At 28.6% G+C, this 52,997-nt stretch carries 40 protein-coding genes; 30 read left to right on the forward strand and 10 right to left on the reverse strand.

Features of this window, described 5'->3' with window-relative positions; genetic code table 11:
• Positions 1-102: 102 nt before the first annotated feature.
• The 3 genes from EYW44_RS19690 to mutS all read right to left on the reverse strand — a co-directional run bounded on the left by EYW44_RS19690 (position 103) and on the right by mutS (position 5,042).
• Positions 103-912 (reverse strand): TdeIII family type II restriction endonuclease, encoded by an 810-nt coding sequence (locus EYW44_RS19690; RefSeq protein WP_132726810.1) that lies wholly within the window; start codon positions 910-912, stop codon positions 103-105.
• Positions 913-948: 36 nt separating this feature from the next.
• The gene (gene dcm / locus EYW44_RS19695; protein WP_132726813.1) at positions 949-2,181 is read right to left on the reverse strand and encodes a DNA (cytosine-5-)-methyltransferase; all 1,233 of its coding nucleotides are present in this window, start codon (positions 2,179-2,181) and stop codon (positions 949-951) included.
• 248 nt (positions 2,182-2,429) lie between these two features.
• Entirely contained in the window at positions 2,430-5,042 is a 2,613-nt protein-coding gene (mutS, locus tag EYW44_RS19700) for a DNA mismatch repair protein MutS (protein WP_132726816.1), read from the reverse strand.
• A 330-nt stretch (positions 5,043-5,372) separates the two neighbouring features.
• On the opposite strand from mutS, the gene EYW44_RS19705 reads away from it, so the two are divergent.
• Complete coding sequence (locus tag EYW44_RS19705; protein WP_132726819.1) at positions 5,373-5,900, forward strand: RNA methyltransferase; 528 nt, start codon at positions 5,373-5,375, stop codon at positions 5,898-5,900.
• A 64-nt stretch (positions 5,901-5,964) separates the two neighbouring features.
• Here EYW44_RS19705 and EYW44_RS19710 read toward each other — a convergent pair whose 3' ends face one another.
• Positions 5,965-6,681, reverse strand: a complete 717-nt coding sequence (locus EYW44_RS19710) for a hypothetical protein (RefSeq protein ID WP_132726822.1) — start codon at positions 6,679-6,681, stop codon at positions 5,965-5,967.
• Positions 6,682-7,256: 575 nt separating this feature from the next.
• Here EYW44_RS19710 and EYW44_RS19715 point away from each other — a divergent pair.
• From EYW44_RS19715 to EYW44_RS19730, 4 genes are all read left to right on the forward strand, one after another.
• Positions 7,257-8,888 carry a tetratricopeptide repeat protein gene (locus EYW44_RS19715; RefSeq protein WP_132726825.1) on the forward strand — a complete coding sequence of 544 codons (1,632 nt, stop codon included), beginning with the start codon at positions 7,257-7,259 and terminating at the stop codon, positions 8,886-8,888.
• 2,014 nt (positions 8,889-10,902) lie between these two features.
• Positions 10,903-12,705, forward strand: a complete 1,803-nt coding sequence (locus tag EYW44_RS19720; RefSeq protein ID WP_165872280.1) for a tetratricopeptide repeat-containing sensor histidine kinase — start codon at positions 10,903-10,905, stop codon at positions 12,703-12,705.
• Positions 12,695-13,372: a response regulator gene (locus EYW44_RS19725; protein WP_132726831.1), complete on the forward strand. Its 678-nt coding sequence runs from the start codon at positions 12,695-12,697 to the stop codon at positions 13,370-13,372. The genes EYW44_RS19720 and EYW44_RS19725 overlap by 11 nt, the downstream gene beginning before the upstream one ends.
• A gap of 4,906 nt (positions 13,373-18,278) precedes the next feature.
• Positions 18,279-19,352 carry a T9SS type A sorting domain-containing protein gene (locus EYW44_RS19730; RefSeq protein WP_165872281.1) on the forward strand — a complete coding sequence of 358 codons (1,074 nt, stop codon included), beginning with the start codon at positions 18,279-18,281 and terminating at the stop codon, positions 19,350-19,352.
• Positions 19,353-19,574: 222 nt separating this feature from the next.
• On the opposite strand, the gene EYW44_RS19735 is transcribed toward EYW44_RS19730, so the two are convergent.
• The gene (locus tag EYW44_RS19735; protein WP_132726837.1) at positions 19,575-20,753 is read right to left on the reverse strand and encodes an acyl-CoA dehydrogenase family protein; all 1,179 of its coding nucleotides are present in this window, start codon (positions 20,751-20,753) and stop codon (positions 19,575-19,577) included.
• Between the two features lie 231 nt (positions 20,754-20,984).
• Between EYW44_RS19735 and rnpA the strand changes: the two genes are divergently transcribed.
• From rnpA to EYW44_RS19815, 16 genes are all read left to right on the forward strand, one after another.
• Positions 20,985-21,368, forward strand: a complete 384-nt coding sequence (gene rnpA, locus EYW44_RS19740) for a ribonuclease P protein component (RefSeq protein WP_132726840.1) — start codon at positions 20,985-20,987, stop codon at positions 21,366-21,368.
• Positions 21,358-22,977 carry a S41 family peptidase gene (locus tag EYW44_RS19745; protein WP_132726843.1) on the forward strand — a complete coding sequence of 540 codons (1,620 nt, stop codon included), beginning with the start codon at positions 21,358-21,360 and terminating at the stop codon, positions 22,975-22,977. Before rnpA ends, EYW44_RS19745 begins: the two co-directional genes overlap by 11 nt.
• 4 nt (positions 22,978-22,981) lie before the next feature.
• Positions 22,982-24,661, forward strand: a complete 1,680-nt coding sequence (locus EYW44_RS19750) for a DUF6909 family protein (protein ID WP_132726846.1) — start codon at positions 22,982-22,984, stop codon at positions 24,659-24,661.
• Between the two features lie 9 nt (positions 24,662-24,670).
• A complete protein-coding gene (locus EYW44_RS19755) occupies positions 24,671-25,714 on the forward strand; it encodes a hypothetical protein (protein WP_132726849.1) in 1,044 nt (347 codons plus the stop codon).
• A gap of 3 nt (positions 25,715-25,717) precedes the next feature.
• Positions 25,718-26,260, forward strand: coding sequence for a dTDP-4-dehydrorhamnose 3,5-epimerase (gene rfbC, locus EYW44_RS19760; protein ID WP_132726852.1), 543 nt, complete (start codon positions 25,718-25,720; stop codon positions 26,258-26,260).
• A 13-nt stretch (positions 26,261-26,273) separates the two neighbouring features.
• The gene (gene gmd / locus EYW44_RS19765) at positions 26,274-27,389 is read left to right on the forward strand and encodes a GDP-mannose 4,6-dehydratase (RefSeq protein ID WP_132726855.1); all 1,116 of its coding nucleotides are present in this window, start codon (positions 26,274-26,276) and stop codon (positions 27,387-27,389) included.
• Entirely contained in the window at positions 27,382-28,425 is a 1,044-nt protein-coding gene (locus tag EYW44_RS19770) for a GDP-L-fucose synthase family protein (protein ID WP_132726858.1), read from the forward strand. Before gmd ends, EYW44_RS19770 begins: the two co-directional genes overlap by 8 nt.
• Before the next feature lie 3 nt (positions 28,426-28,428).
• Positions 28,429-29,712, forward strand: a complete 1,284-nt coding sequence (locus tag EYW44_RS19775; protein ID WP_132726861.1) for a hypothetical protein — start codon at positions 28,429-28,431, stop codon at positions 29,710-29,712.
• Entirely contained in the window at positions 29,699-30,910 is a 1,212-nt protein-coding gene (locus tag EYW44_RS19780; protein ID WP_132726864.1) for a polysaccharide pyruvyl transferase family protein, read from the forward strand. Before EYW44_RS19775 ends, EYW44_RS19780 begins: the two co-directional genes overlap by 14 nt.
• Before the next feature lie 8 nt (positions 30,911-30,918).
• Positions 30,919-32,172 carry a hypothetical protein gene (locus tag EYW44_RS19785; RefSeq protein ID WP_132726867.1) on the forward strand — a complete coding sequence of 418 codons (1,254 nt, stop codon included), beginning with the start codon at positions 30,919-30,921 and terminating at the stop codon, positions 32,170-32,172.
• Entirely contained in the window at positions 32,153-33,409 is a 1,257-nt protein-coding gene (locus tag EYW44_RS19790) for an O-antigen ligase family protein (protein WP_132726870.1), read from the forward strand. The genes EYW44_RS19785 and EYW44_RS19790 overlap by 20 nt, the downstream gene beginning before the upstream one ends.
• Before the next feature lie 2 nt (positions 33,410-33,411).
• Complete coding sequence (locus EYW44_RS19795; RefSeq protein WP_132726873.1) at positions 33,412-34,497, forward strand: glycosyltransferase family 4 protein; 1,086 nt, start codon at positions 33,412-33,414, stop codon at positions 34,495-34,497.
• Entirely contained in the window at positions 34,490-35,047 is a 558-nt protein-coding gene (locus EYW44_RS19800; protein WP_132726876.1) for a putative colanic acid biosynthesis acetyltransferase, read from the forward strand. Before EYW44_RS19795 ends, EYW44_RS19800 begins: the two co-directional genes overlap by 8 nt.
• Before the next feature lie 70 nt (positions 35,048-35,117).
• Positions 35,118-36,218, forward strand: coding sequence for a glycosyltransferase (locus tag EYW44_RS19805; RefSeq protein ID WP_243643704.1), 1,101 nt, complete (start codon positions 35,118-35,120; stop codon positions 36,216-36,218).
• A gap of 32 nt (positions 36,219-36,250) precedes the next feature.
• Entirely contained in the window at positions 36,251-37,570 is a 1,320-nt protein-coding gene (locus EYW44_RS19810; RefSeq protein ID WP_243643705.1) for an exopolysaccharide biosynthesis polyprenyl glycosylphosphotransferase, read from the forward strand.
• Entirely contained in the window at positions 37,570-38,337 is a 768-nt protein-coding gene (locus tag EYW44_RS19815; protein ID WP_132726885.1) for a glycosyltransferase, read from the forward strand. The genes EYW44_RS19810 and EYW44_RS19815 overlap by 1 nt, the downstream gene beginning before the upstream one ends.
• A gap of 90 nt (positions 38,338-38,427) precedes the next feature.
• On the opposite strand, the gene EYW44_RS19820 is transcribed toward EYW44_RS19815, so the two are convergent.
• Positions 38,428-39,036, reverse strand: a complete 609-nt coding sequence (locus EYW44_RS19820) for a response regulator transcription factor (protein WP_132726888.1) — start codon at positions 39,034-39,036, stop codon at positions 38,428-38,430.
• Complete coding sequence (locus EYW44_RS19825; protein WP_132726891.1) at positions 39,029-40,909, reverse strand: ATP-binding protein; 1,881 nt, start codon at positions 40,907-40,909, stop codon at positions 39,029-39,031. Before EYW44_RS19825 ends, EYW44_RS19820 begins: the two co-directional genes overlap by 8 nt.
• 90 nt (positions 40,910-40,999) lie before the next feature.
• Between EYW44_RS19825 and EYW44_RS19830 the strand changes: the two genes are divergently transcribed.
• The 7 genes from EYW44_RS19830 (at position 41,000) to EYW44_RS19860 (ending at position 46,291) form a co-directional block, all read left to right on the forward strand.
• Positions 41,000-41,614, forward strand: a complete 615-nt coding sequence (locus EYW44_RS19830; RefSeq protein WP_132726894.1) for a T9SS type A sorting domain-containing protein — start codon at positions 41,000-41,002, stop codon at positions 41,612-41,614.
• 13 nt (positions 41,615-41,627) lie between these two features.
• The gene (locus EYW44_RS19835; protein ID WP_132726897.1) at positions 41,628-42,527 is read left to right on the forward strand and encodes a hypothetical protein; all 900 of its coding nucleotides are present in this window, start codon (positions 41,628-41,630) and stop codon (positions 42,525-42,527) included.
• A 100-nt stretch (positions 42,528-42,627) separates the two neighbouring features.
• Complete coding sequence (locus EYW44_RS19840) at positions 42,628-43,515, forward strand: 3-coathanger stack domain-containing protein (RefSeq protein WP_132726901.1); 888 nt, start codon at positions 42,628-42,630, stop codon at positions 43,513-43,515.
• Positions 43,516-43,770: 255 nt separating this feature from the next.
• Positions 43,771-44,538, forward strand: a complete 768-nt coding sequence (locus EYW44_RS19845; protein WP_132726924.1) for an enoyl-CoA hydratase/isomerase family protein — start codon at positions 43,771-43,773, stop codon at positions 44,536-44,538.
• Entirely contained in the window at positions 44,535-44,987 is a 453-nt protein-coding gene (locus EYW44_RS19850; protein ID WP_132726904.1) for a GNAT family N-acetyltransferase, read from the forward strand. The genes EYW44_RS19845 and EYW44_RS19850 overlap by 4 nt, the downstream gene beginning before the upstream one ends.
• A 304-nt stretch (positions 44,988-45,291) precedes the next feature.
• On the forward strand, positions 45,292-45,741 hold the full coding sequence (locus EYW44_RS19855) for a 6-pyruvoyl trahydropterin synthase family protein (protein ID WP_132726907.1): 450 nt from the start codon (positions 45,292-45,294) through the stop codon (positions 45,739-45,741).
• Between the two features lie 16 nt (positions 45,742-45,757).
• Positions 45,758-46,291, forward strand: a complete 534-nt coding sequence (locus tag EYW44_RS19860) for a hypothetical protein (RefSeq protein ID WP_132726910.1) — start codon at positions 45,758-45,760, stop codon at positions 46,289-46,291.
• A 36-nt stretch (positions 46,292-46,327) separates the two neighbouring features.
• On the opposite strand, the gene pth is transcribed toward EYW44_RS19860, so the two are convergent.
• From pth to EYW44_RS19875, 3 genes are all read right to left on the reverse strand, one after another.
• Positions 46,328-46,894 (reverse strand): aminoacyl-tRNA hydrolase, encoded by a 567-nt coding sequence (gene pth / locus EYW44_RS19865; RefSeq protein ID WP_132726913.1) that lies wholly within the window; start codon positions 46,892-46,894, stop codon positions 46,328-46,330.
• A gap of 345 nt (positions 46,895-47,239) precedes the next feature.
• On the reverse strand, positions 47,240-47,566 hold the full coding sequence (locus EYW44_RS19870; protein WP_132726916.1) for a hypothetical protein: 327 nt from the start codon (positions 47,564-47,566) through the stop codon (positions 47,240-47,242).
• Positions 47,559-48,059: a Panacea domain-containing protein gene (locus EYW44_RS19875; protein WP_132726919.1), complete on the reverse strand. Its 501-nt coding sequence runs from the start codon at positions 48,057-48,059 to the stop codon at positions 47,559-47,561. The genes EYW44_RS19870 and EYW44_RS19875 overlap by 8 nt, the downstream gene beginning before the upstream one ends.
• A 219-nt stretch (positions 48,060-48,278) precedes the next feature.
• On the opposite strand from EYW44_RS19875, the gene dgt reads away from it, so the two are divergent.
• Both dgt and EYW44_RS19885 read left to right on the forward strand, forming a co-directional pair.
• Complete coding sequence (gene dgt, locus EYW44_RS19880) at positions 48,279-49,613, forward strand: dGTP triphosphohydrolase (protein ID WP_132726926.1); 1,335 nt, start codon at positions 48,279-48,281, stop codon at positions 49,611-49,613.
• A gap of 56 nt (positions 49,614-49,669) precedes the next feature.
• On the forward strand, positions 49,670-52,852 hold the full coding sequence (locus EYW44_RS19885; protein ID WP_132726921.1) for a PA domain-containing protein: 3,183 nt from the start codon (positions 49,670-49,672) through the stop codon (positions 52,850-52,852).
• The last annotated feature ends 145 nt before the right edge of the window (positions 52,853-52,997 follow it).

Below are 52,997 nucleotides of genomic sequence, written 5' to 3' on the forward strand. Positions count from 1 at the left end.
TCTAATTCTATCATATCTTTGCTTAGTACTTGGTACATAGGGTTGTGTTTTTATGTTTCGCAACACAAATATCTACAACCCTTAATTTTTTCTCAAAAAAAGTCAAGATGACTTCAATAATAACATTTTGTTTATATCATTTTCTAGTTCTTTTGTTTCTCTCAATTCAGAAAAAGATTCAACAATGAGACTATAAGTATCATCTAAGCCAGAACAAAAATCCCAAAACTGATTTTCAACCCATCCTTCATTATTTTGTTCTAAAGGTTTTCCTTTCCCCATAGTTTTATCCCAAAAGTTTTCTTTATGAGGATTATAAGGGAAAACAATTCTAGCTTCAGCTTTTTCTTGAGGGAATCTTGAGTAAAAAAATGTATACCAATTAAGAATTTGTTCAACAAATTTAGAATAAGCTCCAATATTCGGTTGTACAGTTTTTGTGTCAAAGAAATAATTTATTCCATCTTTTTTTAACCAAATATCAACTCCAAAACCTTTTGGTGCAGATTCAAATGCTGTGATAGGTCTAACAAGAAAAACTTTACATACTCGTTTAATTTCTTCATGACTAGATACTGCATTGTAGATACCATTGTTTCTTTTTCGTTCTTCAATAATGTTTTGAAGAGTATTACTTAAATTTGCAGGCATATTAACAGGACTTTCAAGATTTTTATTAATAATTTGAAATCCATTCTCTTTAGCTAAAGCTTTAGCAAGAGGTTCCCACAAAGTGGTTCCTAAAGAAGTTTCTAATCCTCCAACAATTGATCTAATTTTCCTTTCTTTAGGAATAATTAAATCTAAAATTTGAAATTTAGGTTTTTTATTTAATGATTTTTGAGCAAAATCAATGATACTTCGTTTTACAGTATCTTTTATAATTTCTTTAGCTTTTTCTTTGGTTAACATAAGAGTGTTTTACTTTACCAAAAATAAAAGATTTAATTACAACTGGCTATAATATGTATTTAAAAAATTAATAATAGCGTATCCCATTTCTTCTCCTAAGTTGCAAGGTACAGCATTTCCTATTTGTTTATACTGTTGTGAAACAGATCCCATAAACTTCCAATTGTCTGGAAATGTTTGAATTCTGGCATATTCACGAACTGTAAAGGGACGAGTCTCTTCAGGATGACATCTTTCCGTTTGTTTTTGAGCAGGACTACAAGTTAAAGTTAAGCTGGGTTCATCCCAACCAATCCTTCGAGCAATTCCAGTTTTTCCGCCTCCTAAATAGAAACTTTTTCCCATGTATTCTTTTTGAATATCTAAAGGTAAATTTCTCCAATAACCTTTTTGTGGTACTAAATCTAATACGGCTTTTTTATGATCAGGGTATTTAGCTCCTGGTGAAGTAGGAACATCACAATCATAGAGTTCTCCTTTTTTAAGAGCATCAATCAAGTTATATATTTTATTATGTGGTTTAGGGTATTTAAATTTTATATTGATATCTTTTCTAACACCTACTAGAAAAAGTCTTTCTCGCTTTTGAGGAACTTTATAATTTACAGCTTTTAAAACTTCAACAGGAACAACATTGTAGCCAATTTCATCTAAAATAGATGTCATACCTTTAATTGTCTTTCCTTTATCATGAGATAGTAATCCTTTTACATTTTCACCAATACAGATTAAAGGGTTTATTTCTTGAACAGCTCTTGCAAATTCAAAAAAAAGAGTTCCTCTAGCATCTTTTAAACCTAATTTTTTTCCTGCATAACTAAAAGCTTGACAAGGAAAACCACCAGTAACTATATCTACTTGATTCTGATATTCAGAAAAATTAAAAGATTTAATATCCCCTTCTAATACATTCCATTGAGGTCTATTTTCTCTTAATGTTTGACAAGCCCATTTGTCAATTTCATTTAAAGCAACACATTTTATACCTGCATTTTCCATACCAACTGCTAAGCCACCTGCACCAGCAAATAATTCTACAGCACTAAATTCTCTAATAGGAATTACCGAATTATCTATTGTATCTTCATAATCAATAGATAACTGTTTCAATAACTTATTAACTTGTTCTTTTTTATAGATTCTATATTGACTAATTGGTTCTCTAACAGCTTTAAATTTTCCATCTCTATCCCAACGTCGTAATGTTTCTTTACTTTTACCTAAAATTTCTGATACTTCATTTAAAGAATAATAATCTTTTGTAACCATATTACATAACCTTATACAATGGTTACAAATATAAATTACTTTTATTAGTAATTTTATCTTTTTTGAAAAATTTTATATAAACTCTTTTTTTATTATTTCAAATGATCTAACACATCATAAATATTTGGTTTTATACTCAATTTATATGATATAGATAATAGTTTTTTTAAAACAGATGCTTTATTACAATTTACTTAAACTGTAAAGATTACTACATTAAATATGAAAAAATAATTAAAAGCGTATTACTACTTCTTCACTAACATACGTTTAATTTCGTTTAATTTCATAAGAGCTTCAATAGGGGTAAGTGTATCAATATTGGTAGCTAAAATTTCATCACGAAGTTCTTCTAATAACGGATCATCTAACTGAAAAAAGCTCATTTGTAAGTCGTCATTTTGAACATCGTTTAAGGTGTCTTTAACTTCTTTATGTGAGTTATTTTCTTCAAGCTTTTTAAGAATCTTATTTGCCTTTCTAATTACTACATTTGGCATACCAGCTAATTTAGCCACATGAATACCAAAACTATGATTACTACCACCAGCAACTAACTTTCTTAAAAAGATAATACTATCCTTTAATTCTTTTACAGATACATTAAAGTTTTTAATACGCTCAAACGTACCCGTCATTTCATTTAATTCATGATAATGCGTAGCAAACAATGTTTTAGCCTTAGAAGGATGTTCGTGTAAATATTCAGCAATAGCCCAAGCAATAGAAATACCATCGTAGGTAGAAGTACCACGACCAATTTCATCTAATAAAACCAAACTACGTTCAGAAATATTATTTAAAATAGAAGCAGTTTCATTCATTTCTACCATAAAAGTAGATTCACCCATTGAAATATTATCACTAGCACCAACACGTGTAAAAATCTTATCTACAATCCCCAAACGAGCTTCATCAGCAGGAACAAAACTTCCCATTTGTGCCAATAAAACAATTAAGGCAGTTTGACGTAAAATGGCCGATTTACCCGACATGTTTGGCCCGGTAATCATTATTATTTGCTGTTCGTTTCTATTTAAAAGCACATCATTAGCAATATATTCATCGCCAATAGCCAATTGTTTTTCAATTACAGGATGACGACCATTTTTAATGTCAATATCAGTAGTTTCATCAATCAACGGACGAACATAATTGTTCTCTTTGGCCAAGTTTGCAAACGATAATAAACAATCTAATTGAGCAATTAACTGTGCATTACTTTGTACATCTTGTACATATTGAATAGTAAACTGAATCAATTCAGCAAACAATTCAGCTTCTAACAACTGAATTTTATCTTCAGCACCTAAAATTTTAGCTTCGTATTCTTTTAGTTCCTCAGTAATATAACGTTCAGCATTTACTAGGGTTTGTTTACGAATCCAATCTTCTGGTACTTTATCTTTATGCGTATTTCGTACTTCAATATAATATCCAAATACATTATTAAAGGCAATTTTTAAACTCGGAATTCCAGTTCGTTCGGTTTCACGAGCCAACATACCATCTAAATATTCTTTACCAGAATTGGCAATGTTTCTTAGCTCATCTAATTCTTCAGAAACACCATTAGCAATTGCATTTCCTTTGTTAATATTTACAGGAGCATCGTCAAATAAAGTAGTAGTAATTTTATCAATTAATTCATTACAATCTTTAATTAACGACCCTATCATTTTAACCGTTGCATTTTTAGTGCTTTCTGCGGCTTTTTTAATAGGATGAATGGCTTTTAACGAGTTTTTTAGTAATACTACTTCTCTTGGAGAAACTTTACCCGTAGCTACTTTAGAAATCAATCGTTCTAAATCAGAAATTTGTTTTAATTGATAAGTAATTGTATCAAAAAAATCTTCGTTATCAATTAAAAACTGTACTTGTTCTTGACGTTGTTGTATGGGCTTTAAATCTTTTAAAGGAAGTGCCAACCAACGCTTTAATAAACGACCACCCATTGGTGAAATCGTTTTGTCAATTACATTTAATAACGATACTGAGTTAACTGAGTTTCCTCCGTATAATTCTAAATTCTTTACCGTAAAACGATCCATCCAAACATATAAATCTTCAGCTATTCTACTTATAGATTGTATATGTTCTAATTTATTGTGTTGTGTTTCTGATAAGTAGTACATAATAGCACCACCTGCCACAATACCTTGTGTTAACTCTTCAACACCAAAACCTTGTAATGTTTTTACTTTAAAATGACCAATTAATGTTTCATAACCGTAATCTTTTTGAAATACCCAATCTTCTAAATAAAAGGTATGAAAACGATTATTAAAGGCTTCTAAAAATTGTTGTTTGTATTGTTTTTGAACCAACACTTCACTTGGAGCAAAGTTTTGTAACAACTTATCAATATAAGAAACATCTCCTTGGGCAATTAAAAATTCTCCAGTAGATACATCTAAAAAAGAAATTCCTAATTGATGTTTTTTATCAAAATGAACAGCCGCTAAAAAGTTATTGGTTTTAGATTGTAGTACTTCATCGTTTAAAGATACTCCAGGTGTTACCAATTCTGTAACACCACGTTTTACAATCTTTTTGGTCATTTTAGGATCTTCTAACTGATCGCAAATAGCAACTCTATGACCCGCTTTTACTAACTTAGGTAAATACGTATTTAACGAGTGATGCGGAAAACCAGCCAAAGCAGTTTCACTTTCGCTACCAGCACCACGCTTGGTTAATACAATACCCAAAACTTCAGATGCTTTTACAGCATCTTCACCAAAAGTTTCATAAAAATCACCCACTCTAAAAAGCAACATTGCATCAGGGTATTTAGCTTTAATACCATTGTATTGTTGCATTAACGGAGTTACTTTTTTTGCTTTCGTTTTTGCCAAGGATATGGATTTTTAAGTTAGTTTTGCGAAGATAGAAAATAGTCGGTTCAATTATCAATTATCAGTAAACATTTATCAACTGTTAATTACAGATAAGTATAGTACAAATACCATATTAACCTGATTTTTTTTGATTAAAAATATTATTTTCAATGGTTTAATATTTGTCTGATCGAGCGCAGTCGAGATCTTTAGCAGTTAGCCCATTAAAATGAGTATTTTGGAATTAAGATATTAAAGGTTCGAGTACTTTTAAAATATAGTTTACTGATAATTGATCACCGATAATTGATAAATGATCATTGTTTATTGATCACTGATAGTTGAAATATGAGAAAACTTAGAAATAGCGAATTAGGTAGAATTTCTGTTGATGAATTTAAAGAAGCAAACAAAACACCTTTAATTGTGGTGCTAGATAATATTCGTAGTTTAAATAATATTGGGTCGGTATTTAGAACTTCGGATGCTTTTTTAATAGAAAAGATTTATTTGTGCGGAATTACAGCTACTCCGCCTAACAAAGAAATTCATAAAACAGCTTTAGGATCTACAGATTCTGTAGATTGGGAATATGTTGAGGATACTTTAGCATTGGTAGAAAAATTAAAGGCTGAAAATGTAAAGGTTTTGTCTATTGAACAGGCTGATAACAGTACAATGTTAGATGTTTTTACCCCTGAAAAAGGTAAAAAGCATGCAGTGGTTTTTGGTAATGAGGTAAAAGGTGTTCAGCAAGAAGTAGTAACTATTTCTGATAACTGTATTGAAATTCCACAATTAGGAACCAAACATTCCTTAAACATTTCAGTAAGCTGTGGTGTAGTATTATGGGATTTATTCTGTAAAATGAAATAATACTTCAGTTTACATTTATATAAAAACAAAAAAGCTAGTATTTACTAGCTTTTTTGTTTTATGATTATTTTTTATAAGTAACAGATTCAAAAGAATAATCTTGAAATCTTAAGGTTTTATCTACATGATCATACCAAAATATCAATCCATTAGGATTTCTTATGTTATCATGAAATGGATAACCTTCTTCTGAAGGTGTTATTGAATTGAATTTGATACCAGCTGTGGTGTAATCGTAATTAAATGTATAATCTACATTATTGTATGATTCAAAACTTTGAATTGTAAAATCTTTTTTAATAACCAGTTTGTTTCTTACAGCTCTATCATAGCTTTGAAATAAATCAAAATTTAAAAAGTTCCATTCACCAACCAAAGCTCTAAGATCATACATATATACTGTATGAAAAAAACTAGGAACATCACCTGCATAAAAAATGATAATATTAGAAGAGTCTACATTTAAATCAGCTGGTTTCCAGTTACTCAATACTTTATCTTCTGTGTAAATATCAACAAAATAACTTTGATATCTTGTTATTCCTTCAGAAACAGCAATTTTTCCAGAAGCATCTAAATTTCCAGAAAAAATAGGATTAGTTTCGTTAAAATAGTCCTCTTTATTAGTGTACACTTTTACTTTAAAATCATTAAAGGTATATTCATCTTTATATTCTTCAGGAATACTATCAATTTCAATATTGATATGACCAACAGTACTTTCTTCGCTAGAACAACTTAAAAGAATGATAAATAGTAAAAAAGGGATAATTTTTTTCATATGAATTTGAATTTTTAAAATTTTTGCGAAAATAAATTTTTTATCCTGTTTTACAAATTATTAGCTTTTGATAAACAAGTGTTTGATGTTTTAAAGTTGAAAAAGAAGAGAAAAATCACCCTTTTTGGGTGAGAAGGAGCATTTAAAAAATTAGTTTATTTGGCACACTAACCAAACTTATACTTAAAATATTAAGTAAACTTGAAAGCGATTGATTGTATTTAATTGCAGAATTAAATTTTAAATTGAATTAACGCATATAATGTTTGTGATAATTTTTACCCCACAACACAATTATCGTTAAATAAATTTTAATCAGATTGTTTAGAAAGTAATTTCAGTTAAAGTCTTGAAATACGTTTATATAATGAAATCATAATTTTTAAACTTTTTAGACACCCTCATTTAATATTTAAGTTACACTTTTCATAGAGCACGGATAACATTTTTGTTATTCGTGTTTTTTGTTTTTGTGGTTAAAAGATTGATATTTTTTCTTAAAAAACATATTTTAGCTTATGATGATATCACAATAAATAGATAAAAAAGACAGTTTTTACGTGTTAAATAGTGTAATGAGTTTACGAATAATAGTTATAATCTCCCTAATTAATATATTTTCTTCTAATTCTCAAGAACAAGATAGTTTATATTATAATGTAGATAAAAAGTTAGATACTATAGCAAGCGATACAGCAAAAGCCAAGTTTTTAATAGCTTCAGCCGATTATTTTTTAGATAGAAAAGTAGATCAGGCAGAAGAGTATTACAACAGAGCAATGCAATTGTTAGATGATGCTAATTTAGCTGAGATAGCTCATGTAGAAAAAAAATTAGGAAGAGTAAACAGAAAAAGAGGAGATTATAGCAAAAGTTTATCACACTCAATAGCATCTAAAAAATTGTACGAAAAGTTAAAAGATACTGTGAATGTTGCTATTACTCATATAGATATTGGAATTATATACCGATTTATTGGAGAGTATAGAAAATCGATAGATAATTATCAAAAATCTGTGAATTTAGCCGCTAGTTGTAATGACAGTATTGTTATTGGTAGAGCTTTAAACATGATGGGAGGATCTTATAAGTATATAGATAAAATAGATTCATCATTAATTGTTTATAATAAAGCAAAAGAAATATTTGAATCAAAAGGAGATAAAGTTAGATTAAATGAAGTAAATAGTAATGTTGCGGTATTATACATGAGAGAGAAGAATTATGAAAAAGCATTACCAATCCATTTAAAAACATTAAAAAGTTTAAAAGAAATAAATTACAAACAAAATATATGTATTACTCATAACAACATAGCTATAGGGTATTTTCACCTTAAAGACTATGATAAATCTTTACAACACTCAGATTCTTCTATTACAATTGCCAAAGTAGAAGGTTATAAAAAAGAACTAGCCTCTTCCTACAGAATTAAGAGTGGTAATTACAGAAGAAAGAAAGATTATAAAAAAGCAGACCTTAATTACATTACCTTTAAAAGATATTCAGATTCTGTTTTTACGTTAAAAAAGCAAAAAGAAATTAAAAGTTTAGAGTTAAAAAATCAGTTAGAAATACAAAAGAAAGAGTTGAAAGCGGTAAGCGACAGAAAACAATTAAAAACCAAATTATACATTGTGTTGGTTTGTATTGTATTATTATTTCTACTTGTTATAAGTTTTTATAAACGAAGAGAATATAAATATCAAGTTAAAATAACGGAAGATAATTTTGAGAAAGAAAAGCTTAAAAAAGAAGTATTGGTAGAAAAAGTAAAATCTGCCGAATCTGAGTTAAAGTTTTTAATTGCAGATAATAATATGCGATTAGAATTTATTAAACAATTATCGCAACAAATTTCTGAAGATAAAGAAACGTCAAGTTCTAAGGTGGTACAAAACTATGCTAATGGATTATTACTTAAACTAAGGCAACAAATAAGTATAGAAAACAAGAACTCTTTAATTCAAGAAAAAATAGAAGAGATAAATCAAGGATTTAACACTAAAATAATTCAGTTATATCCTGGTTTAACCAAAACAGAAAGAGAAATTTGTTCGCTACTTCGTTTAGATTTATCTATTAAAGAAATAGCCTCAATTAGAAATTCATCAACAGACTCTATAAAAGCAACACGTTACAGAATTAGAAAAAAAATGGAAATACCTAAAAGTATTGGTATCGAGAGTTTTGTTCAAGGGCTGTAAATAATTGAAAGGTAACACGCCTTTTCGAGGAAGTATGACGAAGGAATCTTTTGGTTTTAGAAAAAGGGATTTTAGAAATAAGACAATCGTTTTATCGATGAACAGATTACTTCACTCCACTGCGTTTCGTTCGTAATGACATTTTACAAACCATAACCGACCTATTGATAAAAACTTTCAAAAATCAAGGCAGCAGCGTTGGAAGAGAGATAAAAAGCTGTTTGAGCGGTAGCGAGTTCTTTTTATCTGTGGCTGGTAGTGCCGTAGTATTTTTTAAGTTTTCATCATACGTCTTGATTTTTGCTACTTTGCATCAAGGCAAAGGAGAAGAGGTTTTTTAGAGAAAAAATAAACAATCGTTTTATTAAAAAACAGATTACTTCACTTCACTGCGTTCCGTTCGTAAAGAGGATTTTACTAACCATAACCGACCTATTGATAAAAACTTTTAAAAATCAAGGCAGCAGCGATGGAAGAGAGATAAAAAGCTGTTTGAGCGGTAGCGAGTTCTTTTTATCTGTGGCTGGTAGTGCCGTAGTATTTTTCAGTTTTAATCATACGTCTTGATTTTTGCTACTTTGCATCAAGGCAAAGGAGAGGAGATTTAGAAAAAATAAACAATTGTTTTATCGATGAACAGATTACTTCACTCCACTGCGTTCCGTTCGTAAAGACGATTTTACAAACCATAACCGACCTATTGATAAAAACTTTCAAAAATCAAGGCAGCAGCGATGGAAGAGAGATAAAAAGCTGTTTGAGCGGTAGCGAGTTCTTTTTATCTGTGGCTGGTAGTGCCGTAGTATTTTTCAGTTTTCATCATACGTCTTGATTTTTGCTACTTTGCATCAAGGCAAAGGAGAGGAGTTTTTAAATAAAAACAATCGTTTTATCGATGAACAGATTACTTCACTCCACTGCGTTCCGTTCGTAAAGACGATTTTACTAACCATAATCGACCTACTGATAAAAACTTTCAAAAATCAAGGCAGCAGCGTTGGAAGAGAGATAAAAAGCTGTTTGAGCGGTAGCGAGTTCTTTTTATCTGTGGCTGATGTTGCCGTAGTATTTTTTAGTTTTCATCATAAGTCTTGATTTTTGCTACTTTGCATCAAGGCAAAGGAGAGGAGGTAGAGAAAAAATAAACAATCGTTTTATCGATGAAGAGATTACTTCACTTCACTGCGTTCCGTTCGTAAAGACGATTTTACTTACCATAACCGACCTACTGATAAAAACTTTTAAAAATCAAGGTAGCAGCGATGGAAGAGAGATAAAAAGCTGTTTGAGCGTAAGCGAGTTCTTTTTATCTGTGGCTGGTAGTGCCGTAGTATTTTTCAGTTTTCATCATACGTCTTGATTTTTGCTACTTTGCATCAAGGCAAAGGAGAGGAGTTTTTATAAAAAAATAAATAATTGTTTTATCGATGAACAGATTACTTCACTCCACTACGTTCCATTCCTAATGACGATTTTAAGAAGAAAAAAGCTAATAATTAACAAGCACTATACCATATTTGCACTACAAAACAGAGCAATTTCACTTAAATTAACAAATACCAACCTTATTTATACAAATTTTTAATAAGAGTTTGTGTTTTGATAGCTAATATTTTAGCAGTAAAAACAAGCTATAAACCTTAACAAACCTAATAAATATTAACAGAAACTTGATATTTAATCACTTTAAAAAGTTAATATTTGTGTTTTACTAATAAAAAAGCTAAATTTAAAAAGTTTAATTTTAGTACTAACATTAAAATATAAAATTATGAAGATGACAACTACACAAAACAACAAAGAATTGCTTATGAAATTTCCTGGTGGAGGTGGAGCTGAAGGTATTGACGGTACTGGAGGTGATGGAGGAAGTGGAGATGGTGATAAATAAGCGTTATCATAAACTTAATAAAATATAAAGCCATTATTTATATAAGTAGTGGCTTTTTAATTTATGTATAAACTCAAACAACTACTTTTTTTATTTATACTTCCATCCTTTTTATATTGTCAAATGGGGGACAGTGAAACTTTAATTAAAGAAAAATTAATTGAAGATGGAAGAAAAGCATTTTTTGAGAAAAAGAGATTAAAATTAAAAAAGATTACTTTTAAGATAGATTCTATCTTTAATATATCCCAAGATTCATTATTATTAGCTAAATATTATCATTTTAGAGCTTTGCAATGTAAACTTAGTTATCAGAATGATAGTGCTTTTTATTATTATCATCAGTCAAAGAATATTTCTAAAAAAACGAATGATAGCCTACCTGTTGGCAGGCGTTTGTTAAGTTTAGCTGTTTTACAAAGAAATGCAAAGGATTATCTAGGTAGCGAAATAAGTTCTATAGAAGCTTTAGAATATTTAGAACCGAAAAAAACGAAAGAACCGAAAGAATTGTATAAATATCTTAATAGTGTATATAACAATTTAGGTTTGATTTCTAACGAACTAAGTCAAAAAGAGGATGCTATTAGATTTTATAACAAGGCTCTTGAAATTAATAAACTAAATAAAAATGATGAAGGTTATCTTTATACTATAAATAATATTGGTTTATTTTATCAAAAAATTAATAAAAACAAGATAGCAATAGAATATTTTAATAAAGGATTAAGTTTTGATAGTTTATCGTTTAAATATCCTAGAAATTATGTTTTATTGTTAGAGAATTTAGCCGCAAGTAAGTTTCTATTAGGAAAGAGGGAAGGTGTAATTATTAGCTATGAAAAAGTATTAAAGATTAAAAAAAGAATAAAAGATAATTGGGGTTTAAGCACTACACATGTTAATCTGTGTGATTACCATAAAAGGTTTAAAAATTTTTCTAAAGCTAAGTATCATGCAAACGAAGCATTAAAGTATGCTAAGCTAACTCATAATAACCAGCGTTGGTTAGAAGCTTTACAATTATTATCAGATTTAACTACTGGAAAAGAATCTAAAACATACTTACAAGAATACATTACTTTAAATGATAGTTTAGTTCAACAAGAGCGTCAATTAAAAAACCAGTTTGCTAAAATTAGATACGAAACTGGTAAAAAAGAAAAAGAAAATGCCTTTTTAAAAACAGAAAACGAGAAGAAAGAAGCAGAAATAGCATACCAAAAACAACAAACAACTATTGGTTGGTTAGGTGCTGCTGTTAGTATACTATTATTTTTTATAAGTGTATCTTTTTTTACATTCCGTAGAAAAAAAATATTATACCAAGCACAATTACAAAAAGCGCAAGTTAGAGAACGAGAACGAAGAAGAATTGCAAAATCGTTACACGATGAGGTTGCTGGTGATTTACGATTGTTACACACACGATTAGAAAAATCGCAAATGATAGAGGAAGCACAAAAATTGGATATGGTAAAAGAAAATGTAAGAAACTTATCACATCAATTAAGTAGCATTAGTTTTAAAAAGGTAAACTTTATAGATCAGATGATTAATTTGGTGAGTGATTATTTTGCTCCTGGATTTGTGATAAAAATTCATAACATAAAAGATATAGATTGGTCTAAAACCAACAGGTATATAAAAAGACTTTTGTATTTAAGTACTAGGGAAAGCATACAAAACTGCAAAAAGTATGCAGAGGCATCAAAAGTTGATATTAATTTTTCTGTACGTAAAAAATATGTATTTTTGAGCATTAGTGATAACGGAGTAGGTTTTGATATAAACACTTGTAAGAAAGGTATTGGTTTACAAAACATGCAAGAGAGAGTAGAGGAACTAAACGGTACACTAGCTATAAAAAGTGAATTAGGAAAAGGAACTAAAATAGAAATTCAAGTCCCTTTAAATGCCAAATAAAACAAAAATATTGATAGTTGATGACCATCAACTAATTATTGAAGGAATATTATCATATTTAAAACATATTGATAATTTAGAAATCGAGACAACTAATTCTTGCGATGACGCTTTCGCAAAAATTAAAGTTGCACAAACTGATGTTCCTTTTCAGATTTTATTTACGGATTTAAGCTTTGATAATATTGATGAAACCTCTAAAATAGATGGTGGAGAAAGCTTAATAAAGTTAATAAGAAAAGAAGAGATACCTATTAAAGTAGGTGTAATTACAGGACATTCTGAAACCAACAGAATTTTTAATGTAATTAGAAATTTAGAGCCTAGTGCTTATTTACTAAAAGGAAAGTGTAATACCAACGAGTTAAATTTTGCTATTCAAAAAATGTTGACAGACGAGGTATACTATACGCACGAAATTCATCAAAAATTATTAAAAAGAGCTCTTATAGAAATTCAAATGGATGAGGTTGCGATTCAAATTTTAAAAGAATTACCAAATCATCCAAAAATTAGTAACCTAGAAGGAGTTATTAAGAAAGATGATGGAAGTTTACTTAAAATAAGAACTATAGAAAGTAAATTAGCAAAGTTAAGAACTGATTTACAGGCTAATAATAATACAGATTTAGTACTGAAAGCAAAGGAAATGGGTGTTTTAGACTAGTGAAAAATAGTTAAAAAAACTCACCTTGCGGAAATCCACATTTTAAATAACGGAAAACCCCTTTTTGATTTGTTAGCATACAAATACATTTGTATCAAATCAACAAAGTAAGTCATTTGGGGGAATGATTTCGAAAGAAGATTTATACCTGACCTATTAAGCATAATTGTTTAATAGGTTTTTTTGTTTTTGTAATTAATGTGAGTTCGGTGAAGTTTTATCTTTAAAATGAGATTTTCGTTATTAAATTAACAGATTACTTCTTCACTTCACTACGTTTCGTTCATCGTAATGACAAAATTCACTAATTTAACGTGAATCTCGTTTAAGAGTAAAAGTGTCACTTCGAGTGAAATTATTTGTAATGGAATTCAACATAATTTTGTATCGAGAAGCTTTCGTAATACGAATTGTTCTCGATACAATTTTTTATTACGTTTTACTTCATAAAAAATCACTCGAACTGACATGGGTTTCTTATCCAAGGTTCACGTTAATTTACATTCTTAATCCAACTCACATTAATTAGTATAAAGGAACGTAAACATTTTACTATTAAAAAGTAAGTATTTCGCTTTACTTTATAAAAAACATTAGAACCAATTTGTACGAAATAATAAAATTGAAAGAATATTAGTTATTCTCTAGTGTTTAGATATTTTAATGTTAATTTATTTTAAATTTTACAATAAAAATATTAATACTTTGAATAAAATTTAGTAATTTAACTTAAAATGATATTTTAAATATTTTTTTTGCATAAATCCACATTTAAAAGTGCGGATATCCCTTTTTTTATTCTGTAAATGAAGGGTACCTTTGTAACATCATTTAATCGATAAACAAACGATTAAGGGAAGAATTACTAAGAAAGATTAAAAAGAAACGAAATAGCCTATTAAATACTCTTATTTAATGGGTTTTTTCACATAATTACATAATGTTTAAATACAGTGTAATTATATTATACGATTTAGGTCATATAATTTCTCATTTGTCAGTTCGAGTGATTTTTTTAAGTGTATGCAAGATGATGTAGATTTTAATTTATTATATGTATAAGAACATATCGAATATCAAAAACATCTCATAGTATCATTGTTATATAGTACACAGCAAAAGATTTTACTCGAAGTGGCAATTAAGGTGTTATTTACAAGCATTATTGAGTTTAAAAGGCTTTTAAACGAAGATAGCTTGCAAAGTAAGTTGAGAGGTTTTTATTAAAATTGCTAATAATAACAAGGATCTCGACTGCGCTCGACCTGACAAAAGCATTGATCATTATTGTTAGTTGGCAGTATGCAGTAGTTTGTAATACTAAAAAATATATAACCCTGTCTCCTTGAGCATTATTGAGTTTAAAAACTTTTAAACGAAGATACCTTACAAAGTAAGTCGAGAAGTTGTTTAAAGTTATGAATACAGTTTATACAATGTATTAAAATTATGATCTTTTAATTTTAGAATTACAGAATATTATTAGAAATTCAAAATAGTAAGATCTCGACTGCGCTCGATCTGACAAGAGCATTGATAATTAATTTATGTTGTGTATTAGTTAGCAGTATGCAGTAGTTTGTAATACTAAAAAATATATAACCCTTGTCTCCTTGAGCATTATTGAGTTTAAAAGCTTTTAAACGAAGATACCTTACAAAGTAAGTCGAGAAGTTGTTTAAAGTTATGAATACAGTTTATACAATGTATTAAAATTATGATCTTTTAATTTTAGGATTATAGAATATTATTAGAAATTCAAAATAGTAAGATCTCGACTGCGCTCGACCTGACAAAAGCATTGATCATTATTGTTAGTTAGCGGTATGCAGTGATTTAATTTACAGTATTAAAAAGGAATTCTCTCTGTCTCTTCGAGCATTATTGAGTTTAAAAACTTTTAAACGAAGATACCTTACAAAGTAAGTCGAGAAGTTGTTTAAAGTTATGAATACAGTTTATACAATGTATTAAAATTATGATCTTTTAATTTTAGAATTACAGAATATTATTAGAAATTCAAAATAGTAAGATCTCGACTGCGCTCGATCTGACAAGAGCATTGATAATTAACGTGAGTTTGATTTAAGAATGCATTTTTAAACATGTAAATTAATAAATTATGTCATTACGATGAACGAAACATAGTGAAGTGAAGAAGTAATCTGTTAATTGGTCTCAAATTAGGGTCTAAAACCCTGCAATTTTATTGCAGCACTTTCAGTAGTGTAAAAAATTAAGTTCTCTTATGTATTGAAAAGTTTTTAGGAGAGAGCTTTTTTGAGCGATAGTTGAATTGAGATAATTATATATTAGAATAAACAAAGGGACTTTCAGTCCCTAGTTAAAACAAACCTCTGTACTTTCAGTGCAGAGTGATTTAGTTAATAACGAAAATCTCGTTTTAAAGACAAAGATTGCTTCATCCGTTGCACTTCTTCGCAAAGACTTCTTTATTTACAAGTAATGAAAGGTAAAACTACATCGAACTCATGTTAATTATTGTTAGTTGTTAGTATGCAGTAATTTAGTTAACGTATTATTGATTAATCTCGACTGCACTCGATATGACAGTAAAATATTATTTTTAAGATTTTGTAGTGTTCTAAACAAAAATCAGTTAAATTGCTATTAAAAGCTTCAAAAAGACTTAAAAAGTTTATTCTTCCAATTTTCTCATTCTATTATTTCTGTTTACAAAAGGTTTAATTTTATTTAACGTATTTATAATCAATAGTTAAATTTTGTATTGAGTTTTGGGTTAAAAATGTTAAAACATGTGCTTTTTGCATAAAACCGCATAAAAAATTGCGGAAAACCCCTTTTATGAAATGTGACTTTGTATTACATTTGTAATGTGATCATCCAACACAATTAAGAAAAGGGTGAAAACATTTTAGGGGATTATATGACCTTCTAAGTGAATAACTTAGAAGGTTTTTTTATGTTTTTATGTTAATGAAATTTGTAATATAAAATCAACTTTATAGTTATACATCTTATAAGTCTTTTGCATTTTATAGATTTTTAATAGTATAATTTGTGGAAAATATCTTTTTTGAAAACTTAATTTTTATTAACTTTACGATGTGATCATCCGACACAATCTAAGAAAAGGGTGAAAACATTTTAAGGGATTATATGACCTTCTAAGTGGATAACTTAGAAGGTTTTTTTGTATAAAAACACTACTAATTAGCCATCTCAAACGTTTTAGAGCGCTATTTTATATAAAGAAACTTCTATTATTTACCATTGTTAACTACGGAAATTTACAGTATAATTTGCGGAAAACCATTTTTAACAAACATTGCTTTTACTATACATTTGTACCGTAATCATCCAAGCACAAGTTAAGAAAAGGGTGAAAACATTTTAGGGGATTATTTAACCTTCCAGGTATTTACTTGGAAGGTTTTTTTATGTTCTTAAAAATAGTTGTTCTTTTTTCATATTAATAGAACTAATTCTTTCCGCAATCTTTTTTAGTTATTCGTTACTTACGGAAAATTACAGTATAATTTGCGGAAATCCCTTTTTGTAAAGAAGATGTTTGACATACCTTTGTAGTGTGATCATCCAAAGCACAACATGAACAACAAGGGTGAAAACATTTTAGGGGATTATAGAGCCTTCTAGGTATTTACTTGGAAGGTTTTTTTATGTCTTTACTTTATATGTTGTATTTAAAAAACACTATTACTTACGGAAAATTACAGTATAATATGCGGAAATCCCTTTGTATAAAAGGGAAAACCTAAACTATATTTGTAGTGTTATTATTAACAAAAATTTTAGGGATTATTTAAAAATTAACAGAATGGGAAAATTATTACTAATTAAAATCAGAAGAGCAGTTAGAAACTTTTTATATGCGCTTCAAGAGTGTGGTAAAGCAGCTAGTTACGCTTTACAGAACTAGAAAAACTTAACTAACTAAACTTTAAGGCTGTCAATTATTTGGCAGTCTTTTTTTTGTCTGTTTGTTTTTTTAGGGTAGGGTATTTAGAAGATGGTATGTATTAAGTACAGAAGACTGTTTAACACATTAAATAGAAAAACATGGGAACGATGACAATGAGAGATTTATTAAAAGAACTAACGAAATTGATGAAAACTGCTATTAACAAATTAGCGGATTGGGGTGAAGCGGCAAGTTATGCAATACATCATTAACTATTTATAAATTAATTGATTAAAAAATTACATTTAAAAGTAGGGTTAAATTAATAACAGCTGTATTAAAAGTAGAAAACAATAAAAAATAGAAAACATGGGGATGTTACAAATTAAAAGATTAGGAGAGGAATTAACAAGATTGATGAAAATAGTTGTTGATAAGTTATCTGACTGGGGATCAGCGGCAAGTTATGCTATTCATCATTAAAGAAAAATTAACTTTTTATAAGTAGGGTTAAACTAATTATAGTTGTATTAAAAGTAGAAAATAACAAAAAAATAGAAAACATGGGGATGTTACTAATTAAAGGATTACTAAGAGAGTTACAAAGATTAATGAAATTAGCAATTAACAAGTTGTCAGATTGGGGAAGCGCGGCAAGTTTTGCTATTCATCATTAAAGTTAGGTAAAGTTGATTTATACCGTAGGGTATTTTTGTTTTCAATTGTTTTATAAATAGAATTACATACAAAACATATAGTATAAATTGAATTAAATTAAAAAGTTGCTATGTATTGCTAAAAAAGACTTTGTATGGGGGGAACTACTAGGTATAAACTAAACTACAAAAATGTTGTTTTATTAGGGGAAAACAACAAGTTACATACGCTAATAGTTCACAAAAGCTGATTCATAGATGAATCAGCTTTTTTTGTTTAAAAGTAGGGTTTTTGATTGTTAAAATGTACTACACAAAACGATGTACACTTAAAAATAGAATAACAATGAGAAAAAATATTACTTTACTTTTACTCTTAATTTGTAGTTATGTAAATGCTCAGAATACTGAAACAATAGCTGAGATAGAAGGAGCTAGTGAGCTTTTAATAATAGGAGATTATTTATATGTAGCAGAAGCTAGTTCTGTTGCTAGTGATAATAAAATTTTAAAAGTAGATGTAACAACTACTTCTGCAAAACCTGTAGAGGTTGTAAAAGGTGTAAAAGCACCTAGAGGGCTGGCATATAAAGGAGGTTATTTATACATAGCAGAATCTAGTGCTAATAAAATTTCTAAAGTAGATTTAACAGCAACAACGCCAACTTTAATAGATGTGGTTACCGGTTTAGATAGCCCGAGAGGAATGGTTTTTAAAGGAAATGATCTTTATTTTGCTGAATACGGTTCTGGTAAAATTTTAAAAGTAGATGTTACTTCAGCTACACCAACTTCTATAGAAGTTGTTTCAGGGTTAGATGGTCCTTCTGGAATTGTTTTTAAAGGAAATGATCTTTATATAACTCAATTGATAGGAGCAACTACAGTTGTAAAAATAGATGTTACAACTACAGCGCCTTCATCTTTAACAGTATCTCCTAAGTTAAGAAGCCCTTTTAAATTAGCATTTAAAGGCGATGAGCTTTTTGTAACAGAGTATTTTGGATCAAGAGTTTTAAAGTTGAATATAAATTCTAGTACTCCATCAGTAACAGATGTAGTTACCGGAGTAACTTTTCCTAAAGGGATTACATTTAAAGGCGATGATTTGTTTGTTACAGAAATAGTATTACTAAATACTGATAAGGTTTTAAAGACTAGTTTATCAACAACATTATCTACCACTGATGTTGATTTTAAAAAAGAGGAATTTAAATTCTATCCAAACCCAACAACAGATTTTATTACCATTTCAGGTATAAATACTTCTGAAAAATATGAGATTTACAATGCAATTGGTTCAACAGTAAAAAAAGGATTTGTATCAGATAAAGAAAAAATAGACATTCAAAATCTATCAGAAGGTTTTTACTTTTTAAAAGTAGCAAGCAATAAAACAAAAAAAATAATAAAAAAATAAAAAACAGCGTAGGGTATTTTTCTTTTCAATTGTATTATAAGCAGATACTACATATATAAAACGAATTAATGGAGTATGATGGTGCAGTTAAAAAAATTATTGGGGAACTAACTATTTTATTAAAGAGTAATAACAAGCTGTCTAATTGGGGTAAGACAGCAAGTTATATTATATACGGTTAGTTAGTTAAGGCTGATTCTTAGTTTTTAAGAGTCAGCTTTTTTATTTAAAAGCATTTAAGCCTGTAATATCTAAGCCAGTAATTAATAAATGAATATCATGAGTACCTTCGTAGGTAACTACACTTTCTAAATTCATAGAATGTCTCATAATAGAATAATCACCAGAAATTCCCATAGCACCTAAAATTTGTCTTGCTTCTCTGGCAATATTTAATGCCATATCAACATTGTTTCTTTTTGCCATAGAAATTTGAGCAGAAGTCGCTTTTCCTTCATTTTTTAAAACACCCAATCTCCAAACAAGTAATTGTGCTTTAGTAATTTCGGTAATCATTTCAGCTAACTTTTTTTGCTGAAGTTGAAATTGTGCAATAGGTTTTCCAAACTGAGTACGCTCTTTAGCATATCTTAAAGCGGTATCATAACAATCCATTGCAGCACCAATGGCTCCCCAAGAGATACCATATCGTGCATGATCTAAGCATTTTAAAGGAGCACCTAACCCTGATTTATTAGGTAATAAATTTTCTTTTGGAACTTTTACATTGTCAAAAATTAGCTCACCAGTAATAGAAGCTCTTAACGACCATTTGTTTTTAGTTTCAGGAGTAGAAAAACCTTCCATACCACGCTCTACAATTAAACCATGAATTCTACCTTCTTCGTTTTTAGCCCAAACTACGGCAACATCACAGATAGGTGAATTGGAAATCCACATTTTGGCGCCGTTTAAAAGATAATGATCGCCCATATCTTTAAATTTAGTTTCCATTCCTCCAGGATTAGATCCGTGATTAGGCTCTGTTAAACCAAAACTTCCAATCCATTCTCCAGAAGCCAATTTTGGTAAATATTTTTTACGCTGTTCTTCAGAACCATAATTATAAATAGGTCCCATTACTAATGAAGTTTGTACAGATGCAGTAGAACGAATACCACTATCTCCACGTTCCATTTCTTGCATAATTAAACCATATGAAATTTGATCTAATCCAGCACCACCATATTCAGTAGGAATGTACGATCCGAAAGCGCCAACTTCTGCCAAACCTTTAACTAGTTGTGTAGGAAACTCTGATTTTTGGGCATACTCTTCTATAATTGGAGATAGGTTTCTTTTTACCCAAGTTCTTGCTGTATTTCTAACAAGTTTATGCTCTTCGGTTAGTAAATCATCGATTGCATAATAATCAGGAGCCTCAAATAAATCAGGTTTCATAAAAAATGTTTTTTTCAAAAGTAATAAATAGTATTAAGTATTTAGTACTGAGTACTGAGATTCTGTACCTAAATAAAGTTGACCGTTTTTAAGCTATTTTTATCATTATTACTCAAATTTTGGAAAATAATTTTGCTTAAAAACAATCTCAATACTCAGTACTCACTATTTAATGCTGAATACTTAACTGTAGCTTTCTTAATACTAATTTGTTTATGTATGTTTGTATTGATGAAACTAACATTAGGAAAGAAGGAGCGTTTAAAAAGTAGGAAGTTAATTGAAAAACTATATACTGAAGGTACATCTATAAAGGTTTATCCTTTACGAATGGTTTATTTACAGGTAGATCATACTTCAAAATTTCCTGTTCAGTTTGGGGTTTCTGTACCCAAAAGAAACTTTAAAAAAGCTGTTGATAGAAACAGAATAAAGCGATTGCTTAGAGAAGCCTATCGTTTACAAAAAGAAATGGTGTATACAGAAGTTGAAAAACCTCATATATTCATGATTTCTTATCTTGCAAAAGAGGAGTGGAAATATGCAGATTTAGAATATAAAATGCGTAAATTACTTACATTATTTATTGAAAAAACTTCAGAAGATGAGAAATAAAAAAATAATTATAGGATTAGTAGTTGTTGTTAGTGTTTTTTCTCTTTCATTTCAATCTCGTTTTTTTGAGATTGCTAAACAAATTGAAATTTATAATAACCTATATAAAACATTAAATATAAATTATATAGATGAAATAAATCCGGGTGATATTACTACCAAGGCAATTAACAATACGTTGCAAAATTTAGATCCTTACACACGTTTTTACAACGAACAACAAGTTGAGAATGCTAAAATTAGAAGAGAAGGAGAATATGGAGGTATTGGCGTTTCTTCTTGGTATGTAGATGAAGGAATTATGATAAGATCTATAAAAGAAGGATATCCAGCAGATAAAGCAGGTTTAAAATCTGGAGATGTTATTACTGTAGTGAATGATGAATCTTTAGAAGGTTTAGAAAGAGATCAATTATCGCAAGTATTGAAAGGAATACCAGGAAAAGAAATAACATTAAAAGTAAATAGAGGAGAAGAAAATTTAAGTTTTACAATTAAACTTGATAAAATAATAGATAACCCTGTGCCGTTTTTTGATATGATTAATGAAGAAACGGGATATGTAATTTTAACAAGATTTACGGTAAGAAAATCTACTGATGGATTGAAAAAAGCTATTGATAGTTTGAAAGAAAGAGGAATGAAAAAGCTAGTTTTTGATTTAAGAAGTAATCCAGGAGGATCTTTATTTGATGCTGTAAATATTACTAATTTATTTATTCCTTCAGGAAGAAAAGTAGTAGATACAAGAGGAAAATTAAAGAAAAACTCAAGAACGTATTTAACCACTAAAGAGCCTTTAGATGAACAAATGCCTGTGGTTGTTTTAATTAATGGAAGATCAGCGTCGGCATCTGAAATTGTATCTGGAGCTTTACAAGATTATGATAGAGCGGTAGTTTTAGGAGAACGTTCTTTTGGTAAAGGTTTAGTACAACGTTATTTTGATTTAACGTATGGTACACAAATGAAAGCAACTATTTCTAAATATTATACACCAAGTGGAAGATGTATTCAAGAATTAGATTACGCTAATAGAGATTGGAAAACAGGAAAAGTTCCTAAGTTTTCTGATGGTACTGTAAGTGAATTTAAAACTGAAAATGGAAGAACAGTGTATGATGGAGGAGGAGTAACACCAGATGTTAAAATAAAAATTTCAGAAAAAACGAAAGCAACCGAGAAGCTTTTAGAATCGAAAGCTATTTTTAACTTTGCAGTTGATTATGCTCGAAAAAATAAGATAACATCATTAGAATCTTTTTCTTTTTCAGATTTTCAAGCGTTTAAAAATTATTTGAAATCGAAAGATACTACGTTTGTTACCAAACAAGAGAGATTATTTAAAAGAGCATATAAATCAGTAAAAAAAGAAGAAACAATTTCTTCAGAATACAAACAATTAACCGACAAGTTAACTGATTTTAAAATTAAAGAGGTAGAGAAAAATAAAGATATCGTATTGTCAAAAATTCAAGACGAAATACTTGAACATTCTTTTTACAAAAAAGGAGTATATCAACATCATTTAAAGCACGATCCAACGATTAAACAAGCAGTTGATATACTAAACAATACATCAAAGTATAATAAAATATTAGGAAAATAAATAAATGACTAAAATATATAAAGAACGTACCAGAGCCCAAGAATCTACTAATGCAATTGAAAGATTATACATTTCAATGCGCCATTTGTTTAGTAGAGGTTTTTACAAGCCAATGGGAGTATCTGGTGAAACCTTAAGAAAATCGTTATTACAGCTTAGACCAGAAATTTATGGATCTATTGCAGAAGATAAAATTGAGTTAAATGGTCTTACATATGTAATTGAGCGTTTACCAGAAGGTATAGAAGAGTGTCAGTTTATTAACTTAACAGCTGACGAAGGGTATAGAAACTCTCACTTTAAAGCAATTGTTCCACCAAAAAGAAGGAGAAATTGTTACCGAATAGATAAAGATCAAATGAATATCGAAATTACCAGAGGAAGATCTGATATTTACGATATTCTAACGCACCTTACTTTTTTATTTATTGAATCTCACAAAATAAAAGAAAGAGTGTTGATAAGTGACGGTAAAAAAGTAACTAGAGAGTGGCAAAACTTAGAGGATACTGTGTTACACAATAAAACATTATCTGATAAAGAAAAAGATGTATTAGTTGTTCACTTAGGTAGTATACTTGGTAGAACTTATGATGAGGTGTATCAATCTTACAATACATTTTCTACAACAGAAAATCCAAACCGTTTTTTCCACTTAATTTACTGGTTAGGTAAGTTAGCTATTAATGAAGAATTATATGATCATAAAAGATCTATTCGATTTAGTTCAGTACTTTCTGAAGAAATTGGTCGTCATTATCATGGAGAAGAATGGGCAAATGATATTAAGAAAACATTATTAGAAAACTCGTTATTAGATAGACCAATTCATATAATTAGTGCCAATATGCATAGTGTTTTGAACAGTATGTATGCAGAGAAAGCATTGCCTACAGAAGCTAAAAATCAAGAAGGTTTTGGGTTGTATGAGTTATTAAGTAATAGTGATAGTAAACCGTTACAAACAAAGGTTAAAAACTATGCTTCAGAAAATGGATTAATCTATCTAAAGGATGTATCGGGTACCAATATCAATGTACAAGTAATTGATACTGCTAAAATAGATTTTGAAGGTACAAGTTTTACAGCACCAACTAAAAAGGAAGATGCAGCTGTAATTATTGTTATGGATTATGCATTTGGAGAGCAGGCTTATGAAACAATGGATGAGCTTTTAAAACCATATAAGACAGACAAAGAAACAATTCATTTAAATGTAGATTCTGTATCTATTATGGGTAAAGCAGGAATTTTAGAAGGAGGAAAAGGAGATATTATGATTCCTTCTGCACATGTTTTTGAAGGAACAGCTGATAACTATCCATTTAAAAACGAACTTAAAAAAGAAGACTTAGAAGGTTTTGGTGTTCAGGTTTTTGACGGTACAATGGTAACTGTTTTAGGAACATCTTTACAAAATAAAGATTTACTTAAATTTTTCCATGATTCCACGTGGAACGTTATTGGTTTAGAAATGGAAGGTGCTCATTATCAGAAAGCAATACAATCTGCATCTGGAATTAGAGGTAACATTAGTGATAAAGTAAAAGTACGTTATGCTTATTATGCATCTGATAATCCGTTAGAAACAGGAGCAACTTTAGCTTCTGGAGGATTAGGAATGAGTGGTGTAACTCCAACGTATGCTATTACTTTAAAAATACTAGAACAAATTTTAAAATAAAAAGAGTCCATGTCTAATAAGGTAAATGAAAATGAAGAAGTTGATTTAGGATCTTTATTTATAATAATAGGTAGAGGATTTACAAAATTAGTCAACTTTTTTGGTCGTATTTTTAAAGGAATTTTTGATTTTATAATTCAAAGTTTACTCTTTGTAAGAGAAAATAGTATTAAGCTAATGATAGCAACTGTAGTTGGTGCTATTTTAGGTATAACTTTAGAAGTTAAATCTCCTTCAAAATACGAATCGAGTTTATTTTTAAAGCCAAACTTTAAAAGTTCTAGACAGTTGTATAACAATGTTGAGTTTTACAATGATTTGGTAAAGCAAAAGAATACGAATTTGCTAGCTTCTATTTTTAAAATATCAAATGAAGAGGCTGCATCTTTAAAAAGGTTCACTATCGATCCTGTAGTTAATGAAAATGATATTTTAACTTCATATGACGATTTATTACAGTCAATAGACACAACAACTGTAAAGGATTATTCATACACTAAGTTTCAAAATTCATTTACCAAGTTTGATTATAAGGTTCATAAAGTTTCTGTAACTACCACTCAGAATGACGTTTTTATGAAATTAAGCAACGCTATAATTTCATCTATAATTAATAACGATTACTTTAAAAATTTAAAGAAAATCAACAAGCAAAATTTGTTACGTACAGATTCGTTGTTAAGAAAAAACTTACAACAAGCAGATTCTTTGCATTATGTATATAAAAAAGTAATGCTAAAAGAAGCACAAACAGCACAATCTGGAACAAACATTAATTTGAGCGAAACGAAGGCTGAAAAAGTTAAAGAACTCGATCTTTTTACTACGAATATAGAGTTAAACAAGAGTTTGGTTGATGTGAATAACGATTTATCAGAAACTTCTGAAGTGATTAATATTGTTTCAAATTTTCAACCAGTAGGACATCAAATTAAAGAGATTAATAGAAATAAAGGGTTTCAATTTGCTGTGGCAAGCTTTTTATTAATGATTGTCTTTTTACTGTTATTAAAATTAAATCGTTTTTTAAATACTTACAAAAAAGTACAGTAGTTTATGAAGATAGAAGAAACGTATTTAAAAGGTTGTTTTATAATAGAACCTAAAGTATTTGGAGACCATAGAGGATACTTTTTTGAGAGTTTTAACGAGCATAAGTTTAAACAAGAAACCAATATAGATATTCGTTTTGTACAAGATAATCAAGCATTTTCTAATAGAGGTGTATTAAGAGGTTTACATTTTCAAAAAGCGGAGTTTGCTCAAGCAAAATTAGTACGTGTTATTAAAGGTAGAGTATTAGATGTTGCAGTTGATTTACGTCCAGAATCTGATACTTACGGAAAGTATTTTTCTATAGTTTTATCTGAAGAAAATAAAAAACAATTGTTTGTGCCAAGAGGTTTTGCGCACGGATATTCTGTTTTAGAAGATGAGACTATTTTTACATATAAGTGTGATAATTTTTATCATCCAGAAGCAGAAGGAGGAGTTATGTATAATGATGCTGATTTAGGTATTGATTGGATGCTTAATGATGATGAAATTCAGTTGTCTGAAAAAGATACAGTATTACCGCTACTAAAAGATTTGAAATAATAAGAACACTAATATGAAGAAAGTCGCTTTAATTACTGGAATAACAGGTCAGGACGGAGCTTATTTAGCAGAGTTCTTATTAGAAAAAGGATATGAAGTTCACGGAATAAAAAGAAGAGCTTCTAGTTTTAATACACAACGTATAGATCATTTATATCAAGATCCGCATGTAGAAGATAGAACACTTATTTTGCATTATGGAGATATGACTGATGGTACCAATTTAATTAGAATTTTACAAGAGGTGCAACCAGATGAGGTGTATAATTTGGCAGCAATGAGTCATGTACACGTATCTTTTCAAACACCAGAATATACTGCAAATGTTGATGGTTTAGGAACTCTTCGATTATTAGAAGCAATTAGAATTTTAAAGCTTGAGGGAAAAACTAAAATTTATCAAGCCTCTACTTCTGAATTATATGGAAAGGTACAAGAAGTACCTCAAACAGAAACAACACCATTTTATCCAAGAAGTCCATATGGAGTAGCAAAAATGTATGCTTTTTGGATTACTGTAAATTATAGAGAAGCCTATAATATTTTTGCGTGTAACGGAATTTTATTTAATCATGAATCTCCTATTAGAGGAGAAACATTTGTAACTCGAAAAATTACCAGAGCAGTATCTAAAATTGCTTATGGTTTACAAGATAAGTTGTACTTAGGTAATTTAAATGCTCAAAGAGATTGGGGGCATGCGAAAGATTATGTAAGAATGATGTGGATGATTTTACAAGCAGATCAACCTGAAGATTGGGTAATTGCAACTGGTAAAACTACCACGGTAAGAGACTTTGTAAAAATGGCTTTTAATGAAATTGGAGTTACATTAGAGTTTACAGGATCGGGTAAACAAGAGATAGGAAAGGTAAAATCTATTACTAATACTAAGTTCAATTTAGAAGTAGGTAAAACTGTGGTTTGTATTGATCCGCATTATTACAGACCTACTGAAGTAGATTTGTTAATAGGAGATGCTTCTAAAGCTAAAAATAAGTTGGGTTGGACACCAGAGTATACGCTTGAACAGATGATACAAGAGATGATGAATAGCGATTTAAAATTAATGGAAAGAGAGACATATTTACAAAAAGGAGGTCATGATATTTTAAATAGTTATGAATAAATCATCTAAAATATATGTTGCAGGTCATAGAGGTTTAGTAGGGAGTGCTATTGTAAAAAATTTACAACAAAAAGGATTTACCAATATTATTACTAAGACACATAGTGAACTTGATTTAACGAATCAAGAAGCAACTAAGGTGTTTTTTGAAGAAACAAATCCTGATTATGTTTTTTTAGCGGCTGCTAAAGTAGGTGGTATTGTAGCAAATAATACATACAGAGCCGATTTTATATATAGTAACTTAATGATTCAGAATAATGTAATTCATCAAAGTTACTTAAGTGGTGTTAAAAAACTATTGTTTTTAGGTAGTACTTGTATTTATCCTAAAAATGCAGCTCAACCGTTAAAAGAAAATTCATTATTAACAAATGAATTAGAGTATACTAATGAGCCGTATGCTATTGCTAAAATAGCAGGAATAAAAATGTGTGAAAGTTACAATTTACAATACGAAACGAATTTTATTTCTGTAATGCCGACTAATTTGTATGGTCCTAATGATAATTTCGATTTAGAAAAATCTCACGTTTTACCAGCTTTAATCAGAAAAATTCATTTAGCGAAGTTATTAGAAGAAGGAAAAGAAGCTGCCGTTATTAAAGATTTAGAAGTTGAAAATTTTGAAGAAGCTCAAGCAATTTTATCAAAGTTTGGAGTTTCATCAAAAGGTGTAGAAGTATGGGGATCAGGAAAACCAATGCGAGAGTTTTTATGGAGCGAAGATATGGCGGATGCCTGTGTTCATATTATGGAAAAAATCGACTTTAAAGATGTTATAGAAGGTGTTAAAGAAATTAAAAACACTCATATAAATATTGGTACAGGTAAAGATATTTCTATTAAAAATTTAGCAGAGCTTATAAAAAAAGAAGTAGGGTTTAAAGGGGCGTTTATTTTTAATACAGATAAGCCAGATGGTACTTTGAGAAAAGTAACAGATGTATCTAAATTGCATAGTTTAAATTGGAAAAATAAAGTTGACTTAGAAGAAGGAATTAGCAGAATGTATCAATGGTATTTGAAAAAATAATTGATGAATTTTGTTTTAAATAAAAAATATTATGTTTTGTTTGAACAAGGAATTATGAGCTTGATGAATTTTGGTTTAATATTCTTGTTATCAAAACTAATAACCCCAATTTTATTTAAGAATTTTTTCTTAGAATATTCTGTAATAATTATTTTAACCTTAATCACCTCTACATTTTCTAATCAACCATTACAAATATTTTTAAGTAAGAAAGATAACAACATCGATTATATTAAAAAGGTAATTGGTATCAATATAAGTCTGCTGTTTTTTCTTATGTTTTTTGTGTTTTTTGCAGGAAAAATCTATTATGATTTTTTACTAGATGACATATTTCCAATTTTTGTACTTAGCCTTGTAATCTCCATATATGATCTTATAAGAAGGTTTAGCTTTGTTTACTTTCAAAACAACTTTTTAATTAATGTATTTTCAACATTTTCTGTAGTTTGCTGCTTTTTAGTTCTTTTAATTATAAACTATTATTATGGAGTTATTAGTAGTGTTGGGGAAATTTTTTGGTTTTTAATTTCAGCACATTTAATAGGAATAGTTTTTTTCTTACTTTTTAAAAGTAAGGAACTAAAAAAACTATTTGCAGAAGATAGGAGTAAAGCTACAACTAGTATTTTTAAAATAGTTGAAAAACACAAAAGTTATTCATTATGGCTTGTATTTGGAATTATATTTTTTTGGAATTATACTCAAGGAATATACTTTATAGCAGAAAAATATGTTCAGGTTGATGATTTTAATGTAGTAAGAGTTTCTCAAAATTTGGTAGGAGTTTTATCTGTTTTCTTCGTGACATTTGAAAATGTAATGTTAACAAAAACAGCTTTAATTTTTGATGGAACTAAATTTTTAGAAATAAAGAAGTTTGTAAAAAAAATAATCAAACAGAACGTATTAAAACTAATAGGATTGGTGTTAGTTTCAGGTTTAATTGTTGGTGTTATTTACAAGTTTTATTATGGTAATAATGAATCTTATTTAAGTAGAATGTACTACTTACTTTACTTTTTTATATACCAATTCATTTTTGGGGTATCAAGAATTTTTGTAGTAGCTGTAAAAGCTATGAATCAAACAAAGTTTATTTTTTACAGTCATTTAATAACATCTATTTTTACAACAATATTAGGAGTGTTGTTTTTAAAAGAATTTAATAATGGAAACACATTAGCAATGATAATTCTTACTTCAATTCTTACATTTTCAGTCGTTGTATTTATTTTTTATAATAAGTTTTTAAATAAAAAATTAAGTTTAAATGGAGAAAGCTAAAAAGGTTTTAATAATAAATGCTTACTCATTTCGTAATAGGGGAGATTCAGGCATTATTGTAGCAATGATTGATAGCATTAGAAAAGCTTACAGTAATGTTGAAATATCTGTAATGTCTCAATTTCATGAACAAAACAGAGAGTATTACAAAACGTTTAATGTTAAGTCTGTTCCTCCAGTTTGGGATATAATCAACGAAAAAAGCTTTATAAAAAAGTATATAACTGGATTCAAAAAGAGGTTATTTTATAAAAGTCAATCTACAGAAGAAATAGACAAAGCCGACTTAGTTTTATCTGCTGGTGGAGGGTATTTATATTCTTCTAGAATAGGACCTATGGGGGTTGGATTTTTAAATGTTTTGTATCATTTATGGATATCTAAAAAGAGAGGAAAAAAAGTAATTTTATTTCCTCAGAGTGTAGGTCCATTAAACTATTCTTTGGATAAGTTTTTACTAAAAAAGGTATTTAATAAGTTAGATTACTTTTTTAGTAGAGAACATATTACTACGGAACTGTTAGAGGATTTAAACCTAAAGTTAAAAGTAGAAGAAGTACCTGATATTGCTTTTTCATTAAACCCTGAACCATCCAAAGAAATTGATGAGAAGTTAGATTCATCTAATTCTTTATCTATAGGAATTACAGTATTAGATTGGAGGTTTGCTCATAAAGGAAGTACTACTGACGATACAGATAATTATCTTTCTAAAATAGCAAATGCAATTAGTTCTTTCAGAAAAGATCATAAAGAGAAAGTAAAAGTCTATATATTTCCTCAGGTAACAGTAAACACAAATGATGGTGATGTAGCGGTATCAGAAGAGCTTAAAAATAAAATATCAGAAAACGTAGAGGTATTTTATTTAGATAAAATAAACGACCCTAAAAAGTTGATTTATTTATATTCTAAAATGGATCTTTTTATAGGAAGTAGAATGCATTCTGCAATATTTGCTTTAGCAGGTAATGTACCTACAATTGCGTTGGCATATCAATATAAAACAAAAGGAACTTTTAATCTGATAAATTTAAAAGATTACGTATTGGATATTAGAACTTTTAATGAGCAAGATTTAGCAGAAAAGATAAACTATTTACTAAGCGCTAATACCGAGGCTAAAAATATAATAAAGAACGAGGTTGCTGTTATTAAGTCTAACATTCATCAATCAATACATAGCATACTTCAATAACAATTCATTTGGCTAAAAAAAACAAAAAATATTGGTTCATTATTGCCTATTTAATTGTCGAAATTATTTTAAAGGTAGTACTATCATATACAGATATTAATGGTTTTGCTGTAGCGCCTTATATGAGGTTAGGAATTATATTTTTTACAGTAGTTTATTTTTTAGTTGATGTTTTAAATATAAAGTTTGATTTAACAACAAGAGTTGATAAAGTTTCTTCAAATAGCTTGTTTGTTTATGGTTGGTTTGTTTTTTCTGTGTTTTCTATAATTATAGGAATTATTAATAGAAATCCAACCTTATATGTTATAACAGACTTTATTTACCTCTTCTTAGGAGCATTATTGTATTACATTACAGAAATAGATACGAATTATAAAAGTCATCTTTTTTCTATAAAATCAATGTCTAACATGACATTGTTAATGGCAGTTATTTGTATTATTTCAGGAGTAAATCCGCCTGCTATTTTATTAATAATCATAGTCATTATTATTTATCTTAATTTATTACGAAAAAGAATTTTACAAGCATTAATTCTATTGGTACCCTATATGATTTTAGTAGTTGTTACCAATAGAACGCAATTGATAGTTTTTCTTTTAATGATTTTGATTTTATTTTTAAAAAGAACAAGAAAACATCTTTCATTAAAAACGGTAGTTCTAAGTGGTGCAAGTCTTATTTTTTTAGTGTTTTTGTTGAAGAATCAATTACTAGATTTTGTGCTTCTGTTTATTGATAAAAACAGTAATTTAGGTTTTCGTATCTATCAAGTTTCAGTAATTTTTAATGAAGGAATAGATTTTAATAATCCATTTTTTGTGTCAATTTCTCAAAGAATTGTCGAGTGTCAGGTTGTTATCAGTCAATGGACAAGTAGCATTGGTAGCTTTATTTTTGGCTTGGGTTCAGGAGCAACAATTGATGGAAGTGTTTTTTATAGTGATAAATCGGTTTTAAGTTCAGCATTATTAGGTTCAGATAAAATTCATAACATACATTTGCTTCCATTTGCAATGATATTTAGATACGGATTAATAGGGCTTTTGCTATTTTTGGTACTAATAAAAATCGTATATAAATCATTTGTTTGTGTGTTGAATGAGACCAAAAACATGGTCATTATTTTTTGGAATTTATTTGTGATTTTTTGGTTCTTTTTCTCTATCCCTGCGGCTTCTTTTTTATGGAGTATGCCTTTGTTTTGGATCAGCTTATCAATAATTAAAAACAATACTAATGAAGAAAAAAGTGTATAATATTATCATTGCTATTCTTGCTATATTTCCTATTTTACCTTTTAAAATTAAGGGATTAAGTGTTGTTTTATTTTTAATTCTTTCTCTAATTAGTTTAAGAAAAAGAGACTTAAAAATGAAAGGGATATTTTTTTTAAATGCTTGTTTGTTTGTCATGTATGCATTAAGTATATCATATTCAGAAAATATAAGTGATGCATTTAAAATTTTAGAAACAAAACTATCATTATTAATTTTTCCTTTGAGTTTTGTTTTATTATCTGCTAACTCAAATGCTGTTTCTTCAGTATTAAAATTTGAAGAACCTTTAAAAAAATTATTTCTTCTGTCTTCTTTTGTTTTATGTGTTATAATTTTCATTGTTTCATTACAGTACGGAAATTATTACGAGCAAAAGATTGCCTTACAGCCATTTTTAGATAATTTAAATACAGGGTTTTATTGGTTAGTTGATCATCCTATTTACTTATCAATTTATATATCAATAGCGCTTTTAATTCTAATTCATCTTTATACAAATGCAAATAGAAATACTAAAATAGCATTACTAATAATAGGTCTTTTTAAACTCTTTATATTACTCTTATTATCAAGGAAAGGTGTAATAATTGCGTTTTCATTATCAGCAAGTGTATATGTTTTTTTAAAACAAAGAAAAAAGACAAACATTATACTGATAATAACTACGATTCTTTTAGTATCAATACCTATGGTAAATAAGTTTATGCCTGATACAACTAAAAGATTCCAAGAAATGTTTGATAGTAAAAGTTATAAAAAAGAAGTAGATCCTCATTCTTCAACAAGTATTAGATATGCTATTTATACATGCGCATTAGAGAAAATTTCAGATTCTTGGCTAGTTGGATATGGATTGGGTGATGTTAAGTCCGAATTAGATTCCTGTTATGGAAACATTTCAAGTCATTTACTAGAGATTAATTACAATTCACATAATCAATATTTAGATGTGTTATTAACTGTTGGTTTAATAGGCTTCATTCTTTTCTTAATATCATTATTTATCAATTTAAGAATATGCTTTACTAATAAAGATTATTTCGCTTTTTGTTTAATTTTGATGTTTATGATCTTTATGATCACTGAAAATATTTTAGACAGACAAAATGGAGTTATTTTATTTGCTTTTTTTATCAATTTTTTCTTTTTCAAAAACATAAATGAAAGTAGATTAAAACCAACACAAGAAAGCAATTTAAGTAAACGATATAATTAATAATGAAAAGGATATTAATAATAGGACCTTTTCCAGATCCTATATCTGGTGTATCATTAGCAAATAAAGTTGTTAAAAATGTACTTGACACATCTAATGAGTATAAAACAACAATTGTGAATACATCTTATCCTTACTTTGATGAGCATGTAGGTAAATTTTCGATAAAAAAACTCCTGTTTTTTCTAAAAACGAATAGTAGTTTTTTTAAAATTTTTAATGCAGATATAGTTTACATAACACCTGGGCAAACTTTTTTTGGAATAGTAAAATATTCAGTATTCATTCTCTTATCAAAACTTTTAAGAAAGGAGCTTATCATACATGTTCATGGTAATTATCTAGGATATTGTTATTCGCAATTAAAAGGAATAAAAAGAAAAATGTTTTATGCCTTGGTATCCCAGTTTTCTAAAGGAATAGTACTTTCAAAGTTGTTGAGAAACAACTTAACACCTTTTTTAGATGAGGATAAAATTTATGAATTGCCTAATTTTGCTGAAGATTATCTTTTAAAAGATGAAAACAATAAATTACTTACCAATAATGATAAATTACAAATTGTTTTTTTAAGTAATTTAATGCTCGAAAAAGGGATATTAGTTTTATTAGACGCTTTAAAATATCTTGAAGATCAGAATATTCGTTACGAAGCAAGAATAGCAGGTAATATTGATACTACTATTGAAAAAGAAATTCTTGATAACATAAAGAATTTAAAAAACACTAGTTATATAGGAGTTGTTAAGGGAAATGAAAAGAAGGATTTATTAAGTTGGAGTAACACATTTATTTTACCAACTTATTATAAGATGGAAGGACAACCAATTTCAATTTTAGAAGCATTGGCAACTGAAAATTTAATTATTACAACAGCACATGCTGGTATTTTAGACATTATTACTAACAAAGAACACGGTTTTTTAGTTGAAAAAAGAAATGTTGAGAGTTTACAGGTTGTATTAACAGAGTTGTCTAATAATTTAACATTAGTACATTCTATAAGAAGAAAAAATAAAGAGTATTTTAAAAATAACTTTACAATTAATCAGTTTAAAAGTAGAATCATAAAAATATTAAATGCCTAACTATCAAAATTTATCTGAATTTAAACTCCCCAAAAATTTTAGAGGTAGAAATGCATTTGTAGTACAACTATGGTGGTTAGTACAAACATTGTTTTTTAACACATCTCCACAAGTATTTTATGGATGGAGGCGCTTTTTATTACGTCTTTTTGGAGCCAAAATTGGAAAAAAAGTAATTATAAGACCTTCAGTAAAAACTACCTATCCATGGAAAGTTTCTATTGGTGATTATTCTTGGATTGGAGACGATGTTGTGTTGTATAGTTTAGGTGAAATAGAAATAGGTAACAATGTGGTTGTATCTCAAAAGAGTTATTTATGTACAGGATCTCATGATTATTTAACCAAAAGCTTTCCTATTTTTGCTAAGAAGATAACTATTGAAGATGAATGTTGGATAGCAACCGATGTATTTGTAGCACCAGGAATCACCATTAAAAATGGTACCGTGGTAGGATCTAGAAGTAGTGTTTACAAAGATTTACCAGCTAATAAAGTATGTGTAGGAAACCCTGCAAAAGTAATAAGAGATAGAAAAGTTGAAAAGTAAAAATATATTAGTAATATCTCCGTTTTTTTTTCCCGAACCAATATCTACAGGAAAATTTAATACTAATTTAGTGAATTCCTTAAAAGATAAAGGACACAGAGTTACTGTACTTTGTTTTCATCCTTTTTATCCTGAATGGAAAACAAAAGTTAGCAATGATACTCTTGATGGAGTAACAATAATTAGAGGAGGTAAAAGTATTTTTTATCCTAAAATAGCAATTTTAAGAAGGATTGTTTTAGAGTTAAGTTTTCTTTTTTTTGTTCTTAGAAAAATAGCAAAGCATCAAAAAAACAAGGATATAATATTACCTGTTTTTCCTCCTAGTTTTGCCTTTTTTGGAATTTTATTTTTTTTGAATAAAAAGATCAGAAAAGTAGGGATGGTTCATGATTTACAAGAAATTTATTCTTCTAATAAAAAGGGAATTTTAAATAAAATCATTAGTTTTTTCATTAACAAAATTGAAAATAAATGTTATTCGAGTTGCGATAAGCTTATTTTTTTATCTGAAGAAATGAAAGAGCAGGCAAGAAGTTTATACGATTTAGAAAAAACAACCATAGAAGTACAATACCCTTTTATAACAATAACAGATAAGATTTCTAATGATTTAGGAAATGTTTTAAATCCTGAAAATATAAATATTGTTTATTCAGGAGCTTTAGGAGAAAAACAAAATCCAGAAGAGTTATATGATTTCTTTAAGTATGCATTAGATACAATAGATATTGATAATATTTTTTTTCATATTTTTTCACAAGGAGCTGATTTTCAAAAATTAAAAGAAAAAAATAGTAATAGAAAAATTAAGTTTCATAATTTAGTTAAAAAGGAAAATCTTGAAGAACTTTATAAAAGAAGTGATATTCAAATAATTCCACAATTACCTAATACATCCAAAGGTTCTTTACCATCTAAATTACCAAACTTATTAATTTCAGGATGCAAAATATTGGTAATAACAGATAAAAATAGCGAGATAGAAAAGCTTTTTAAAAATAATAATTTGGAAAAGGCAATACATTCGTGGAATCAAGATACAATATTAGCATCTTTAAAAAGTTTGATAACTTTGAAGACAGATAAAAATCATCAATCTACCATAGCCAAGAAGTTGTTTACAATAGACCAGATGGTAGAAAAGATTATTAATTGTACACTCAATTGAAAAAAAGATATTCAACATACATCCCCTATCTATTGTTGATAATAGATTTGTTTTTAATTAATTTATCTTTAATTATTCTTAAAGATAAAGAGTATTTAATTACTGAGTTTTTAGTGTATATTAATTTATTTTGGATAGTTTCTTCTTTAATAACAAGTTTTTACAAAATTTACCGACATCATAACTATTTTAAAATTTTATCATTACTAGTTGGACAATTACTACTTTTTATGTTGGGTTTTTTTACTTTTTTTAGTTTGTTTAGGGAAGGAGATGTAGTACATAATCAAACAAAAGTCTTAGTAACAATCATTGTAACAATTAGTATTACTCATATTATATTCTTTTACCTATTAAAAAAATACAGAAGCTATGGAAAAAACTATAGGAAGGTAGTTGTTTTAGGGTTTGATGAATCTACAGTTGAACTTACAGACATGTTTAAAAACGATAAAGAATTAGGATATCAGTTTTTAGGTTTTTTCTCAGATAAAAAAAACGATACAGCTAATTTTTTAGGATCGTTAAAACAATATGAAAATTATGTTTTAAATAATAATGTTGATGAAATTTATTGCTCTTTAACAGAATTAAAAAACAAACAAATAAAAAAGATAAAAAAGTTTGCCATTCGTCATAAGAGAAAGGTAAAATTAATTCCTAATGCTAACGAATTATACAATAAGAATACAGTAACAGAGTTTTATGGAGATTCTTTAGTGGTTTTAAACGTAAAACAACTCCCTTTTGAACTTATTGAAAACCGAATTATAAAGAGAATATTTGATGTGTTCTTTTCTATACTAGTATGTGTTTTTATAATTTCTTGGTTGTATCCTATTTTATGGATTTTAATAAAATTAGAATCTAAAGGACCAGTTATTTTTAAGCAAGAGAGAGAAGGATTTAATGGAAAAAAGTTTGTTTGTTATAAGTTTAGATCGATGCGAATAAATGCAGAAGCTAACCAAGTTCATACAACTAAAAATGATCAAAGAATAACTAAAACAGGAGCGTTTATAAGGAAAACAAGTATTGATGAAATTCCTCAGTTTTTTAATGTTTTATTTGGGAGTATGAGTGTTGTTGGACCTCGACCTCATTTAGAAAGTTTAGCTTTAGAATATCAAAAAGATGTTGATAATTATTTAGAAAGATATGCAGTAAAACCTGGTATTACAGGGTTAGCGCAGATTAGTGGTTATAGAGGTGAAATTAGAAAAAAATCAGATATTAAAAACAGGGTACGATTAGACATATTCTATATCGAAAATTGGTCTTTTTTATTAGATATAAAAATAATTATAAACACAATACTTAACGTTTTTAAGGGAGATGAAAATGCTTACTAATGAAAGCTAAAATAAAATTATCAGCCACAATTGTTCTATATAATCAAGATAAGAAAGAGCTTAAAAAAGCAATTAATTCTTTTTTAAATATCAAATTGATTAAACATTTATTTATTGTTGATAATTCATCTTTTCCTAATATTGATGTTTCAGAGTTTCAAACAAATGAGATAAGTTATATTTCTACAAGAAAGAACTTAGGTTTTTCTAAAGCAAATAACCATACTATTAATAGAATAAAAGGTTTTTCTGATTATCATCTTGTTTTAAATCCTGATGTTTTTTTTGAAGAGAATATTGTTGAAGAACTTATAAAAAGATTAAGAGAAGAAGAGGATGTTTCTTTAATAACTCCTAAAGTTGTATTTCCAAATGGAGACAATCAATACAATATCCGTAAATATCCGTCAGCTTTTGATTTAATTATTAGAAAGCTTCATGTTTTTAAAGGTAGAATTCATAAACAAGAATATAGAGATAGAGATTTATCAAAACCATTATATCCAGAAGCCATTCATGGGTGTTTTATGTTGTTTAAAACCGAAGACTTTGTGAGTTTAGGAGGGTTTGACGAACGTTACTTTTTATACATGGAAGACATTGATATTTGCAGAAAAATAGATGCCATTGGTAAAAAGAAGTTGTATTACCCTAATGTAGCAGTAACTCATGTGTTAAAACAAGGATCCTCAAAGAGTTTTAAGCTATTATTATATCATTTAAGCTCCGCAATTAAGTACTTTTTAAAGTGGAGAAGGTACAATTAACAATTATCATTTATCAGTGATCAATGTTTTCATACAGCTTTCCAAGTAAAATAAATGATAATTGATCACGGACAACTGATCACTGAAATATCAGATATATCCTAATTGAATAGCTTTTTTTACCAAGCCAGCATTTGTTTTTACCTGTAGTTTTAAAAAGATATTTTTCTTATGAGTTTCAACAGTATGTCTACTTAAAAATAACTTAGCAGCAATTTCTTCAACAGTATGTTCTTCAGTAATTAAAATAATAATTTCACGCTCTCTTTTAGTAACAATATTTTTTGAAAAAGCAAAAGTAGAGGCATCTGAAATATCATCATAAAAATAAGAAGTTTCATTATAAACAATACTTTTAATAGCTTCAATTACTATAGATATATCAGTATCTTTCAGTAAATAACCATCATAAAACTTATGTTCATAATGTAAAGGTTGAAACATACTAATAACAAGAGTTTTTAATGAAAGATTCAATTTTTTTACCTGTTTAATAAATTCGATACCATTTACATCAGGCATAGAAATATCAGTTATAATTAAATCTACATTCGTTGATTTCTTTATAAATGTAAGAGCTTCTTTAGGATTGGTAAAAGTAGCAACCACCTCTACAAAAGAGTAAATTGTTAAGGAGGCTTTTAAACCATTTAAAAACAATAAATGATCATCAACTAAAACAATATTAATTTTATCCATGATCTTTAGGTATTTTTATCAATATACTAGTCCCTCTTTGTAAAACACTATCTACTTCAAACGTCCCATGAAGTGTTTTAACCCTTTCTTTAATATTTTGTAAACCAATTCCATTAGCAGTATTAGTTGTATCAAACCCAGTTCCATTATCTTCAACAATCAATGTAATATCTTCAGAAATAGTAATAGAAAGCTCCACAGAACTAGCTTTAGCATACTTATATATGTTGTTTATTAATTCTTGAATAGTTCTGTATAAAAACACCTTTTGATCGGTAGTTATTTTTTGAATAGCTGTTTCAGGAAAAAGAGAGATTTCTATTGAAAAATGATTTTTATAACGTTGTTGTAACGTTTGTAACAAATGTGTTAATGGTTGCTGAATACTAAAATTTGAGCTTAAACTATGTGATAATAAGCGAACTTCTTTAGAAATATCAGTGATATTTTGAAGTAATTCGTTTGTTGCTTCCGTTGATTGTAATGAAGTTACAAAATGTTTAACACCAGAAAGCTGTCCTCCAATACCATCATGTAGTTCCATAGCAATTCTATTTTTCTCTTTCTCTTCACCAGCAACATAACCTTCAATATGTTTTAACTTCTGATCTTGCTCCAATTGTGCTTTTTCTTGTAAGAATAATTGCTGTTCTTGTTTTTGAATTATTTTTTGCGATTTAATTCGGTTTCTATAAATAAAAACGAGCAATAATAAAATAGAACCAATTAAACCACTAATACCGTAGATTAACTTTTTTTGTTTCGCTTCAAGTACTTTTTCTTTTTCTAAAAAAGCAATTTGATCATTTTTTTTAGCAAAATCATATTCAGTTTGTAATTTTTCAAAAGTTCTGTTTTTATCAATCGTAAATAAGCTGTCTTGTAATTCAATGTACTTTTCTTGATATTCAAAACCCTCTTCAAATTGCTTGTTATGCCATAAAGCTCCTGATAATAACCAATATAAGTGAGCTTTTTGACGATTGTCAACATATTTTCCGTAATCATTAATAGCTATTAAGTATTTTTTTACAGCTTCAGTATAATTTTCTTGATGTTCATAGTATATTGCTTTAGACGCATTTATAAAATGTAATCCCTTATAATCATGCAAGTGTAGAGCTATTTGTTCTGCTTTATCTAAGTGTTGAAAAGCTTCTTTAAATTGTTTTTGAACAACTAATATATCAGCGAGGTTACTATGTACAATTCTTTTTAAATAATTGTTTTTTGAATCTTTTAAGTAAAACAGCGATTTTTTATAGTAATAAATACTACTATCCTTATTCTTTAAAAGATGAATTCCCCCAATATTATTATGTATAGAAGCAATAATATCAGAATTATCAGTATCAATTTTTTTTAGAAGAGAGTGTAATAATGTAAAAGCTTTTTTCTCATTTTTTGTACTCTTAAATAAGATGGCTTTATTTATTTGAAACTTATAGAAGTTGTCAGTATAGTTTTTGTTTTTTAATGTTTTTAAACCTGTCTCTATTAATTCTAAACATTTATCGTAGTTATTTTTTCTTCGATTTATTTTAGAAAGTAATAAAATGCTTAAAGATTTTAAAGAAACATCATTTATCTCAAGTTTCAAACATTTATTAATTGTTTCTTCAGCTTCTTTAATTTTATCTTTTTTGTATTGAATTGAAGCTAAATTATAGTAAGCTATAGGTAATAGGCTACTTTCTTTTTGTTTTTCTGATAAAAACACTGCTTGTTTAGCATATTTATGAGCTTTAGTAAAGTTTTCATTTTTAAGTACTTCGAAGTTTTTTAAAGCTTCTAAAATTCTTGTTTTTTCTTGAGAAAAAAGAACAGAGCACCAACAAACAAAAACAACTAAATAGCATTTTTTTAATATCAATTTTTTAAGATTTAGGTTATTATAATAACAAAAATACCATAAATATGGTATTTCTTTGTGTTTATAATAACAGCAAATTTGTAATATACAATGAGAACGAAAAAAATTATTTTAACAACTGTGCTCTTATATGGCTTACATGTTAAAGCACAAGAACAAAAAGACTGGGTTTGTGGAGATCCAGTAGTAGGGGAAGTTAATAATGTTCATTTTAGAAATTGTGATAAAGATATTCTAATTACAACAACAAAGAATGAAGGAGAAAAAGAAACAGTTATAGGGGGAGTTATAGAAACTACTAAGAGAATAATAATTAAACCTGAGCCAGGAGGAAGAGTAAAGATTATTGCAGGAATAAAGCATGTTCATACCAAAAAAGAAGACCACAGCCATAGAGGAATTGCACATAGAGGAACCAAAATAGGTAGTAATAGTGGAGGGCAAAGTGCAGAAAGAATATTGTTGATTGAAAGAATGGATGACTCTTTCGAATTATTTCCAAATCCAGTTAAAGATCAATTAAACATAAGTATTGAAGAAGAGATTCTTTACTACAAAATAACAGACAGTTTCGGATTCATTTATTTAGAGGGAGAAAATAATTATAACAAGATTATAAAAACAGATCTGCTAACAAAAGGAGTCTATAATTTAACAATTCAAACAAAAACTAAAATAAAAACAAAAACATTTTATAAAAACTAAAAATAAATCAATTATGAAAAAAGTAATTTTAACAGCTGTCATACTAATAAACTCAATGGATTTCTTTGGTCAAAACACCTTTCCTCTAAACGGAAACGTAGGTATTGGAACTTCAAATCCGCAAGAAAAGTTACAAATTGGAAATACTGGTTTTACTTTTCATGACGGCGGACATAAAGTACTAACTTTTAACCCTAATACTACTAATCAAGGGGCAATAAGATATGACGTAACTAATAAGAGATTTACTTTTGAAACAGTTGTGAATGGAGCCTTAGTTCCTCATTTTCATATTAATAATAATAAAAATGTAATAGTGAATGGTAAATTAGGAATAGGAACAGGTAATCCTTTTAGTAAACTAGATATTTTATCTAATGATTTTTTAATTACACGATTTAAAAGACAAGGATCAGGTGGTGGAATAGGTAGTGAATATGTAAATGGTAATGGAAAATCTTGGAGAGTTGCAGTAGGAGGAAATAATACTTTTAGTATTTACAAAGGGACTGATTCTTTTGGTAATGGTTTTATTATTAATGAAGAAGGAAATATAGGTATAGGAACAGTAAACCCTGATAGTAAACTAACTGTAAAAGGACAAATACACTGTGAAGAAATATTAGTAGATTTAGAAGTACCAGCAGATTACGTATTTCAAAAGTACTATACGGGTAACTCTACTTTAAAAGAAGATTATAAAATGCCAACTTTAGAAGAGGTTGAGGCATTTACAAAAGAAAATCATCATTTACCAAATGTACCATCAGCTAAAAAAATGCAAGAAGAAGGAGTAGAGTTAAAGGAAATGACCAATTTATTACTTCAAAAAATAGAAGAGCTTACCTTATATACAATAGAACAAGAAAAACGTATAAAATTGTTAGAAGAGGAATTGAAATCTAAAAAGTAATTAGCTTTTAATTCATAATAAACCACACCTTTTGTGTGTGGTTTACTTAAAAAGTATTATTAAGAAATACTAAATCAACCAAATAAATTTAAAAAAAAATATGAATGTATTAGAAAAAAAATTACTGATACTAGTCTTTTTTACAGCTAGTTTATTCAGTTATGCTCAGTTTATTTTTCCTAATTCAACTGTTACATCTGTTCGTAAAGGAACTACTTTTTCAAAAGTAGTATCAATACAAGGAGGAAATGCTGAATATATATGGCAAATATCAGGAGGTAATGGTTTTGAACTAGATATAAATAGAGTAAGTGGTAGATTATTACCAAATCAAACAACAAGTATAATTGTATCAGATTTTAATAATTACAATACTAGTTTTACAAAAGATTATACATTAAATTTTATTTTTACAGATGTAAAAACGAATAACGTATTCTTTAGATCTTTTTATATTTCAGTTTATTATTTTGTAGGATGCGAAGATAATTTAACAATAATTACTGATGTTAGTTCTGGTACAACTGATAATAAATCTACAAGAGTTAGTATTATAGCCAAAAACACTATTGATAATGGAGGGAATGCTAAATATGATGCGGGTGAAAGAATACGTTTAATACCTGGATTTAAAGTTGAAAGAGGAGGTAAATTAAAAGGATTTATAGAAGGATGTTCAACTTCATCAAATAGAGAAATATTAGTTTCAGAAGCCAAATTACCAGTTGAAGAAACAATACAAATGAAAGAAATTTCAAAGGTTAATAACGAAGCTATTTTACCTTATCCAAACCCATTCAACAACCAAATAAAAATTAATACAGAAAAAGAAATAGTAAGTTGGTCTATCTACAACTTATCGAATAGAAAAATTAAAACAGGTAATGAAAAAGAAATAAACACAAGCGATATATTAAAAGGTATTTACACATTGCATATTGCACTTAAATCAGGGGAGGTTGTAAAGAAAAAGATCATTAAAAATTAATGAGATATTTTTGAGGGGATTACATTCTTAATTAAATAGTAGTATTTTTTAATATTGATTTAAAACCACAACAAATTTTTTGTTGTGGTTTTTATAGTTTTGAATGTTTATAGTTTTGTTTTTTAGTATGTTATTTGTGATTTAAGTGTTAGGGATAACATAGTTAAAGAAACTAAAACAACATATAAAATTGATTGCTAATTGAAATTATCTTCTTTAAAAAGCGTAATTTTGGTAAAAACAGATTCAGAACAAATGACAACAACTAGACCTAACGGAAGTTTATATACAAGAATAGAGAATAAAGTAGCAATTGTAGAATTTGGTCATCCAGCAAGTAATTCATTCCCAAGTGAGTTATTGGGTCGATTAGAGAAAGAACTTTATAAACTTTCTGATAATGATGAAGTGGCTGTTATTCTTTTAAAATCTGAAGGAGAAAGAGCTTTTTGTGCTGGTGCTTCTTTTGATGAACTTATAGCTATAGATAATTTAGAAGATGGAAAAGCATTTTTCTCTGGTTTTGCAAATGTTATCAATGCTATGCGTAAATGTAACAAACTAATTGTTGGTAGCGTACAAGGTAAAACTGTTGGTGGAGGAGTAGGATTAGTTGCAGCTTGTGATTATGCTTTAGCAACAGAAGCAGCTTCTATAAAATTATCAGAATTAACTATTGGTATTGGACCTTTTGTAATAGCACCTGCTGTAGAAAGAAAAATAGGAGTAGCTGGTTTAGCTGATTTAACTATAGATGCTAAAAGTTGGAAGAATGCGTATTGGGGAAAAGAAAAAGGTTTATACGCTCGTGTATTTGAAACCATTTCTGAATTAGAAAAAGAGGTGGAAATTCTTACTGAAAATTTAGCAACATACAATCCAGAAGCATTGTTAGAAATGAAAAAGGCACTTTGGAAAGGTACAGAGCACTGGGATACTTTATTAATTGAAAGAGCTGAAACTTCAGGAAAATTAGTGCTTTCTGAATTCACTAAAAATGCATTGGCAAAATTTAAAAAGTGATAGAACTAGTTCGTACCAATTCTCAGAATAATGATTTCATAGCATTAGTTAAAAAGTTAGATTCCTTTCTAGCAATTACTGATGGTGATGATCATGATTTTTATAACCAGTTTAATGGGCTAGAAGCTATAAAATATGTAGTAGTAGCGTATAATAATAATGAAGCTGTTGGTTGTGGTGCTATTAAAAAGTTTAATGATACTACCATGGAGGTTAAAAGAATGTTTACTGATGAAAAGGCTAGGGGTAAAGGAGTAGCATCTAAAATATTGTTAGAGTTAGAAAAGTGGACTTCTGAATTAGATTTTAAAAAATGTATTTTAGAAACGGGCATAAGACAAGTAGAAGCAATTGGTTTATATAAAAAGAATAATTATAAAATTATTGAAAATTACGGTCAGTATGCTGGTATAGAAGAAAGTGTTTGTTTTGGGAAAAAAATAAAATAAAGATGTTTTTGTATCAAGAAGTAAGAAAAGATTATGTGTATAATACAGCATATGAACTAGGTAAATGGACAGCACAAAACAAAGTTTTAGCATTCATATTATTAATTTTACTACTTAGTTTGTTGGTATTCATAATATCAAAAATGATCAAATCTTTAAGATCTAATTAGTAGAATTCGTACTTTTGGCAAAAAATAAAACGAAATATCATGGGAGGAGATTTTTTATTTCTTGCTTTAGCCTTAGGTGTAGCAGTTGTATATTTTTTTAATAAGTACAGAAATAACAAAAAATTTAAGAGATAGTGAGTAATATTAGAATAACAAAACTGTTTAGTTTTGAAACTGGTCATGCTTTACATGGGTACGATGGGAAGTGTAAAAATATACACGGACACAGTTATCAATTATCGGTTACAGTAATTGGTAAGCCTATTAGTGATTCTAATGACCCTAAATATGGGATGGTGATTGATTTTGGAGATCTTAAAAAAATTGTTAAAGATGAGGTAGTAGATGTATTAGATCATGCAACTCTTTTTAATAAGAATACACCTCATTTAGAGTTAGCTAAAGAATTACAAAGCAGAGGTATGAAGGTTATTTTAACCGATTATCAACCTACAAGTGAGATGATGGTGATTGATTTTGCTGAAAAAATTAAAAAGAGATTGCCAAAAGAAATGCAATTACATTCGTTGAGACTTCAAGAAACAAATACTTGTTTTGCAGAATGGTTTGCTAGTGACAATTAAAATAAAAAGAAAGAATATGAAATTATTAAGATCAATTATTTTAGTATTCACTTTTGCGGCTTTTGTAAGCTGTGGTAGTGATGATAATGAAGTACCTGTTTTTCCATTAAGTGCAGAAAACATTGCTGCTAATTATAAAATGACAAATTTAGAAGTTGTTGAAGAGCAGTACACAATAGTACAATCAACAGATGTTTTAGTTTCTAAAGCAACTACAACTGCTGATACATACCAAGTAGATTTAATTTTATTAGCCAATAGAACTTTTACTATGGAAGGTGAGTACAGATCTACGTATACTGAAACAATTACTGGTAATGCACCTACTACAGAAGTTGAAATAGAAACTGTTGATGGCGGTGGTAACTATACTATTGATGTTGTAAATAAAGAGCTTACGCTTACTTTTGCAGATCTTTCAACTTTCCAAGGAAGATATAAAATTGATTCTTTCACTGAAAATACATTAGTACTATCTAGAAAAGAAGAAGTTATTATTGGTAGTGAGAAAACAACAATAGATGTAAAAATTAGCTTCGACAGAAACTAATAAATTTATAAAAAAGCTGGCTAATAGCCAGCTTTTTTATTTTCCATTAAAAGTATTCATTGTGTTAGATAAACCTGCGGTAATAAAAGAGGTGATAGCATTTACACTTGTTGGTATTCGTTCTATCAATTCGCTTTCTTCCTCATTACTCCATTTACCTAAAACAAAATCTACTTGTCGTCCTTTATTATAATTAGCACCTACACCAAACCTAAATCTCGGATATGAACTAGTATTCAGTTTATCCTGAATATCTTTCAATCCATTATGTCCTCCAGCACTTCCTTTTCCTTTGATGCGTATTTTACCAAAATCAATATTTAAATCATCAGTAATTATAAGTGTATTTTCTATTAAAATATTTTCTTTTTTCATCCAGTATAAAACAGCTTTACCACTTAAGTTCATATAGGTGTTTGGTTTTAAAACAAACACTGTTTTACCTTTTACTTTAAGTTTTGCAAGGTCTCCTAGTTTTTCTGTAGAAAAAGATTCCTCATTTTCTTTAACAAAAGCATCTACTACTTTAAAACCAATATTGTGTCTAGTATTGTCATACTTTTCACCAATATTACCTAATCCTACAATTAAAAACTTCTTCATACGATCTTTTATTGTTTCTGTTTTTTTACCAAAAAATTTCTTAAAAAATAAAGACAATTGCATACCTCTTATTTTATAGTTACAAAGCTACAAATAATCCCACGTATCCATAAATTTATATTTAAAAAAGGATTTAACATTGATTATATAGTATTAAACCTATAAAAACTACACTTCAACGATTAAATTAAATGAAAACTAGATTGTTGTAGTATCTTTATAGTGTAAACAAGAAGTAAACGAAATAGGTTTAGGTTGTAGCTCGGGGGGGCTAGCCATAGGCAATTAAAAAAGAAGTCTTTAAAACAGGGCTTCTTTTTTATTTATAAAATAATAAGATTTAATTTATCTGAATAAATATCGCATTACAAGAATAAAAATTCCTACAATACTTGCCAAAGAGGAGGTTATCAAAGCTATTAAAACAGAATCATTTAACTCAAAATTTATAGCTTTAGAAAAACCAGCACCAATAATTATAAGTAAAACAAATGATGTAAACACACTTAAAAAAATAAAAGTTCTGTAAGCATATTTTTTACGCTCTTCTCTATCTTGAATTCTATCAGACACTTCTTGCCTGCTTAAGGCAATATTTGTATCAAGATCATTAGCGGCTAAAGGATGCTTTTCAACTTCCTCTAATAGTTCGTCAAGTTCAGAATTAGGCACTCTTTAAATGATTCCTTAAGTTAACAACAAATTGATCGTAGTATCTTTTGATAAGTTTATTATCAATAGTCATATTCTTCCCATATTCATAAGTTAAACTCCAAGGAGTACCCGCTCTGTGAGTTAGATCAACTAAATCAAGAGGAGTCATATCTTTATATAAATTCCAAGTTAACTTAACAATTTTCTTATCATCTTCATTAGTAAGTGTAGGTTCAGATAAGTTATCCCAATTACCTCCGTCAAGTACTATTGATTTTGAAGTAATAGGTTTTGATTTGTAGTGTTTGAACTCATGATAAATACTAGGTACAACAGGACCATACTTCCAAGCTTCAATCTTATCATCTTTAAATATTGGTCTATTTAAAAGTGATAAAGATAAACCTTGAGCAATATACATCAACTTAACCAACTTCATGTTAGTTAATTCGACAGAGTGTTTGCTGCATAAATTAATAAATTCATTTGCAACTGATCCAGCGGTTCCCATAAAATCTCGTTCTTATTTCTGTAAAAATATATACAATTTTTGTTTTTTCAAAGAAAAATGACTGCAAACTTAGGTTTTTTAATCTTAAAATCAAAGTGTTATTGTTGCTTTTGGTTAAATCTTATTTTTTTTAGTTAAAAATTGAAATACTCTGATTGTTTAATGATTAAAAATGAAAAGAATGGATATTTTTGCGATTTAACTATTGATACCAAGATGATGAACTGGGAACAATTACTCTCTTTAAAAAGGCATGGAGATACCCAAAAAAGAGAGAGGGCTTTACAAGATGAAACTCGTTTAGGGTTTGAAGTAGATTTTGATCGAATTATTTTTTCAGCTGCTTTTAGAAGTTTACAAGATAAAACACAAGTAATTCCGCTATCAAAAACAGATTTTGTACATACTCGTTTAACACATAGTTTAGAAGTTTCAGTTGTAGGAAGAACCTTAGGTAGAAGGGTAGGTAAAGCATTGTTAGAAAAGCATGCTAATTTGAGAGCGCTTGGATATACATTTAATGATTTTGGAGCCATAGTTGCAGCTGCATCAGTCATGCATGATATTGGTAATCCACCATTTGGGCATTCAGGAGAGAAAGCCATAGGTGAGTATTTTAAAACAGGTAGTGGGCTTAAGTATAAAGATCAGTTATCAGAAAAGGAATATCAAGATCTGATTGATTTTGAAGGAAATGCTAATGGTTTTAAAATAATGACAGAAGATAGAGAAGGAATTCCTGGAGGATTAAGACTATCTTATGCAACATTAGGAGCCTTCATCAAATATCCTAAAGAAAGTTTACCAAAGAAACCAACTAGTGATATTTCTGATAAAAAATATGGTTTTTTTCAATCTAATAAAGAAGCTTTTTTAGATATCGCCAATGAATTAGGAATGCTTAGAAAAAATGGAGATGACATTGCTTTTTATCGTCATCCGTTAGCTTATTTAGTAGAAGCTGCTGATGATATCTGTTACACAATTATTGATTTTGAAGATGGAATTAATCTTGGTCTAATAGATGAAAGTTATGCTTTAGAGTATATGTCTAAGCTGGTAACTGGAATAAACAGAGAAAAGTATTACTCTTTAAAACACAAAAAAGACCGAACGGGTTATTTAAGAGCTATAGCTATCAATACTTTAGTAGGAGAAGCTGTTGAAATCTTTTTAGAGAACGAAGAGGCTATTTTACAGGGTGAATTTGATAAGTCTTTACTAGATAAATGTAAGTTTGAAGCACAAATTAACGACATATTAAAAATATGTATTGATAAAATTTACAAAAGTAAAGAGGTGATAGAAAAGGAAGTAGCTGGTTATAAAATTATAGCTGACTTATTAGATGTTTTTGTAACTGCTTTAAACAACAAACATAATGGAGAGTTATCAAATTATGATAAGTTAGTACTTCACTTACTTCCAGAAGAGTATCAATTAGAGAGTAAAGATGCATATAGCAGAATTATGCAAATATGCAGTTATGTTGCGAGCTTATCTGATGGATTTGCGATACGTTTACATAAGAAAATTAAAGGGAATATCATTTAATAAGATGATATAAAGTAAATTATATTGCATTTACCAAACATAAAAATATAGACATAATGACTAAAAGTAGAAAACTAGTTGTAGTACTATCCGGAGCTTTATTAGTTTCGGTTTGTGGTACATTACTGCTGAAGGATAAAGAAAAAAGTAAAGCTGAAGAGTTAAGAGAAAGTCATGCTAAATTTTTAAAAGATCATCCTTATCAGAAAAGATCAAGGTTATCTAAAAAAGAAAGAAAAAAATTAGGAATACCACCAAACGCCTATTTTGAACAAAAATATTTAAGTGAAATAAATCCTGCTACAGGGAAAACTCACAAAGAGAATGTTTATGACTTACAAGAAAAATTAGCAAGTCAAAATGCATCAAGAAGATCTCCAGGAGATGGAACAGATAATGATTGGGAAGAGAGAGGTCCTAATAATGTAGGAGGAAGAACTAGAGCTATCATATTTGATCCTAATGATGCTACTAATGAAACTGTTTTCGCAGGAGGAGTTAGTGGTGGTTTATGGAGAAATACAAATATTTCTAATGCAAACTCTGAGTGGGAATTAATAGGAATTCCTGAAAACATTTCTGTATCGTCTATTGCTGTAGATCCTAATAATAGTAACATTTTTTACGTTGGAACAGGAGAATCTTACACAGGAGGAGATGCTAACGGTAATGGTTTATGGAAATCAATAGATGGAGGAAATAAATGGACAAAAGTATTCGGAGGAATTACAGGACCGTCTTTCTTTCAAGCAAATTCAACAGTTACTGTAAGTTCACCTGTTTCAATTGCTGGAGATTATGGATCTATATTAACAACTTCTTTTGGAGGAGATTTGTCAACTCCTTTAAATGGTGATATAGTGTTAGTAAATGATGGAGATGGAGCAACAGAAGATGGTTGCCAAGCAATCACAAATAATGTTTCAGGTAGTATAGCTGTAATAGATAGAGGTTCTTGTAGCTTTACAGCCAAAGTATTAAATGCTCAAAATGCAGGGGCAATTGGAGTAATAATGGTTAATAATGTTTCAACACCTCCAATTAATATGGCAGGTACAAATACTACAATTACAATACCTGCAGTAATGATTAGTAAATCAGATGGTAATGTTTTAAAAACAGCTCTATCAGGTGGCAGTACAGTAAATGTAACATTAACAGAAGAAGATGTAGATGTAAGTGGTACAATTTTACCTGGAGTACAAAATATCAATGATATTTTAATAAGAAATAATGCAGGAACTTCTGAAGTATATGTAGCTGTAGGACATACATATGAACGTAGAGGAGCATTATTAGGAGGAGATAGTGCAGGAGTATACAAATCGACAGATGGTGTAAATTTTACAAAGTTAAATTTACCTAAAACTACTGGTGGTACTGAATTTGATCCTAATAACATCGAAGTAGCTGCTGATAACTCAGTATTAATAAGTACAAATTCAAACTCTTCATCTCAAGGAGGTGGAACTATTTTACATTCAACTGATGGTGTAACATTTACATCTAGAGCAATAATTACTAATGGATTAAGAACAGAAATAACTTTATCATCAACAAATCCAAATATTGGATACGCATTAGTACAAATTAATGATGATGATAATCCAGTAAAAATATTTAGAACAACTGATCAATTTCAAAATTTAACGGAGGTATCTTTACCAAATGACGTTGATACTGCTATTGATGCGAGCGATTTTACAAGAGGACAATCATCTTATGATCTAGTAATCAAGGTTGATCCTAGTGACGATAATACAGTTTTTACTGGAGGTATAGATTTATTTAGATCAACTGATGGAGGTTCAAATTGGAATCAAATATCTAAGTGGTCTAATAATAATGATTTAGCTTTTCTTAGAGTATCATTAGTTCATGCAGATCAACATGGTATCGCCTTTGCGAATAATGATTCTTCTATAATGCTTTTTTCTAATGATGGTGGAGTTTATTATTCAAGTGACTCAGGAACAGTTATTGGAGGGAGAAAGAGAAATTATAATACACTTCAGTTTTACACGGTAGGTGTTGCACCTACTACAGCTTTTACAGGAGGAGATTATTTCTTAGCAGGAGCTCAAGATAACGGAACACAATTAATTTCGCTAGGCACAGCAGGCATAAATAGTAGTACTAAAGCTGCAGATGGAGATGGAGCATATAGTTTTTTTGATACAGATGGAACTGATAGATATTATATTACAAATTATGTATACAATAGAGATATAGAGTTGTATAATTATGATTCTGATGAACTTATATCTATAAATAGAGAATCTACTAGTAACGGTAACTTTATCAATCCGGAAGAATTAGATTCTAATCTTGATATTTTATATTCAAATTATTCAAATGCTTCAGGATCTATTATTAGAAGATATGCTAATATTTTAGATGCTTCTGCTATTACTAAGACAAATCTTACTAATGCTTTATTAGATGCGGCGCCTTCAGCAATGAAAGTATCTCCTTATACAACAGGTAGTAGTTATTTATTAGCTGGTTTAAGTAATGGTAAGTTGTTAGAAATTAGTAATGCAAATTCAGCAGCTATATCATGGAGAGATATTACAGGAAGTGAGTTTGTTGGATCTATTTCTGATGTAGAATTTGGAAGAAACCAAAATGAAATCTTTGTAACTATGCATAACTACGGGGTTGTAAGTATATGGTATACAGTTGACGGTGGTGATTCTTGGTTAAATAAAGAAGGAAATTTCCCAGATATTCCAGTTAAATCAATTTTACAGAATCCTTTAAATCATAGAGAGGTAATTATTGGTACTGAATTAGGTGTTTGGAAAACAGATGATTTTGGTATTTCTTCTCCTAACTGGGTTCAGTCATTTAACGGAATGAGCAACGTTACTGTAACAGATATGGATTTAAGAGATGATAATACTATTTTCGTTTCTACTTATGGTAGAGGTGTATTCTCTGGAAAATTCACAGTTTCTGCAACAGCTTCTGTAGAAGAAGTTACTAAAGGTGAAGAAGCTTTTACAGTATTCCCTACTGTTTCTAAAGGTGAGTTCACTGTTTTTGCTAAGAGTGAAGTTGGAGATATGAAAATGAGAATCTACAACATTTCTGGAAGCGAAGTGTATACAAGTAATCTTGATTTTGCTAAAGATGAAAATCAGAAAGTATCGGTAAACTTAAGTTCTGGTATTTACTTAGTTCAAATGACTGATTCAAACAATAAGAAGTCTTCAAAGAAGATTGTTATTGAGTAATTATATCAATAGTCTCTATTTTTGATTGACTAGTCCTAAATAACCGTTACAGTTATTTATTGATTAAATATATTAAACATCATCTAAAGCTATAGCTTTAGATGATGTTTTTTTTCGATATGATTTTATTTTCAATTTGTTTTGT

It is taken from the genome of Tenacibaculum sp. M341, assembly GCF_004337695.1.
Classification (GTDB): domain Bacteria; phylum Bacteroidota; class Bacteroidia; order Flavobacteriales; family Flavobacteriaceae; genus Polaribacter.

Excerpts from the sequence above, each read along its gene's own strand:
- EYW44_RS19725 (WP_132726831.1), top strand. The coding sequence starts at position 12,695 with ATGCCAAATAAAACAAAAATATTGATAGTTGATGACCATCAACTAATT.
- EYW44_RS19885 (WP_132726921.1), top strand. The coding sequence starts at position 49,670 with ATGACTAAAAGTAGAAAACTAGTTGTAGTACTATCCGGAGCTTTATTA.
- rnpA (WP_132726840.1), top strand. The coding sequence starts at position 20,985 with ATGAAACTAACATTAGGAAAGAAGGAGCGTTTAAAAAGTAGGAAGTTA.
- EYW44_RS19770 (WP_132726858.1), top strand. The coding sequence starts at position 27,382 with ATGAATAAATCATCTAAAATATATGTTGCAGGTCATAGAGGTTTAGTA.
- EYW44_RS19755 (WP_132726849.1), top strand. The coding sequence starts at position 24,671 with ATGTCTAATAAGGTAAATGAAAATGAAGAAGTTGATTTAGGATCTTTA.
- EYW44_RS19720 (WP_165872280.1), top strand. The coding sequence starts at position 10,903 with ATGGGGGACAGTGAAACTTTAATTAAAGAAAAATTAATTGAAGATGGA.
- EYW44_RS19705 (WP_132726819.1), top strand. The coding sequence starts at position 5,373 with ATGAGAAAACTTAGAAATAGCGAATTAGGTAGAATTTCTGTTGATGAA.
- pth (WP_132726913.1), bottom strand. The coding sequence starts at position 46,894 with ATGAAGAAGTTTTTAATTGTAGGATTAGGTAATATTGGTGAAAAGTAT.
- EYW44_RS19845 (WP_132726924.1), top strand. The coding sequence starts at position 43,771 with ATGACAACAACTAGACCTAACGGAAGTTTATATACAAGAATAGAGAAT.
- EYW44_RS19815 (WP_132726885.1), top strand. The coding sequence starts at position 37,570 with ATGAAAGCTAAAATAAAATTATCAGCCACAATTGTTCTATATAATCAA.
- EYW44_RS19780 (WP_132726864.1), top strand. The coding sequence starts at position 29,699 with ATGGAGAAAGCTAAAAAGGTTTTAATAATAAATGCTTACTCATTTCGT.
- dgt (WP_132726926.1), top strand. The coding sequence starts at position 48,279 with ATGAACTGGGAACAATTACTCTCTTTAAAAAGGCATGGAGATACCCAA.
- EYW44_RS19735 (WP_132726837.1), bottom strand. The coding sequence starts at position 20,753 with ATGAAACCTGATTTATTTGAGGCTCCTGATTATTATGCAATCGATGAT.
- EYW44_RS19710 (WP_132726822.1), bottom strand. The coding sequence starts at position 6,681 with ATGAAAAAAATTATCCCTTTTTTACTATTTATCATTCTTTTAAGTTGT.
- EYW44_RS19875 (WP_132726919.1), bottom strand. The coding sequence starts at position 48,059 with ATGGGAACCGCTGGATCAGTTGCAAATGAATTTATTAATTTATGCAGC.
- rfbC (WP_132726852.1), top strand. The coding sequence starts at position 25,718 with ATGAAGATAGAAGAAACGTATTTAAAAGGTTGTTTTATAATAGAACCT.
- EYW44_RS19795 (WP_132726873.1), top strand. The coding sequence starts at position 33,412 with ATGAAAAGGATATTAATAATAGGACCTTTTCCAGATCCTATATCTGGT.
- EYW44_RS19715 (WP_132726825.1), top strand. The coding sequence starts at position 7,257 with ATGAGTTTACGAATAATAGTTATAATCTCCCTAATTAATATATTTTCT.
- EYW44_RS19840 (WP_132726901.1), top strand. The coding sequence starts at position 42,628 with ATGAATGTATTAGAAAAAAAATTACTGATACTAGTCTTTTTTACAGCT.
- EYW44_RS19820 (WP_132726888.1), bottom strand. The coding sequence starts at position 39,036 with ATGGATAAAATTAATATTGTTTTAGTTGATGATCATTTATTGTTTTTA.
- EYW44_RS19690 (WP_132726810.1), bottom strand. The coding sequence starts at position 912 with ATGTTAACCAAAGAAAAAGCTAAAGAAATTATAAAAGATACTGTAAAA.
- EYW44_RS19750 (WP_132726846.1), top strand. The coding sequence starts at position 22,982 with ATGACTAAAATATATAAAGAACGTACCAGAGCCCAAGAATCTACTAAT.
- EYW44_RS19830 (WP_132726894.1), top strand. The coding sequence starts at position 41,000 with ATGAGAACGAAAAAAATTATTTTAACAACTGTGCTCTTATATGGCTTA.
- EYW44_RS19745 (WP_132726843.1), top strand. The coding sequence starts at position 21,358 with ATGAGAAATAAAAAAATAATTATAGGATTAGTAGTTGTTGTTAGTGTT.
- EYW44_RS19835 (WP_132726897.1), top strand. The coding sequence starts at position 41,628 with ATGAAAAAAGTAATTTTAACAGCTGTCATACTAATAAACTCAATGGAT.
- EYW44_RS19775 (WP_132726861.1), top strand. The coding sequence starts at position 28,429 with ATGAATTTTGTTTTAAATAAAAAATATTATGTTTTGTTTGAACAAGGA.
- EYW44_RS19860 (WP_132726910.1), top strand. The coding sequence starts at position 45,758 with ATGAAATTATTAAGATCAATTATTTTAGTATTCACTTTTGCGGCTTTT.
- dcm (WP_132726813.1), bottom strand. The coding sequence starts at position 2,181 with ATGGTTACAAAAGATTATTATTCTTTAAATGAAGTATCAGAAATTTTA.
- EYW44_RS19730 (WP_165872281.1), top strand. The coding sequence starts at position 18,279 with ATGAGAAAAAATATTACTTTACTTTTACTCTTAATTTGTAGTTATGTA.
- gmd (WP_132726855.1), top strand. The coding sequence starts at position 26,274 with ATGAAGAAAGTCGCTTTAATTACTGGAATAACAGGTCAGGACGGAGCT.
- EYW44_RS19800 (WP_132726876.1), top strand. The coding sequence starts at position 34,490 with ATGCCTAACTATCAAAATTTATCTGAATTTAAACTCCCCAAAAATTTT.
- EYW44_RS19790 (WP_132726870.1), top strand. The coding sequence starts at position 32,153 with ATGAAGAAAAAAGTGTATAATATTATCATTGCTATTCTTGCTATATTT.